We start from the raw sequence: 57,671 nt of genomic DNA, 5'->3' as shown, positions 1-57,671 counted from the left end.
CATTTTCGAAGAAGCCATCGCCCTCCCTCCGAGCATGACCGCGGAGTTCCGCACCGTCGTGCTCGAAGCATGCGACCGCGATTGGGCCGCCATCAGCCCAGCCATCTTCGGCTCCATGTTCCAGTCCGTGCGTGATCCCGAGACTCGCCGCCAGCTCGGGGAGCACTACACCTCCGAGGAGAACATCCTCAAGACCCTCGATCCGCTCTTCCTTGATGAGCTTCGCGCCGAGTTCAACCACATCAAGACCCTTGGCAAGTACGAAGCTGACCGGCTCCGCAAGCTGCGCGACAAGCTCGGTCGCATCAGATACATGGACCCAGCCTGCGGGTGTGGCAACTTCATCATCGTCGCCTACCGCGAGCTGCGTGACCTCGAACTGGCGATCATGGAACGCCTCCAGCAAATCACGGGGGACAACCCCATGCTCTTGGCCAACGTCGGCCTAAAGGTCACGCTCGATCATTTCTACGGCATCGAGATCGACGAGTGGCCAGCCCGCATTGCCGAGGCCGCTATGTTCCTCGTGGACCGTCAGTGTGACCTCAAGCTCACCGCTTCTCTCGGTTATGCCCCCGATCGCCTTCCCATCCAGGAACAGGCCACCATTGTCGTCGGTAACGCCCTCACCACCAACTGGGCCGACGTCTGCCCACCGGGTGAGGACACCGTCGTTGCCGGGAACCCGCCATTCCTCGGTGACCACACCCGCACCAAGCGACAGTTAGATGAGCTGCAGGCAGCCTGGGGCGGAAGCAAGGTCCTCAGCCGCATGGACTACGTCACCGGCTGGCACGCGCGGGCACTCCAGTACTTCCGTCACCACGACGGCCTCTGGGGATTCGTGACAACCAACTCCATCACCCAAGGCGACCAGGCCCAGAGGCTCTTCTCAGAGATCTTCGACGCAGGCTGGAAGATCAAGTCCGCCCACCGCACCTTCGCCTGGACCTCCGAAGCAGCCGGAGGGGCGGCGGTGCACTGCGTGATCGTCGGCTTCGCTCGAAATCTCGCCTCTAAACCGCGCTTGTTCGAGTACGCCCACTGGAAGGGTGCTCCTACTGAACGTGCCGTCAGCGTCATCAACGCCTACCTCGTCGACGGTTCCAACGTCTTGGTCGGCAAGAGGAGCACACCGCTGTCCCCCGGAATGCCCGAAGTGGTCAAGGGGTCGATGGCAACCGACGGTGGCAACTTCATCGTCACACCTGACGAGTACGACAGCGTCGCCCAGGATCCGGTCGCGCGTCGATACCTGCGCTCCTACGTTGGCTCCAAGGAGCTGATCAACGGGCGAAGGCGGTGGTGCCTCTGGCTCGTCGACGCCACACAGGAAGAGATCCGCACCAGCCCCGAACTACGGCAGCGGGTTGCAGAGGTACGCAAGATGCGTCTCGACAGCAAGGCGGCCAGCACGCGCGACTACCCACACCATCACCTGTTCCGCCAGTTCGGCATAACCGCGGACGAGCCGATCGTGTGCATTCCCGAGGTCTCGAGCGAGAACCGCGACTACCTTCCGGTCGGCAAGCTGGCAGGGGAGACGATTATTTCCAACACGGTGTACGGGGCGGTTGACCCGACCGGCTTCGCCTTCGCCATCGCTTCGTCCAGCATGTTCATGACTTGGATGAAAACTATCGGCGGGCGGATGAAGTCTGACCTACGCTTCTCCAGCACGATCACTTGGAACAACTTCCCTCTGCGACCTATCGACGCCAAGAGTCGAGCAGACATCGAGGAAGCCGGACGAGAAGTTCTCGCCGCACGCGCTGAGCACCCGGAACTGACCCTCGAGGACCACTACAGGCCCGGCGCGATGAAGACGAGTGTCGCGGAGGCCCACCTCGGGCTCAATCACCTTGTCGACCGAGCATTCGGGCTCGATAGGACCAATCCAACCCTTCTGCATCGACAAGAAGCGCTCTTCGCGGCCTATGAAGAGTTGACTGCACCACTCATGTCCCAGCAACGACGATGAGTTTCGACCTTGCCAATCTGGTCAGGCCGCGCCCGACTCGTGGGCGGTGGGCCGAGGTCATGGTTGTCGAGCTCGCGATGGCTGCACGACAGTTGAATTGAAAGGTGTAGGACCTATAGCGGTAAACGCGCATACGTAGTCACGACGAGGGTGCCCGCCAGTGCGCAAACAACGGTAGACCTTTGCGGCTGACAAGGAACGTCTGGACCAGGAGGAGCTATGGCCATCAACTTCAAGCTCGTCGACCGCGACCGGGTGCCGGTGGATGACGACGACTCCATGGGACGTACATGGGTCGGGTGGGACGACGACGCCCCTATGGAGGAGATCTGGGAGGTCAACCGAGGCCATTGGGTCGTCAACGGTGACCGCCTTCGGCAAGAGCGGTACGCCACGATGTCCTACGACGGCAGCGTGCGCCTCGTGGCCGAGATCGACGACTTCCGCACCGTCTCGGGTGACTACAAGGTGCTCGAGGGCCGAGTGTTGCCTGCGGACCATCCGGTGAGCGAGGCGCTCGTGGGAATGCCCTTGGAGGGACACCGCAACCCGGTTTCCTATTTCGACACCACGGGACTTGAGGGCTATGCGCTCTCCAGTGGCACATCCGGTCAGACCTTCCTCCTGACCTACAACCCAGCACGCTTCGACTTCTACGAGACCGACGTGCCTGAGGCTCAAGCACTGCTGGCCGAGGGCATGGAGGTGGCCGATCGGTGGTCGGTCGGCTCCCGGACCCGCGGGATCGGGCCGGGTGATGCGTTTTACCTACTGCAGCAGGGCGCAGTTGCACGGGGCTTGGTGGCGTCGGGCACCGTCGCCAGTGAGGTGTTCCAAGACGAGCACTTCGATCCCGATGTCTCGGGCCTGGCGAACTACGTGGAGGTCTGGTGGAACGCGATCCTCGATGAGGATGCGATTCTCCCTCTCACAGATCTGAAAGATCGGTTCCCGCAACAGCACTGGAGCCCGCAGGGGAGTGGACAGTCTGTCAGGCCCGAGATCGCCGACGATCTGGCGGCTATGTGGGCTGAGCACATCGGAGACGCGGTCGAGAAGGGCAAGGCGCCAGCGCCGACCGGTAAGGCCGCCGGCCAGGGCCGCGCGATGGATGCGCGTCTGCGTAAGCAGATCGAGGACGCAGCGCAAGATCGACTGACGCAGCACTACGAAAGCGACGGCTGGGAAGTCGAGGATGTGAGGTTCGCCGGACCGTACGATGCGGTCGCCACCAAGAACGGTGCGCGCCTCTATTTGGAGGCAAAGGGGACCATGGGCGGCGGGGAGACAGTCATCGTGACCCGTAAAGAGGTGGCCCACGCGCGGCGTAACCGAGGAAGTTGCACCCTGGGGATCCTGCGCGACCTGCGTCTCGACGAGAACGGCGATGTCGATCCTGCCTCCGGCGAGTTTTGGGTTGGGCCCTTCGAACCCGACCGCGGGGATCTCAGTCCCATCGCCTACGACTTCGGCCCCGACTGGGCCGACTTTGACTCGCCGAAGTGGGGACCTCCGACTGACACCTGATACGCAAGGAGGCGACTGCTGCACGATGAACCTCGGTGTAGCCGAGTTTGTCGGCAGCAGTGGGGCGCGGCCACCGCGTCTTGCCGGACCACCGAGGGTTCCTCCCATCGATGGGGAGGAGTTCACGGTGGGCGAGGAGACGAGTTCGTCGTGAGTACGAGAGCCACACGAGGTCTTGCTTGCGTCGGTGCGCTCGCAGACAGCGCTGCCGACGGCTGCTGCTAGTTGCTCGTCGGGCTCTCGTGCATCCAGATGGCCCGATCGAGTGCTCTGGGTGTGACTTGGAGGTCGGCAGCGGCGGACTCGATGAGCTGCCTGGCCTCGTCGGCGGTGAGGGTGCGCCGCGAGTCGATGGCCCGGCTGATGTAGCGCTGGACCATTACATCTGGCTTGCTCTGGTGGTTAATGCCGGCGTTCATCAAGAAGAAGGACCAAGACAAGGGCCCCAAGCCGCTGACGGAGCGCCATGCCTTCTCTGCACGCTTGTCATCTGCGGCCGCGCGTAGCTGCGCTGTCGTTGTTACACCAATCTCTGGTGCGGCGAGGCGAGTGAGGGCCTCGTGGATGCCGATGGTGCGCAGGCGGTTGGTGCCCGGAAGTTTGCTGTCGTTCTGTAGGACATCGCGGGCGAAGGCCTCAGGCCCGCCTACGCCGTCCATCGCGGCGATGAGGTCGGGACCGGTGTCCGTGTCAGCGCTCGAACGGCACGCTCGGTACCGTGCGAGCACCCTCTGCCCGGCGGTGGAGTGCGAGCGCAATGAGTAGACGGAGTTCAGGGCGCACAGGGCGAGGGAGTCTGGAAACTCCACTGGCGCGTCCCATTCGGAGGGATCCCCGAGGTTGGTCGAGATGGCTGCTTGGAGAGATTGAAGGTCGTCCATGACGGGACGCTATCCCGGCATCCCACCGAGTCGCCGTTCTGGCGTACCTGGAGACCGGTCAAGGCCCCGTTGATGAGGACGAGGTGGCCCAGCTGGTCAGACTCTCTCGTTGAGGATCCAGCGGCCACAATCGATCATGCGCGACGCCCAGGCGTCACCGCACCCTTCGTCCGGGCGCGCCTACGCTGCGCCCAGACGAAGTGCTCAACACTTGACTTTGGAGGCTGGCTGGGGTCCTGGCGAATAGTGGAGCGAGGGGGTCAGTCGCGCTCCACTACGTCGTGCATTGCACCATCTCACCGTCAATGTCGCAGATCTCCGTCAGACCTCCTCGAAGCCCAAGCCGTGCGCACTTCTTGCAACCCACCATGCCGAACCACGCGCAGGAGGCTGTGAAGTCGAGCCCGACTCCGCAAAGCTATCGATTGGTCCGCGCGGTCAAGTCGACAAGATGGGGCGATGTGCCTACGCGACTCGCGATGACGCCGATCCCTGTCGGATGGAGCCGGGGGATGTCGGAGTTCGGACTGGGCATGCTCTTACCCCAGCACATAACGGAAAGGATGGCGGGGCGGCCATGTGAAGAAGTTCGTTCCGCTGTGTGAAGACCCCGCAGGAAGCGAGAGTGAAGCCCACGAAATAGCGGGGCGAGACCATTTCGGGCAACACCCCTCACCGCGCGAAGGGGGCGGTGCCAGATCACTGGCACCGCCCCCTTCGCCATCTCCTCCAGTTGGATCAGGCGACCCGGGTCGGGTAGTCGGTGTACCCCTTCGCCCCGCCTCCGTAGAAGGTCTCCTGGTCGGGCTCGTTGAGCCCGGCGTCGTCGCCGGCGGCCTGCCAGCGCTCGACGAGGTCGGGGTTGGCCAGGAAGGACCGGCCGACGACGACTGCGTCGGCGACCCCTTCGGCGAGCAGCGCCTCGACGTCGGCGAAGGTCGTGACCGAGGAGAAGCCGCCGTTGAGCAGGATCGGGCCGCCGAACCGGGCCGCGAGGTCCTGGGCGAGGCTCATCCGCTCCTCGTCGAAGGCAAGGACAGACAGGTACGCCAGCCCAATCGGGGCAAGCTGGTCGACCAGCGCCTCGTAGGTCGCGCGGGTCTCCTCGGCGTCGGTCTCCTCGACCCCGTTGAAGGGGTGCGCAGGGCTGATCCGGATGCCCACCCGGTCCGCTCCGATGGCGTCCGCGACGGCCTGGGCCACCTCGACGACGAAGCGGGTGCGTGCCTGCGCCGACCCGCCGTAGCCGTCCTCGCGCACGTTGGTGTTCGGGGCGAGGAACTGGTGCAGCAGGTAGCCGTTGGCGGCGTGCAGCTCGACCCCGTCGAGGCCGGACTCGATCGCCAGTCGCGCCGAGGCGACGTACTCGTCGCGCACCTGGGCCAGCTCCTCGGTCTCGAGGGCGCGGGGGACGTCGTGCTCGCGCGGGCCCTGCGCGGTGATCATCTGCCCCGGCGCCTGGATCGCGCTCGGGGCGACGGTCTCCAGCCCGTCCTTGTTGTCGGCGTGGGCGATCCGGCCGACGTGCATGAGCTGGACGACGACCCGGCCACCACGGTCGTGGACGGCGCCCGCGACCTGGGCCCACCCCTTCGCCTGCTCCTGGCTGTGCAGGCCCGGGGTCGCGAGGTACCCCTGGCCCACGGCGCTGGGCTGGGTGCCCTCGGTGATGATCAGGCCCGCGCTCGCGCGCTGCCCGTAGTACTGGGCGTTGAGCTCGGTGGGTGCCTGCCCCTCGCCTGCCCGGTTGCGGGTCAGGGGCGCCATGACGAGCCGGTTGGGCAGGTCCCAGGCACCGATGCGCACGGGGTCGAAGGGGGTGGGGGTCGCGGTGTCGTTCGTGGTCATTGCTCTTTCAATCACGGGGGGTAGCCGGGCATTCCCGGACGCGGCCGACCGGCGCGGACTCGGTCGGTACAGTCGCCTTGTGCTCCTCTCCGACCGCGACATCCGCGCCGAGGTCGACGCCGGCCGCATCGTGCTCGACCCCTGGGACCCGGCCATGGTCCAGCCGAGCAGCGTCGACGTCCGGCTGGACCGGTACTTCCGCCTCTTCGACAACCACAAGTACCCGCACATCGACCCCGCGGCCGACCAGCCCGATCTCACCCGGCTGCTCGAGGTCGACCCGGCCGAGGGCTTCGTGCTGCACCCGGGGGAGTTCGTCCTCGGCTCGACCCTGGAGACCGTCACCCTGCCCGACGACCTCGCCGCCCGGGTCGAGGGCAAGTCCAGCCTCGGCCGGCTCGGGCTGCTCACCCACGCGACAGCGGGCTTCGTCGACCCCGGCTTCTCCGGGCACGTCACGCTCGAGCTGTCCAACGTCGCGACGCTGCCGATCATGCTCTGGCCGGGGATGAAGATCGGTCAGTTCTGCTTCATGCGACTCACCAGTCCGGCTGAGCACCCGTACGGCAGCAGCGCCTACGGCTCGCACTACCAGGGCCAGCGTGGCCCCACCGCCAGCCGCAGCTTCGAGAAGTTCCACCGCAGCGGTCTCTGAGCCGTCTCTTACCGTCCGGTAACCTCGCGGGTCATGAGCGAGACCGCTACCAGCACCCGCGTGCACGCCTTCACCGACGACGCCCTGGGCCGGGAGGACGCGACCGGCGTCGCCGAGCGGATCCGCTCCGGCGAGATCAGCGCGCGAGAGGCGGTCGACGCCGCGATCGAGCGGGTCGCGTCGATGGGCGAGCTCGGGGCCGTCGCGCACACCGACGACCGCCGTGCCCGGCGTCGCGCGGACGCGCTCGGCGTCGGGGGGCGCGGGGTGTTCCACGGCGTGCCGACCGCGGTGAAGGAGAACATCTACGCTGCCGGCTTCCCGCTGACGATGGGGTCCCCGGCGGTACCCGTCCGTGCCCAGGACCACGACGGTGCCGTCGCCGCCCAGCTGCTCTCAACCGGAGCCGTGCCCGTCGCGTCGACGACCTGCCCTCCCTTCGGCTGGACCGCGACCACCGAGCGCCCGGGCGGGCTGGCCACCCGCAACCCCTGGGACCGGCGCTACTCCAGCGGCGGGTCCAGCGGCGGCACCGCCGCCCTCGTGGCCAGCGGCGCCCTCCCCTTCGCCCACGGCAACGACGGTGGTGGCTCGATCCGCATCCCTGCCGCCGCCTGCGGTCTCGTCGGGCTCAAGGCGACCCGCGGCCGGATGGCCGCGGACCCCAGCACTAAGGACATGCCGATCAACATCGTCGTCGACGGGGTGCTCACCCGCACCGTGCGCGACACCGCCCGCTACCTCGCCGCCGCCGAGGAGCACCGCGCCCCGAAGGCGCTTGAGCGGGTCGGTCTCGTCGAGGGCCCGGGAGAGCGGAGGGTGCGTGTCGGTGTCCTGATCGACAGCCCGCTCGCCCCCGCCACCGACCGCGAGACGGCTGCGGCCGTGCGCGGCGTCGCCGACCTGCTGAGCACCCTCGGGCACGACGTGGGCGAGCACGACCTCGGTGTGCCTGCGGCGTTCAAGGAGGACTTCCTGCACTACTGGTCGATGCTCGCCTTCGGCATCCACCGGCGCGGCCGGGCGATGTTCGGTCCCGACTTCGACACCGCGGCGCTGGACCCCTTCACCCTCGGCCTGTCGCGGCACTTCGTGCGACACCTCCCGCGACTTCCGCTGACCCTGGCCCGGGTAGCGGCGGCGGGGCCGGTGTACGACGGCCGCCTCGGCGACGTCGACGTCATGCTCACGCCGGTGCTCACCCACACCACCCCGCCGATCGGGTACCTCGACGCCGACCTCGACTTCGACACCCACCTCGAGCGGGTCTCCGCCTACGTCGGCTTCACCCCGCTGCACAACGTCGCCGGCGCGCCCGCGATCTCCCTCCCGCTCGGTCGGACCGACGATGGCCGGCCGGTCGGGGTGATGCTGCAGGGGCGAAGGGGGGCCGAGCGGCTCCTCCTCGAGCTGGCCTTCGAGCTCGAGGCCGCAGCCCCCTTCGCCCGGATCGACGAAGAACCCTAGACGCGACGGCGGACGATGTCCCTGGCCTCGGTTAGGTTGACTGATCAGGCGGCGAAAGGGCCCACATGATCCGGCTCGACCGAGTCACAAAGCAGTTCCCCGGCGGCACGACTGCGGTCGACGACCTCAGCCTGACCGCGCCGACGGGCAAGATCACCGTGCTCGTCGGACCCTCCGGGTGCGGCAAGACGACCACCCTGCGGATGATCAACCGGATGATCGAGCCGACGAGCGGCACGATCACCATCGACGACCAGGACGTGAGCGCCCTCGACGCGGCCGAGCTGCGCCGCGGCATCGGCTACGTCATCCAGCACGGTGGTCTCTTCCCGCACCGGACCGTCGAGCGCAACGTCGCCTCGGTGCCGCTGCTGCTCGGCCACGACAAGAAGAAGTCGATCGCCCGCGCCCGTGAGCTGCTCGAGCTCGTCGGCATCGACCCCGGCCTCGGCCGCCGGTACCCCAGCCAGCTCTCGGGCGGGCAGCAGCAACGCGTCGGGGTCGCCCGGGCCCTCGCTGCGGACCCGCCGGTGATGCTCATGGACGAGCCCTTCTCCGCCGTCGACCCGGTCGTGCGCGAGCAGCTGCAGGACGAGTTCCTCCGACTCCAGGGCGAGCTGGGCAAGACCATCGTGCTCGTGACCCACGACATCGACGAGGCGATCAAGCTCGGCGACCACATCGCCGTGCTCGCCGTCGGGGGTCGCCTGGCTCAGGTCGCGAGCCCGCACCAGCTGCTGACCCATCCGGCGGACACCTTCGTCGCCGACTTCCTCGGCAAGGACCGCGGGTACCGCGCGCTCGGCTTCGACGGCGCCGAGGTGCCGCTGCACCACGAGAGCACGGTCGTGCTGCGCGACGGCGCGATCACCGACCCCGCCCCGCACGACGACCCGTGGACCCTCGTCGTCGACGAGAGCGGTCACCCCCTCGGCTGGGCGAGCACCGACCGGCTCGGCCAGATCACCGCCTCGGACGAGCTGGCCCTCGGCGGAACCCTCGCCCGCCGTGACGGCTCCCTGCGCTCGGCCCTCGACGCGGCCCTGTCGTCGCCGAGCCGGCGGGGGGTCGTCGTCGACGACAGCGGGACCCTCGTCGGCACCTGCCGGGCCCATCAGGTGTTGTCGGTGATCGAGGAGCAGGAGCGGCCGGAGGAGGAGCGCGTGCCCGCGCACGAGGGTGGCGAAGGGGGCGACGATGGACTGGATCCTCGCGCACCTCGATGACATCGGCCGGCTCACCGCGCGCCACGTCGTGCTCGCGGGGGTGCCGCTCGTCCTTGGCCTGGTCATCTCGCTCGGTCTGGGGTGGGTCGCGCACCGCGTGCGGGGCCTGCGCGGCATCGCCCTGACCGGGTCGGGCTTGCTCTACACGATCCCGTCGCTGGCCCTCTTCGTCCTCATGCCGCTCGTCCTCGGGACGAGCATCCTCTCGCCGATCAACGTCATCGTCGCGATGACCCTGTACACCGTGGCGCTCCTCGTGCGTACCGTCGTCGACGGTCTCGACTCGGTGCCGCCGGCGGCTCGTCAGGCCGCGACGGCGATCGGCTACGGCCCGGCGCGGCGATTCGTCGGCGTCGAGCTGCCGCTCGCCGTGCCGGTCATCGCCGCGGGCCTGCGGGTCGCGTCGGTGAGCAACGTGAGCATCGTCAGCGTCGCCTCGCTCGTCGGCGTCTCCCAGCTGGGTGACCTGCTCGTCGACGGCTTCAACCGGGCCATCGGGGGAGAGCTGCTCGCCGGGACCCTCGGGTGCATCGTCCTCGCCCTGGTCTTCGACGCCCTCATCCGGCTCGGGGAGCGCCTGCTCACGCCGTGGCTGCACACGGGACGGGAGGCCTCGGCATGATCGGGACCATCCTCGACTGGCTGCTCTCGGCGCAGACCTGGCAGGGCGACGACGGGATCCTCGCCCGGCTGCTCGAGCACATCGGCTACACCCTCCTCGTCGTGGTCATCGCCGCCGCGATCGCGATCCCCCTGGGTCTGTGGGTCGGTCACACCGGGCGTGGCCGATGGCTGGTCTCGGGCGCCAACGCGGTGCGCGCCGTGCCCACCCTCGGTCTGCTCTTCGCCCTCGTCCTGTGGCTCGGTCCGCGGCTGAGCGGTGAGCTGTACTTCGTGCTGCCCAGCGTGCTCGTCCTCGTCCTGCTCGCGGTCCCCCCGATCCTGTCGGGCACCTACTCCGGGGTGGCGGCGGTCGACCCGGCGGCCCGGGACGCGGCCCGCGGCATGGGGATGACCGGACGGCAGGTGCTGCGGGACGTCGAGCTGCCCTGCGCCCTGCCGCTCATCCTCTCGGGTCTGAGCTCGGCGATGCTCCAGGTCGTCGCCACCGCCACGATCGCGGCCTACGTCGGGCTCGGCGGGCTGGGCCGCTTCATCATTGACGGTCTGGCCGTGCAGGACTACGCCCAGACCGCTGGAGGTGCGATCCTCGTTGCACTGCTCGCGCTCGTCCTCGAAGGCCTGATGGCCGCGATCCAGCGGCTCGTCGTCTCACCCGGGCTCACCGACAACCCGGGCCGCCAGCGCAGCCGGCGGCCCTCCCTTCGCTCCCGCACCACCTGACCCCCACCGCAGGAGGCATGTCATGAACCACCCCACCCGCCGCTCCGCCCTCGCCCTCAGCGGTCTGGCCGCGCTCGTCCTCGCCGGCTGCGGCGCGTCCGGAGACGATCCGCTCGCCAGCTCCTCGACCTCCTCGGGCGAAGGGGGTGCTGCCGGCTCTGGCGAGAGTGTCGTCGTCGGCGGAGCCGACTTCTCCGAGTCGGTCCTGCTGGCCGAGATCTACGCGGCCGCGCTGTCGGCGGGCGGGGTCGAGGCCTCCGCCAAGACCGGTATCGGCGCGCGGGAGGTCTACCTCAAGGCGCTCGACGAGGGGACGATCGACGTCTTCCCCGAGTACACCGGGGCGCTCGCGCTGTACTACGACGACACCTTCTCCGAGACCGACCCGGACAAGACCTACGAGGCGCTGCAGGGCATCCTCCCGGACGGGATGAGCGTGCTGGAGAAGTCGCAGGCCGAGGACAACGACTCGATCGTCGTGACCAGGGAGACCGCCGAGTCGCAGAGCCTGAGCACCCTCGAGGACCTCAAGGGCACGGCGGGGGAGATGACGCTCGCCGCCCCGCCGGAGTTCAAGGAGCGTCCCCAGGGAATCCCGGGGTTGGAGAAGACCTACGGCATCACCTTCGGCAGCTACCGTCCGCTCACCGCCGGGCAGGCGACGGTCCAGGCGCTGAAGAACGGTCAGGTCGACGCGGCGAACATCTTCAGCACCGACCCGGCCATCGCCGCCAACGACTTCGTCGTCCTCGAGGACACCAAGAAGCTCTTCGGCAGCCAGAACGTCGTCCCGCTCGTCCGCGACGACGTCGAGGACCAGGTCTCGGATGTGCTCAACAAGGTCTCCGCGAAGCTCACCACCGACAACATCGCCGAGATGCTCAAGGCGACCGACATCGACAAGAAGGACCCGAAGCAGGTCGCGCAGACCTTCGTCGAGGAGAACGATCTCGGCTGAGGTGACGGCCCCGGGGCCTAGTCGACGGTGACCGCGTCGCCGACCGACAAGGTCCCGGGCCGGCGGACGTCGAGATAGACCGCTGCGCACATCTCTCGCTCCAGGGCCAGCCGGGTGAGCCAGCGGCGCCCCGCCGTGACACCGTCCTGCGCCAGGTCGATCATCCGGCACCGCGGGACCCGGTCCGTCACGGTCAGGTCGACCGAGCCGATCGTCATCGTCCGGCCCATCCACCGCTCTTCCGCGAACGGTTCGTCCGTGGTGATGACGAGGTTGGCGCGTAGGCGTCGCGGGTCGGCGTCGACACCCCACTCCCTCTTGAACCAGTCCACTGTCGCGGTGCCCACGAGCGAGACCGCCCCGTCGTCGAAGTGCGAGGTGCGCTGTTCCGAGGCCACTCGGACCCGGGCGCCCATCCGGTCGCTCAAGACCTCGTCGAGCGCGGCGTCGCCGACTCGCCAGGTGCCCGCATCGTTGGTGACCTCCACTCCGGCGTCGGTCGTCGCGGCCCGGTGGTCGAAGACCGCGTCTCGCCGTCGGAAGCGGCGGGTGGTCTTGCCGGATGCGAGCTTGCCCTCGTCGTCGACGACAGCGAACCAGCGGTCCCCGTCGAGCCCGCGCCGATCGATCTGGACCGAGTCCAGCGACTCCCCACCCATCGACTTGACGGGGTATCGGCGGATCGACGACAGGCGCACCGGCTGACGATATCGCCCACCAACGGCGAAGGGGGTCAGCCACCGGCTGACCCCCTTCGCACGTCCTCTGCGCGGAGCTACTCCCAGGACGGCTTGGCGTTCTTCTGGGCGAGGTCGTCGAGGTCGACGCCCTGCCCAGCCGACCCGCTACCGGTCGCCGGCGAAGGGGTGTCCTCGGCTGGCTCGTCGGGGGTGACCTCGTCCTGGGGTTGGTCGACGTCCTCGCTGCCGGTGACCTGGTCCTGTCCTCCGACGTGGTCCTCGGTGGAGTCTCCAGCGGCGGGGGACTCAGCCTCGGTGTCGGGGCCGGTGTCGGTGGGCTTGGTCTCTGCCCCAGATGCTGGGGCAGGGGCCGAGGGGCCGGTTTCCCATGAGGGGGCGGCGTTCTTGGCGGCGAGGTCTTCGTTCCCGGTGGCGGGAACATCGGACTCGGCCGTCTTTGCCCCCGTTGGTGGGGTCGAAGGGGTGTCCTCGGCTGGTTCGTCGGGGGTGACCTCGTCCTGGGGTTGGTCGACGTCCTCGCTGCCGGTGACCTGGTCCTGTCCGCCGACGTGGTCCTCGGTGGAGTCCGCAGCGGCGGGGGACTCGGCCTCGGTGTCGGGGCCGGTGTCGGTGGGCTTGGTCTCTGCCCCAGATGCTGGGGCAGGGGCCGAGGGGCCGGTTTCCCATGAGGGGGCGGCGTTCTTGGCGGCGAGGTCTTCGTTCCCGGTGGCGGGAACATCGGGCTCGGCGGTCTTTGCCCCCGCTGGTGGGGTCGAGGGGGTGTCCTCGGCTGGCTCGTCGGGGGTGACCTCGTCCTGGGGTTGGTCGACGTCCTCGCTGCCGGTGACCTGGTCCTGTCCGCCGACGTGGTCCTCGGTGGAGTCCCCAGCGGCGGGGGACTCGGCCTCAGGTGCTGCCGCGGGGGCGCCGGTTTCCCAGGAGGGCGCGGCGTTCTTGGTGGCGAGGTCTTCGTTCCCGGTGGCGGGAACATCGCTCTCGGCGGTCTTTGCCCCCGCTGGTGGGGTCGAAGAAGAGTCGCTGGCGGGCCGCTCTGCCTCAGTGTCGGCGGGCTTGGTCGCTGCCCCAGATGCTGGGGCAGCGGCCGAGGGGCCGGTCTCCCATGAGGGAGCAGCGTTCTTGGCGGAGAGGTCTTCGTTCCCGGTGGCGGGAACATCGGACTCGGCCGTCTTTGCCCCCGCTGGTGGGGTCGAAGGGGTGTCCTCGGCTGGCTCGTCGGGCTTGGTCTCTTCCCCAGATGCTGGGGCAGCGGCCGAGGGGCCAGCCTCCCAGCTCGGAGCGGCGTTCTTCTCGGCCGCGGTGCTTTCGGCGGCTGCGGGTGTCGTGCCGGTCTCCCAGGAGGGGGCGGCGTTCTTCTCGGCCGCGGTGCTTTCGGTGGCGGCGGGGGTGGTGCCGGTCTCCCAGGAGGGGGCGGCGTTCTTCTCGGCCGCGCTGCTTTCGGCGGCTGCGGATGCCGCGCCGGTCTCCCAGCTCGGAGCCGCGTTCTTGGCCGCAGCGGACTCCTCGGTCTGGTCCTCGCGGACGACGTCGCCGTCCTCACCGGCCTCGTCGACGGCCTCAGCTGCGGCCTCCTTCTCGGCCGGCGTCTCGGGGGCGGGCTGCGCCCCCTTCGCGTCCTGGCCCTCGGTCGGGTCGGCGACGGCCGTCTTGGGCTCGGCCTCCGCCTGCTCCTGCGACTCCGTGGCTCCGGCGGAAGGCGCCTCCGGCGCCTCCTTGACCGAGGACAGGAGCATCTGGGCGACATCGACGACCTCGATGTCCTCCGAGGCACCCTCGGACTGCTTCGCGGTCAGGCCGTCGCTGAGCATCACCCGGCAGAAGGGGCACCCGACGGCGATCCGCTCGGCTCCGGTCGCGATCGCCTCGTCGGTCCGGTTGAGGTTGATCCGAGTCCCGAGCTGCTCCTCCATCCACATGCGCGCACCACCGGCGCCGCAGCAGAAGGACTTCTCCTTGGTCCGCTCCATCTCGCGCAGCTCGACACCGGGCAGGGCGCCGATCAGCTCACGCGGCGGGGCGTAGACGTTGTTGTGCCGACCGAGGTAGCAGGGGTCGTGGTAGGTGACCGTCCCCGCGGTCGAGGCGACGTTCTTCAGCGACGACTTCTCCGGGGTGTCCGGGCGGCGCACCGGGGCCAGCTTCTTCTCCCGGACGAGGCGGTTGAGCAGCTGGGTGTGGTGCAGCACCTCGTACGTGCCGCCGAGCTGGGGGTACTCGTTCTTGATCGTGTTGAAGCAGTGCGCGCAGGTGACGACGATCTTCGTCGCCCCCACCTCGTTGAGGGTCTCGACGTTCTGCTCCGCGAGCATCTGGAAGAGCACCTCGTTGCCGGCCCGCCGCGCGGAGTCCCCGGTGCAGGTCTCGCCGTTGCCGAGCACCGCGAAGTCGACGCCCGCGATGTCGAAGAGCTCGGCCACCGCACGGGTCGTCTTCTTCGCCCGGTCCTCGTACGCGCCCGCGCAGCCGACCCAGAAGAGGTAGTCCACCTGGTCGGCGGACTCGACGTCCTCACCGAGAACCTTGACGGTGAAGGGCAGGTCCTTGGCCCAGTCCATCCGGGCCTTGGCGCCCATACCCCACGGGTTGCCCTTGGACTCCAGCTTCTTGAACAGGCCACCGAGCTCGCTCGGGAAGGCCGAGGCGATGAGGTTCTGGTAGCGCCGCATGTCGACGATGTGGTCGACGTGCTCGATGTCGACCGGGCACTGCTCGACGCAGGCGCCGCAGGTCGTGCACGACCACAGCACGTCCTCGTCGATCACGGCATCCGGACCGAGCGGGTCGTAGGCGGTCAGCGGGTTGTCGACGTCGTAGCCGGTCTGTCCGACGAGGGCCATCGACGACCAGTCCACCGCTGCCGGCTCCTTGCGGGCCGAGGTGGCGACGCTCCCCCCTTCGCCCTCCGGTGCGGCGCCCCCCGCGGTGACGTACTGCTCCGACGGGATCGCCCCGGCCGCCGTCTGCGGGCTGGCGAAGCCGGTGGAGATGACCCCCTTCGCCTCCTGGGCGGCCGCCAGGTACGGCGCCTTGGCCTGCGAGTGGTCCCGCAGGGTCATCATGAGCATCTTCGGCGAGAGCGGCTTGTCGGTGTTCCACGCCGGGCACTGGCTCTGGCACCGACCGCACTCGGTGCACGTCGAGAAGTCGAGCAGGCCCTTCCAGGTGAAGTCCTCGACCTTGCCGACCCCGAGGCTGACCTCCTCGCCCTCCTCGTCCTCGGCCAGCTCCTCCATGACCTCCATGGAGAACGGCTTGCCTCCGACCGTCATCGGCTGCAGCGCACCGAGCGAGGTCCGGCCGTCGGCGTGCCGCTTGAAGAAGATGTTGAAGAACGCGAGGAAGCGGTGCCAGGCGACACCCATCGTCGGGTTGACCGAGATGGTGATCATCCAGGCGTAGGAGATGATGATCTTGATCAGGGCGACCGCGACGATCAGCGCCTCGAGCGCCCCCATCGACAGGCCGCTGAAAAGGCTCCCCAGCCACCCGGTGAGCGGGAAGTGCAGGAGCGAGGCGTTGCCCGAGCCCTCCTGCAGCAGCATCGCCCGCTCGAGACCACGCAGCAAGGTGATGCAGACCGCGACGCCGAGGATGGTCAGCTCGACGTAGTAGGCCTGCCAGAAGGTGGAGCCGAAGAACCGGGAGCGGCGCCCGTCCTCGCCCGCGGCCGAGCGCGGGTGGTTCCGCTGCCGGATGACGATGAGGGCGACGATGCCGATCAGCCCGGCGACCGCGAAGAGCTCGGTGATCCACTCGTACGGCCAGAAGTGCCCGATGAGCGGCAGGGTGAAGTGCGGGTCCGCCAGCTGGAAGGTCGCCTGGACCAGGGTGAGGAAGAGGACCCCGAAGGAGACCATCGTGACCCAGTGCGCGATCGCGACGACCGGCAGGCGCGCCATCCGGGTGTGGCCGAGGAACTCGCGGAGCAGGGTCGCGGTGCGCTGCCCCTTCTGGTCCGTGCGGCCGGGCTCGGGCTGGCCGAGCCGGAAGGTGGCGACCAAGTGGCGCACGGCGCGGGCGAGCATCGCCCACCCGACGACGGTGAAGGCCAGGCCGATGACGAGGGCGAGCACCTGAAGAGCGGACATAGGCGGATCCTACGTCCCCTAAGCGCTTGCATACCTGGTCGTGTGACCTCTCTCGCCCGGCGAGGAGTGCGGGATGCGTCAGGGAGGGGCGAAGGGGGAACCCAGCCGGCCCCTTCCCTTGGCAATAACGAGGTGTTGGAATACGCATAACGAACGCAGCGTTCTTCGCCTGCGATGACACCGCTTCGCCTGCGGGCGGAGCGAGCACACCCAACTATCCGAGAGGACCCCCGGTGCCCATCTACGAGGACGTCACCAAGCTCATCGGCCGCACCCCGCTCGTGCGGATCAACCGGATCATCGACACCAAGGACTCCGGCGTCACCGTCGCCGCGAAGCTTGAGTTCTACAACCCCGCGAACTCGGTGAAGGACCGCATCGGTGTCTCGATCATCGAGGCCGCTGAGGCCTCCGGGGAGCTGAAGCCGGGCGGCACCATCGTCGAGGCCACCTCCGGCAACACCGGCATCGCCCTGGCGATGGTCGGCGCTGCGAAGGGGTACGACGTCGTCCTCACCATGCCGGAGACGATGAGCAAGGAGCGCCGCGCCCTGCTCCGTGCCTATGGCGCAGAGCTCATCCTCACCGAGGGGCCGAAGGGCATGAAGGGAGCGGTCGAGAAGGCCGAGGAGATCGCCGCCGAGCGCGGGGCGATCCTGGCCCGGCAGTTCGCCAACTCCGCCAACCCCAAGATCCACCGCGAGACCACCGCCGAGGAGATCTGGGCCGACACCGACGGCGCCGTCGACATCGTCGTCGCCGGGATCGGCACCGGCGGGACGATCACAGGCGTCGGCCAGGTGCTCAAGGAGCGCAAGCCCGAGGTCCAGATGATCGCCGTCGAGCCGGCCGAGTCCCCGATCCTCAACGGTGGCGACCCGGGGCCGCACAAGATCCAGGGGCTGGGGGCCAACTTCGTGCCCGACATCCTCGACCGCGACATCTACGACGAGGTCATCGACATCGACGCCGAGACCTCGGTGGAGTGGGCCCGCAAGGCCGCCACCGACGAGGGCCTGCTCGTCGGGATCTCTTCCGGGTCGGCCCTCGCGGCCGCGGGCGAGGTCGCCTCGCGTCCAGAGAACGCGGGCAAGACCATCGTCGTCGTCATCCCCAGCTTCGGTGAGCGGTACCTCTCGACGATCCTCTTCTCGGATCTCCTCGACGACTGATGGCCCACCTGCTGGACCCCCCTTCGCCGATGCCCGAGCATCCGAGCCCCTGGATGACGGTGCGTGAGGACGTCGCGGCGGCCATGCGGCGCGACCCGGCCGCGACGTCGCGGCTGGTCGTGCTGCTCACCTCTGCCGGGCTGCACGCGATCTGGCTGCATCGCCTCGCGCACCGCTGGTGGTGCCGTCCGGGGATGAAGTGGCCCGCGCGCATCCTCGCGTACCTGTCCCGGATGATCACCGGCGTCGAGATCCACCCCGGTGCGCACATCGGGCGGAGGTTCTTCATCGACCACGGGGTCGGCGTGGTGATCGGCGAGACGGCCGTCATCGGCGACGACTGCATGCTCTACCACCAGGTCACCCTCGGCGGAACCTCGCACGCGCGGGTCAAGCGCCACCCGACGCTCGCCGACAACGTGCTCGTCGGGGCGGGGGCGAAGATCCTCGGCCCGGTGCACGTCGGGTCGGGCGTGAAGGTCGGGGCGAACTCTGTCGTCGTCAAGGACGTTCCCACCGGGGCGGTGGCGACCGGCGCGCCGGCGACGTACCGCTTCCCGCAGAGCGAGGCAAACCCGCCCGAGGCGCGGGTGGCGCGGGAGGACCTGCCCTACCTCGACCCGGCGATGTTCATCTGAGCGAGCACGGCTCGGTCACCGAAGCGCTCAGCCGACCCGCCTCGAGGTGATTGAGCCACCCTCCTCGGCCCAGTCCGAGATCGGGTCGCCGGCGGTGGACACATCCGGGTCGGCGCTCATCTTCGTCGTGCGCTGAGGAGTCTCGTCGTTCGTGGCGGAGGACTCGACGTCACGACGCGAGTCGGGGGTGATCCGGCCGGCGCCCTCACGGAGCTTCTCTCCTGCCGTCGCGGCCGCACCGCTGACCGCGTCGAGTGCGGCCGGCGCCACCTTGGTCTTCGTGGTGTGCTTGGCGCTGGCGACCTGACGCTGCACGGGCTGGGATCCCCAGATCTGGCTGGCGCCGGCCTTGATCTCCTCGTAGCGCTGCGTCCCGGCGCGGGCGCCGAGCACGTAGCCCGCCGCGGCGCCGAGGAGGAAGGTCAGCTTCGACATGTGGTCGCTCCTTGTCGTCTCACGGGCCTCGTCCTAACGGGATCTCGTGGTCGCGTTAGCGCCGGGGCGGCGCCGCCCGGACGCCCGCGTCCGTCGGTGGCGACACTACCTGGCGCGGGGGTTACCGTGGTGCTGGTGGCCCGCACGGGCCCCGGCGGGTTCGCATAGTGGCCGAGTGCAGTCGCCTTGAAAGCGACCAGGGGGAGACCCCTCGTGGGTTCAAATCCCACACCCGCCGCCGCTACGAGATTCGATTCCGATGCCAGCGGTTTCCCCCTTCGCCAGTCCCGTCGAAGGGGGAGCAGCTCGGCTTCTCGGGATGCCGCTGTCGGTGGAGTCGGGTTCCATGGATCCATGACGCGCTGTGCCATCGTCCCCCCCTACATCCTCGAGGCCATGGTCGCCTCCGGCGACCCTGCCCTGGCCGCCCGGGCGCGGCACGTCCTCGAGGTCGACGAGCGACTCCGTCGAGCCCGACGGCAACGCACCGCCGCACCCCCGACCCCCTCCGCCGAGGGCGGGTCCCCGCCGGTGGGTGCAGCCGCGGGCGGGGAGGCCTCGCCGGACCGGCGGGTGCACGACGCCGGGGGCGGGCAAGAGCTGCCCGGCGAGCTGGCCCGGGCCGAGGGCGACCCGGCGACCGGCGACCTCGCCACCGACGAGGCGTACGACGGGCTCGGCGCGACCTGGCGCTTCTGGCACGAGGTGTACGGGCGGGACTCCCTCGACGCCGACGGCATGGCGATGATCGGCACCGTCCACTACGGCCAGGACTACGGCAACGCCTTCTGGGACGGGACGCAGATGGTCTTCGGTGACGGGGACGGCGAGATCTTCACCCGCTTCACCGCGAGCCTTGACGTCATCGGTCACGAGCTCGCCCACGGCATCACCGAGCTCACCTCCGGACTGGTCTACCGCGACCAGCCGGGGGCGCTCAACGAGCACGTCTCGGACGTCTTCGGCGCCCTGGTCAAGCAGCACAGCCTCGGCCAGAGTGCGGGCGAGGCGGACTGGCTCATCGGGGCCGAGCTGCTCGCCGATGGTGTCCGCGGCCGGGCGCTGCGCTCGATGTCCGAGCCCGGGACCGCCTACGACGACCCCCGCCTGGGTCGTGACCCGCAGCCGGGCCACATGCGCGACTTTGTCGTCACCGCAGAGGACAACGGCGGGGTGCACATCAACTCCGGCATCCCCAACCGCGCCTTCTTCCTCCTCGCCACCACCCTTGGCGGGGCTGCCTGGGAGCGAGCCGGGCAGATCTGGGTCGACACGATCCTTGGCGATATTCGCGCCGACTGCGACTTCGCCCGGTTCGCCGCGCTCACCGAGCTCGCGGCCCGAAACCGCTACGGGGAGGAGGTCGCGGGGCACGTCAGGTCGTCCTGGGCGGAGGTGGGCGTCACCTCAGCCGAGGTCCCCGGCGGTGGCGACCTCCCCGTCGGCGCCGGGCCGTCGCCGACGCACTCCACCGAGCTCACCCTGACCCGCAGCGGGGGCTTCGCCGGACTGACCAGACGGCGCACGGTCCGGCTCGGCGAGGTGCCGCAGCCCGACCGGTCGGCGCTCGAGCGGCTGATCGAGGACCCGCGGCTGCGGGCCCTGGAGGCTTCGGACGCACCCGGGCCCCCCGACGCGTACTGCTACGGCCTGAGCTGCGACCGGCCGCCGCTGGAGGTGCAGGTCCCCGAGCCGCAGCTTGCGCCTCCGACCCGTGAGCTGCTCGAGCGCACGTTGCGTGGTGAGGTAGACGAGTGAGCGTGACCGCACGGGGTGCTGGCCCTAACCTGGCCCGGTGACCCAGAGCGTCGTCGTCCTCAACGGACCGAACCTCAACCTCCTCGGGGAGCGTGAGCCGCACATCTACGGCCACGAGACCCTCGCCGACGTCGAGGACCTCTGCCGAGTTCGGGCCGACGCCCTCGGGTGGTCGCTCGACTTCCGCCAGACCAACCACGAGGGCGTGCTCATCGACGCGATCCACGAGGTGCGGACCAGCGCCGTCGGCGTCGTCATCAATGCCGGAGGGTGGACGCACACCTCCGTCGCGATCCGGGACGCCCTGACCAGCGTCGCCGGCCCGGTGATCGAGGTGCACATCTCCGACGTGCACGCGCGAGAGGACTTCCGCAGGCACTCCTACCTCACCGATGTGGCCTCGGCGGTCATCGTCGGTCGTGGGGTGAGCGGATACGGCGATGCGCTTGACGAGATCGCACGGCTGACCAGCACCTGAGTGCACCGGCAGTCGAGCGAAGGGGTGGGAGACCGCACCGATTCCCGGGCAGGCGGCTGGAGCGGATTGCTGATAGCGTCGGGCACGAGTTGCAGTACGACTTCGCAAGTTTCCCCGGACCGGCCTCCAGCCGGTGCCTGGTGTCACGGGTGGGATCATGCAGCTAGCACAAGGGAGGGCATCTCCCACTCATCAACACGAAAGTAGATTCACCCCATGGCTCAGGGCACCGTTAAGTGGTTCAACGCTGAGAAGGGCTTTGGTTTCATTGCCCAGGACGGCGGCGGCCCCGACGTGTTCGTTCACTACTCCGCCATCGACACCACCGGCTACCGCAGCCTCGACGAGGCGCAGCGCGTCGAGTTCGAGGTCACCGAGGGCCCCAAGGGCCCCCAGGCCGACCGCGTCCGCCCCGTCTGAGACGGCAGCGAACGACTTCTCCCGAAGGCCCCCGGCGTCGACGCCGGGGGCCTTCGTCGTGCCCCGCCCCGGTTCAGGAGTTCCCGGATAGCTCCCGACCGGCCTGGGTATGCTCTCCAGGCGATGCCAATACGACCTCCCCTAAGGGCCAGCCGGGCCCACCGACCGCTCACCGGGACCTGGTGACATGGGTGTCGACGACCCGGTGGGCGAGCGCGGGTCGACGCCTCGCGCCTCCTCGCACCCGAGGACCCGCCGTGCTGCCGTCGCCGTCGCGGTGGCGGTCGCGCTCGTCGTCGGCCTGCTCGGTCTGGTCGGGGCCAAGCTCAACGGCAACATCACCCGCTTCGACATCGGCTCTGGAGCCGGACCGCGACCGGAGAACAGTGGAGGACCGGACGGGCCGCTGAACATCCTGGTCATCGGCTCGGACACCCGCGAAGGGATTGGGACCGACGAGTACGGGACGGACACGGTCGAGGGCGGCGCCCACTCCGACACCAACCTCCTCGTGCACATCGGGGCAGACCGGAAGTCCGCCTATGTCGTCTCGATCCCGAGGGACTCGATGACGATGGCGCCGAAGGACTGCTCGGACCCCGCGTCAACGGTGGCCGACGGCGAGATGCGTCAGTGGAACTACAACTTCAACCAGGGCGGGCCGGCCTGCACCGTCAAGACCCTCGAAGGGGTGACCGGCGTCTACGTCGATCACGTCGTCGTCATCGACTTCGCCGGATTCCAGTCGATGGTGGACGGACTGGGAGGGGTCGAGGTCTGCCTGCCTGATGCGGTCAAGGACGAGGACGCGCAGATCGACCTGCCCGCTGGACGGCAGCGGCTCGACGGCAAGGACGCGCTCGGCTATGTACGGGCTCGCAAGTCCTTGGGCGACGGCTCGGACCTCGGTCGGATCAAGCGTCAGCAGGCCTTCATGTCCTCGATGGCCCAGCAGGCGACGGAGTCCTCGCTGCTGCTGCGACCAGACCGTCTCTACTCCTTCCTCGACGCCGCGACCCGGTCGATGACGGCCGATGAGGACCTCTCGCTGAACAGGATGCGTCAGATCGCCCAGAGCCTGCGCGACTTCGGGATCAGCAACCTCACCTTCGTCACGGTGCCGACCGAGCCGTACGCGAAGGACCCCAACCGGGTGGTGTGGAAGGAGAAGAAGGCCGCCGCGCTGTGGGACGCGGTCCGCACCGACTCCCCGCTGCCCGGCACCCAGGACAAGAAGGAACCGGAGACTCCCGAGGAGCCGCTCACGGTGAGCCCGCGGGAGATCTCGGTCTCGGTGGTCAACGACACCACCGCCGAGGGCCTCGCTGGCCAGGAGGTCGCCGCGCTGAGCGTGCAGGGCTTCACCGCGAGCGTGGGATCGGCGGCGCCCACCGGCGAGGCCGAGGGAGTCACGGTCCGGCACGCCCCGGGACGAAAGGACGCGGCGCGCACAGTCGCGGCCGCTTACCCCGGGGCCTCCCTGGTGCAGGACAAGACGCTCGACGATGTCGTCGTGGTCGTCCTGGGCAAGGGAGCGGCCAACGCGATTGAGGTGGACAACCGGGTCGGCGACGAGCCCGTGCCCTCCCCGTCGGTGTCGGCGCCGCCGAAGGACGGCGAGATCGAGACCCGTCAGGCCACCGAGGACATCTGCGGCTGACCGCTTTGGAGCCGGACCGGGCCGGGGGCTAACCTGTCCGGGTTGCCGGGAGGTGTCGCCTAGTCCGGTCTATGGCGCCGCACTGCTAATGCGGTTTGGGCTAACCGCCCATCGAGGGTTCAAATCCCTCCACCTCCGCAGCGTGATGTCACGCGGCATCGCCAGACCCCCGGGCCCTCGGCCCGGGGGTCTGCTGCATCTCGGGGCGGGGTCGCGCAGAGCAGACCAGAGCCGCACGGCCCACGCTCCCCTCGCTTGCTACCACGCAGTACTGGTCGTGATCACGACCAGTACTGCGTGGTAGCAAGCGTGATGGGGAGGGGCAGACCTCACGCGGGGTGGATCGCCACCGCGGTGGCCTTGACCGTGAGCTGTACCCGGTCACCCGGGTGCAGCCCGAGCTCGGCGACGGCGCCGGCTGTCACGTCGGCGATGAGCGTCCCGGCGCCGGTGCCCGCTCGCAGCCGCAACGACCCTCCCGCCGGCTCGATCCCGAGCACCTCACCGCTCAGGCGGTTGCGGGGACTACCGCCCGGCGCCTCGGTGTGCACGGCGACCGCGTCCGGCCGGAAGGTGGCGACCACCTGGTCGCCGAGCGCGCAGCCGCTCGCGGGCACGCCGGCGATGGTCACCCCGGCGTCGGTGACCAGGGTGGAGTCTGAGGTGAGGACCCCGCGGACGAGGTTGGTGCCGACCAGACCAGCGGCGAAGGGGGTGCGCGGTGCCGCGAGGAGGTCGGCCACCGGCCGGTCCTCGACCACCCGCCCGTCGACGAGCACGACAGCGTGATCGGCGAGCAGGGCGACGTCGACGACGTCATGGGTGACGATGACGCAGGTCACTCCCTCCAGCGCCTCCCGCAGGACCCGGCGGAGCTCGGCGCTCGCGTCGACGTCCAGCGCCGCGAGGGGCTCGTCGAGGATCATCGCCGACGGCTCGGTCGCCAGCGCTCGGGCCAGCCCCACCCGCCGCGCCTGACCACCGGAGAGCTCCCCCGGAGGCCGGTCGGCCAGATGGCCGGCCCCGACCCGCTCGAGCCAGTCCCGCGCGACGCGGCGGGATTCCCCCCTTCGCCGGCCACGGGCAGCGGGCCCGAAGGCGACGTTGTCGAGGGCGGTGAGGTGCGGCAGGAGCAGCGGGTCCTGCGAGAGCAGCGGGATGCCGCGCCGGTGCGCCGCCAGCCCGGTGAGGTCCCGTCCGTCGACCCGCACCGGGGTTCCTGGGTGGTGGATGCCGGCGATCGCGCTGAGGACGGTCGTCTTGCCGGCGCCGTTGGGCCCCAGCAACGCCGTCGTCGTGCCCGCCGGCACCCGCAGGTCGACCGCTACGCCGCGGTCGGGGTCGTCCAGCCGGACCTCGAGCCCGGTCATCGGCGCAGGTCCGGCCGGGCGAGGGCCATGGCGACCGCCGCGACGAGCACGAGCAGCACCGACAGCGCCACCGCGGCGTCGGGGTCGCTCTCCCGCGCGAGGTAGATCTCCAGCGGCAGCGTGCGCGTCACCCCTTGCAGCGACCCGGCGAAGGTGAGCGTCGCGCCGAACTCCCCGAGCGCGCGGGCGAAGGCGAGCACCGTGCCCGACACGAGCGCCGGCCGGACCAGGGGGAGGGTGACCCGCCGCAGCACGAACCACGGGGAGGCGCCGAGCGTGGCGGCCACCGGCTCGTGCCGCCCCCCGACGGCCCGCAACGCCCCGTCGAGGCTGACGACGAGGAAGGGCAGCGAGACGAAGGTCTGGGCCAGCACCACCGCGACGGTCGAGAAGGCCACCCGGATCCCGGCAGCGTCCAGGTGGGCGCCAAGCAGTCCCTGCCGACCGAAGAAGGAGAGCAGCGCGATGCCGGCGACGACCGGCGGCAGGACGAGGGGGAGAAGGACCAGGGTCCGCACGACGAGGTTGTCGAAGGCGCGCACCCGGGCCAGGGCCAGGGCCAGCGGTACCCCGAGCACGAGGCACAGGACGGTCGAGCTCGCCGCGGTGCGCAGCGACAGCAGCAGTGCGTCGACCGCCGTGGCGGAGGTGAGCAGCGCCGGCAGGTCGGAGAGGTCGAGCCGAAGGAGCATCGCCAGCACCGGCGCCGCGAGGAGGAGGGCCGCGAGACCCGCCGGCAGGAGCGCCAGCCGTGGCACGCCGAGCGGGTCAGGGCGCGCCAAAGCCCGCCGCCTCGAGGTGGCCCGCGCCGCGCCCTGTGCCGTCGGCGACGGTGGCGGCGACGAGCTCGTCGGCGGCCTGCACGTGCTCGCTGCCGGCGAGCCGGGCGACGGGGTACCGGGTGGTGGTGTTGTGCTCGGGCGGGATCGAGATGGTCTCCACCCCGCCCTGCGCGGCGTCGCTGACGTAGACGATCCCGGCATCGGCCTCCCCGGCGCGCACCTTGGCCAGGACGTCGGTGACCTTGTTCTCCTCCGACACGGGGCGAAGGGGGAACCCCGCCGCCTCGGCGACCCGCAGCGCGGCCGCACCGCACGGCACCTGGGGGGCGCAGACGACGAGGTCGAGATCCCCCTTCGCCAGGTCGGTCAGCGACTCCACGCCGGCCGGGTTGCCCTCGGGAGTGACCACGGCCATCGAGTTCGTCGCGAAGACCTCGGGCGCCTCGGCGAGCCCCGCGTCGACCACGCCCGCCATCGTTACCTCGTCGGCGGTGGCGAGGACGTCGGCGGGCGCCCCCTCACGGACCTGGGCGGCGAGGTCGGCCGACCCGGCGTAGGAGACGCGCACCGTCGTGCCCGGGTGGTCGCGCTGGTAGTCGGCGACGATCGCGTCGAAGGGGGTGCGCAGGCTCGCCGCGGCGAGGACGGTCAGGGTGTCCTCGGACTCCGTCGAGCAGGCCGCCGGCCCCGCGACGAGCGCAGCCGCCAGCAGAGCGACGGTGCGGCGGCGAGGCATGACTGGAGCGTAACGACCTAGGGTCGCGGCGCCGGGAGCCGGACGGTGAAGACGGTCGAGCCCGGCTCCGAGCGCAGCTCGACGCTGCCGCCGTGGGCCTCGGTGACCGAGCGGACGATGCTCAGGCCGAGACCGGTGGACCCGCCCGCCCGGTTTCGGCTGTCGTCGCCGCGGGTGAACCGCTCGAAGGCTTCCGGCTGCAGCTGTGCGGGGATGCCTGGGCCGTCGTCGGCCACCGTCAGCGTCACCTGGTCGCTGTCGGCCCGCAGCGCGGTCGTGACCGTCGTGCCCTCCGGCGTGTGCCGTCGGGCGTTGCCGAGGAGGTTGACGAGGACCTGCCGCAGCCGGTCGGCGTCGCCGACGACCTCGACCGGCTCGTCGGGCAGGTCGAGGCGCCAGTGGTGGTCCGGCGACGCGGCCTGGAGGTCGCCCACCGCGGTCACGGCCAGCATCGTGAGGTCGACCGGCTCGCGCTGCAGCGGGCGGCCGTCGTCGAGGCGGGCGAGGAGCAGGAGGTCCTCGACGAGACCCTGCATCCGCAGCGACTCCGACTCGATCCGGGTCAGCCCATGGCGGACCGACTCGGGGACCGGCTCGCGCTCGCGTCGAGAGAGCTCGGCATACCCGCGGATCGAGGCGAGAGGGGTCCTCAGCTCGTGGCTGGCGTCGGCGACGAAGCGGCGCACCCGCGACTCCGAGCGCTGCCGAGCCTGCAGCGCGCCGGCGACGTTGTCGAGCATCGAGTTGATCGCCAGACCGACCTGTCCGACCTCGGTGCGGGGGTCGGTGTCCTGCTCGGGGACCCGCTCGGCGAGGGCGACCTCGCCGGCGTCGAGGCGTTGGTGGGAGACCCGCTCGGCGGTCGCGGCGACCCGGCGAAGGGGGAGCAGCCCTCGCCGGATGAGCCACGACCCGATGAAGCCCGTGGCCGCCAGGCCGGCGATGGAGGTGGCGGCGAGGATCGTCAGGAGGGCTCGGGTGGCGTTGGTAGCCCGGTCCAAGGATTCCCCGATGACGACCTGGGTGCCGTTCTCGGAGCGCACGGAGACGACCCGGTGGTCACCCACCCCTTCGACGTCGACCGTCGTGGGGCGGCGACGCGTGTCGACGCTCTCGAGGGCGTCGAGCTGGTCGGGGGTGAGCGATCGCAGCTCCCCGCGGTCGGCGACGTAGCCGGCAGCCAGCCCGTCGGCGAAGCAGGCGACGAGGGCCGAGTCGGCCGGGCCACGCCGCTCGGGGCTGCACGGGTTCTGCCAGGCGGGCCCGTCGGCGTCGGCGACCGGTGCCGCGCTGCGGGTGATCTCCTCGTCGATCTGCTGGACGAGCTGCTGGCGCATCACGAGCACGGTGGCCGCGCCGGTGAGCAGGGTGACGACCGCGAAGAGCGCCACCACCGAGGCGATGAGCGCGGTGGTGAGCGACCAGCCGCGCGGGTTCATCCGGTCGGCTCGGTGGTCTCGGCCGGCTTGAGCACATACCCGGCCCCGCGCATGGTGTGGATCATCGGCTCGCGACCGGCGTCGATCTTCTTGCGCAGGTAGGAGATGTAGAGCTCGACGACGTTGGCCTGGCCGCCAAAGTCGTAGTTCCACACCCGGTCGAGGATCTGGGCCTTGCTCAGCACCCGCCGGGGGTTGCGCATGAGATAGCGCAGCAGCTCGAACTCGGTCGCGGTCAGGGCGATCTCGACCCCGCCCCGGGTCACCTCGTGACTGTCCTCGTCGAGGGTGAGGTCGCCCACGGCGAGCACCGGCCTCCCCTCGTCGGCGGTGACGGCCGTGCGGCGCATGAGGGCCCGCACCCGGGCGACCACCTCCTCGAGGGAGAACGGCTTGGTCACGTAGTCGTCTCCGCCCGCCGTCAGGCCGGCGACCCGGTCCTCCACGGCGTCCTTGGCGGTGAGGAAGAGCACCGGGATGCCCTCGTCGTGCTCGCGCATCCGGCGCAGGACGCTCAGGCCGTCCATGTCCGGGAGCATGATGTCGAGCACGACCGCGTCCGGGGCGAAGTCCCTCGCCGCGCGCACCGCGGCGGTCCCGTTGTCCGCGGTGCGCACCTCCCAGCCCTCGTACCGCAGAGCCATCGCGAGCAGCTCGGTGAGGTTGGCTTCGTCGTCGACGACGAGGACGCGCACGGGGCTGCCGTCGGCGCGGGCAAGGCGTGGGGAGGCGGTGGCGGGCTGGCTCATGACCCCAGTGAAGCGGCTCGACACCGGGTCTGGCTATGACTTGCCTGTGCGGATCCTGTGCGGCCGCGCCGCCGCCGGGCCGTGACCTGCCAGCTACCCGCGGGTACGACGACAGAGGTCCGGAGCCGCGCGTGGGTGCGACCCGAGATCTCGGGGGAGTGGTTGCCCGCCCACGCACTTCTGTCGCCGTACCCGCGAGACACCAGTCGGAGGCCGGGGGTGCGATCTGACAACCGAAGGGGGATAAGGGTAGCCTTATCAGTTGGACAGTCGTCGGGTCGAGCCCCGGCGTCCTCGACCATCGCGAAAGAGTGATCATGCGCGACCTGCGTGTTGCTGTCATCGGTGCCGGACCGGCGGGCATCTATGCCTCGGACATCCTCACCAAGGAGCACGAAGGCGCCCAGGTCGACATCTTCGACCGGCTGCCTGCGCCCTACGGCCTCGTCCGCTACGGTGTCGCCCCCGACCACCCGCGGATCAAAGAGATCGTCAAGGCGCTGCGCCGGGTGCTCAGCGGGGAGCGGATCCGCTTCATCGGCAACGTCACCTTCGGGCGGGACATCACCCTCGAGACGTTGCAGCGGCACTACGACGCCGTGATCTTCGCCACCGGCGCCGTCGCCGACCGAGACCTCTCCATCCCAGGGATCGAGCTCGACGGTAGCCATGGCGCGGCCGACTTCGTCTCCTGGTACGACGGTCACCCCGACTACCCGCGCGACTGGCCGCTGGAGGCCGAGCAGGTCGCGGTGATCGGCGCTGGCAACGTTGCGCTGGACGTCGCTCGGATGCTCGCCAAGCCCGCCGACGAGCAGCTGAGCACCGAGATCCCCGAGAACGTCTATCAAGGGCTGAAGGCCAACCGGGCCAAGGAGGTCCACGTCTTCGCCAGGCGCGGGCCGGCTCAGCTGAAGTTCTCGCCGATGGAGCTGCGCGAGCTCTCCCACAGCCCGAGCATCGACGTCCTCGTCACCCCCGAGGGCTTCGAGATCGACGAGGCCGGCCAGGCGGCGATCAACAAGACCAAGAGCGTCAAGCTCGTCGTCAACACGGTGATGAAGTACCTCGAGGCCGAGCCCACCGGCGCCCCGCACCGGATCCACCTGCACATGCTCCAGTCGCCGGTCGAGGTGATCGGCGAGGACGGCAAGGTCGTCGGGCTGCGAACCGAGCGGATGGAGCTGGACGGCAACGGCGGCGTCGTGGGCACCGGCGAGATGACCGACTGGCCGGTCCAGGCGGTCTACCGCGCGGTCGGCTACCGCTCCAGCGCGCTGGAGGGCGTCCCCTTCGACAGCTCCGCGCACGTCATCTCCAACGAGGCGGGCCGCGTGCTCGACGAGTCCGGCGCACGCGTCGAGGCGCTCTACTGCACCGGCTGGGTCAAGCGCGGTCCGGTGGGCCTCATCGGCCACACCAAGTCCGACGCGTCCGAGACCATCCAGTGCCTGCTCGAGGACCTCGACGCCCTGCCCGCGCCCGAGGTGAGCGACCCCGACGCGATCCTCGCCGAGCTGCGCTCCGCAGGGGGCGAGCCGACCCTCTGGGACGACTGGGAGCGGCTCGACGCCCACGAGGTCGCCCTCGGGGAGCAGGCTGGCCGCGAGCGGATCAAGGTCGTCTCCCGCGAGGACATGATCGCCGCGGGCCGCGCCCGCGAGGAGGCCGCTGCCTCCTGACGCGGCGCCGGGTCACCCCCTTCGCCCGCTTTGGTGGCGAACGCCGCCGATTTCGGCGAAGGGGGGAGCGCCCTGTATCGTTGCTCCTCGCTGCGCAGGGCGCAGCGGGCGCCCGTAGCTCAACGGATAGAGCATCTGACTACGGATCAGAAGGTTTGGGGTTCGAATCCCTACGGGCGCGCTTTGCGAGACGGCCCCCGCGCGACGTGATGTCGCCCGGGGGTCGTCCCATGTCCAGGACTGTGGCCACGCGATCGTCCTGAGCCCTACCTGACGAGGGTTTTCCTTGCTTGGGATCGAGGCGGTAGCGAGGCGGTGGTCTCCGATGGACTCATCGCCTGCGCGCACCAGGTGCCGATCCAGGCCTGCTGCACCTGGTCGGGCTGAGCGCCGAGGCGGACTGCAGCGAGTGGGTTCGCGAGGTGACCAGCCGCTGACCGACCGCAGCAGGTATCGCTTTTGCAACAGCCGCCCTGTGGCGTGCTTCACTGCGGCCCGCGGCGGGTTAGGTTCTCCGCCATGGCCGAACCCCTCGTCGTCCTCGACGGAGTCAACAAGTACTTCGGCGACCTGCACGTCCTCAAGGACATCAACCTCACCGTCGCCCCCGGTGAGGTCGTCGTCGTCATCGGTCCGTCGGGGTCGGGCAAGTCCACGCTGTGCCGGGCGATCAACCGGCTCGAGACCATCGAGTCCGGCACGATCACCATCGACGGCGAGGAGCTGCCGCAGGAGGGCAAGGCTCTCGCGCGGCTGCGCTCCGACGTCGGCATGGTGTTCCAGGCGTTCAACCTCTTCGCGCACAAGACGATCCTGCAGAACGTCACCCTCGGGCCGATGAAGGTGCGCGGCGTGAAGAAGGCCGGCGCGCAGCAGCGGGCCAAGGAGCTGCTCGAGCGGGTCGGGGTCGCCCACCAGGCCGCGAAGTACCCCGCCCAGCTCTCCGGTGGCCAGCAGCAGCGCGTGGCGATCGCCCGCTCCCTGGCGATGGACCCCAAGATCATGCTCTTCGACGAGCCGACCTCGGCGCTGGACCCGGAGATGATCAACGAGGTCCTCGACGTCATGGTCGAGCTGGCCGAGTCCGGGATGACGATGATCGTCGTCACCCACGAGATGGGCTTCGCCCGCAAGGCCGCCCACCGGGTGGTCTTCATGGCCGACGGCGAGATCGTCGAGACCGCGGAGCCCGAGGAGTTCTTCACCAACCCGCAGAGCGAGCGTGCCAAGGACTTCCTCGGCAAGATCCTCACCCACTGATCCGCAGCACCCCACAACCGGCCCATGAGGTCGCAAGGAGAAGATTGACGATGAAGCAGCAGCGAATCCTCGCGCTCAGCTCGGCAGCCGTGCTGGCCCTCGGCCTCTCGGCGTGCGGTGGCGACTCCGAGAGCGAAGGGGGGTCCGGCGGTGACGGCGGCGGCTCCGGCGACACCGTGAAGGTCGGCATCAAGTTCGACCAGCCCGGCCTGGGCTTCCAGGAGGGCGGCGAATACTCCGGCTTCGACGTCGACGTCGCGAACTACGTCGCGGAGGAGATGGGCAAGGAGGTCGAGTTCGTCCAGGCGCCCAGCCCCCAGCGCGAGACCCTCATCGAGACCGGCCAGGTCGACATGATCTTCGCGACCTACTCGATCACCGACGAGCGCAAGGAGAAGGTCTCCTTCGCCGGGCCGTACTTCATCGCCGGCCAGGACCTGCTCGTCACCTCCGACTCCGACATCTCCGGCGTCGACGACCTCGACGGCAAGCGGCTGTGCTCGGTCTCCGGCTCGACCTCGGCCAAGAACGTCCAGGAGGAGGTGCCCGGCGTGCAGCTGCGCGAGTTCGACACCTACTCCGAGTGCCTCGACGGACTGGTCAACGGTCAGCTCGACGCCCTCACCACCGACAACACCATCCTCGCCGGCTACGCCGCCCAGGAGCAGTACAAGGGCAAGCTCGAGGTCGTCGGCAACACCTTCTCCGAGGAGCGCTACGGCGTCGGGATCAAGAAGGGCGACACCGAGATGTGCCAGCAGATCAACGAGGCGCTGACCAAGATGGTCGATGACGGCGAGTGGCAGAAGGCCGTCGACGCCAACTTCGGCCCGGCGAACTTCGAGGTCGACACCGAGGTCAACCCGCCCGAGCAGGACGAGTGCTCCTGACCTGAGTCCGCCCGGCGAAGGGGGTCAGGCCCCGCCTGACCCCCTTCGCCTGCGACCTGCCCCACCACCGCGTTATCGACGAAGGAGCACCCGTGCGTGAGCTCTTCGAGCAGTTCGACGTCTGGGCCGCGTTCTGGATGACCATCAAGCTGTCGCTGTGGTCGGCCCTGTGGGCCCTCGTGCTCGGGACCCTCCTGGCGATCATGCGCGTCGGCCCGGTCCGGATCCTCAACGTCGTCGGCTCGGCGTACGTCAACGTCGTGCGCAACACCCCGCTGACCCTCGTCGTGCTCTTCTCCCTCACGGTGCTCGGCACCCGGCTCGGGATCCAGATCGCCGACCAGAACAGCCCGACCTTCCTCACCGACGAGGCCGTCCGATGGGCCATCTTCGGCCTCTCCGTCTACCACGCGGCCTTCGTGTGCGAGGCGCTGCGCTCGGGGGTCAACACGGTCCCAGTGGGGCAGGCCGAGGCGGCGCGCTCGATCGGTCTCGGCTTCGGGCAGTCGCTGCGCCACATCGTGCTCCCGCAAGCCTTCCGCGGCGCGGTCGCCCCGCTGGCCTCGGTCGCCATCGCGTTGATCAAGAACACCACGGTCGCGACGATCATCGGTGTCGCGCAGACCTCGTACTTCATGGCCGAGGCGATCGAGTTCCGCCCCGACCTCATCTGGGAGCTCTTCGCCCTCATCGCGCTCTTCTTCCTCGCGATCACCCTGCCGATCGGCGTCGGACTCACCTCGCTCTCACGGAAGGTGGCGGTCAAGCGATGAGCGCCTCGGTCCTCTTCGACGCACCCGGCCCCAAGGCCCGGCGCCGGCACCTGCTCCTCTCGGTCCTCGCCGGGCTGGTCCTGCTCGGCCTGGTCGTCATCGCGCTGCAGCGGCTCGGCGAGCGCGGGGAGCTCGAGGCAGACCGGTGGACGGCAATGTTCACCGCCAGCGCCTGGGAGTACACCTTCCTCCCCGGGATCTGGAGCACGCTCAAGGCTGCTGGTGTCGCGATCGTCCTCGCGCTCGCCTTCGGGCTCGTCTTCGGCATGGGGCGGGTGTCCCACCACCGGGTGATCCGCTGGGCCAGCGGGGCGGTGGTGGAGTTCTTCCGCGGCATCCCCGTGCTCATCATGATGATCGCCTTCTTCTACTTCCTCGCCTACCGGGGGATCTTCGAGCCGGCGACCAACCCCTTCGTCGCCGTCGTCGCGGCGCTGACCCTCTACAACGGTGCGGTGATCGCCGAGCTCGTCCGCTCCGGTGTCGGGTCGCTCCCGGGAGGCCAGGCCGAGGCGGGCCTGTCCATCGGTCTCACCCCGGCTCAGACGATGCGCACGATCCAGCTGCCGCAGGCGATCACGATGATGCTGCCGTCGCTGATCAGCCAGCTCGTCGTCGTGCTCAAGGACAGCGCGCTCGGCGCGATCATCACCTACCCCGAGCTGCTCCGGTCGGCCCGCAACCTCGCGGCCGGAGGCAACACCCTCCAGCCGCTCGTCATGGCGGCCGTGATCTTCATCGTCATCAACTTCGCCCTGTCGTTGCTGGCCGGTCTCGTGGAGCGGCGGCTCGCCAAGCGCGGGTCCGCGACTGACTGATCCCTCACACTTCTTGGCGCGTCTTCGCCCCCGGCTGCTAGGGCGCGAGGCCGCGTGGTTGAGTGGGTTCAGCAGAGTCGCGGACAGCGGAGGGGACCCCCTCGTCGGCGCCGTGCTCTGCCATCGCAGAGTAGCGACGTTTCGAACCGAAGGGCGGAGCACAAGTTGAGTACGACGGCCGACGTGGACAGGGCTCTGGCAGATGCCGGAGTGACGAACCAGGCGGTGATCGACTTCGTCACCCAGTGGGCGGAGCACACCGGGGCAGAGCGCATGGAGGTCGTCAGTGCCTCCGACGACGCCCGCCTGCTGCAGGAGGGACTCGACGCCGGTGAGCTGCAGCCGGTCGGCGAGGGGATGTACTACTCGCGCAGCTACAGCAAGGACACCGCCCGCTCCGAGGAGCGCACCATCGTCGCCACCGCAGACGAGCAGGACCGGGGCGTCTACAACAACTGGAAGCCGTCCTCGCAGGTCCGTCCGGTCGTCGAGGAGCTGATGAAGGGGGCGCTGCAGGGCAAGACGATGTACGTCATCCCCTACCTCATGTCCCCCAAGGGCAGCGACCTGGACGAGCTGGCCGCTGGTGTCGAGCTCACCGACAACCGCAGCGTCGTGCTGCAGATGATCCGGATGGCTCGGGTCGGCATCGAGATGATCGACGACCTCGGCGACAACTTCGTCAAGGCGGTGCACGTCACCGGTGACCTGGAGAACCTCCAGCAGGGCACGCCGGAGGACAAGCGCAACTTCGTCACCGTCGCCGACGAGCGCACGATCCTGCACTACGGCAGCAGCTACGGCGGCAACGCCCTCCTCGGCAAGATCGCCCACGGGCTGCGCCAGGCCTCCTACGACGGGTGGAAGAACGGCTTCCTCGTCGAGCAGTTCATGCTCCTTGGCATCACCGACAAGGAGACGGGCAAGAAGTACAACATCGCCGGCGGCTTCCCCAGCGCCTCGGGCAAGACCAACCTCGCGATGACGCTCGCCCCCGACGCGCTCGGTGACCGCTTCTACGTCGAGTTCTACGGCGACGACATCGCCTGGATCTGGGTCGACGGCGACGGGGTGCTGCGCGGCTTCAACCCCGAGAACGGCGTCTTCGGTGTCGCCAAGGACACCAACGAGAAGACCAACCCCACGGCGATCGACGCGATCCAGCCGGGCTCCGGGGCGATCTTCACCAACGTCGCCTACAACCCGAAGACGCAGGACGTCTGGTGGGAGGGCAAGGGCCCAAAGCCGACCGATCTCGACGGCTGGATGGACTGGAAGGGCGAGGTCATCGCCGACCGCGCCCCCGAGCACGCCGACGACCCGTGGGCCCACCCCAACTCCCGCTTCACCACCACCCTGGAGCAGGTGCCCAACGTCGCCAAGGACTACGACGACCCCAAGGGAGTCGAGATCCACGGCATCATCTTCGGCGGTCGCACCCGTGACCGTGAGCCGCTCATCCGGGCGATGGACGACACCGCTGAGGGTGTCTACGACGGCCTTACCCTCGGCGCCGAGGCCACCGCGGCCGCGGACGGCAAGGAGGGCGTGCTGCGCTACGACCCGATGTCGATGCGTCCCTTCCTCAGCTACGGCGAGGGTGACTACGCCCAGCACTGGCTTGATGTCATCGGCCGGGCGAAGAACCAGCCGGTCTTCGCCCATGTCAACTGGTTCCAGCGTGGAGAGGACGGTCGCTTCCTGTGGCCGGGCTACCGCGAGAACCTTCGCCCGCTCGTGTGGCTCATGCAGTACCGCGCCGGCGAGGTCGAGGGCCAGCAGACGCCGGTCGGAGTCATCCCCAAGCGCGAGGAGCTCCTGCTCGACGGCCTGGACGAGCAGGCCCTGGCCGACCTCGACACGGTGCTGACGATCGACAAGGCGCGCTGGCAGGAGGAGATGGCCAACCGCGAGGAGCACCTCGGCCAGTTCCGCGACCTCCCCGAGGAGATCTGGGAGGCCCACCGCCGGGTGAACGAGAAGCTGGAGTCCTTCGAGGGCTGATCACCCCCCTTCGCCCGCTCCACAGATCCGAATCTCCCTAGGTTTCTGTCAGCCGCCCGGGATATTTCCTAGGCGTCTGGTCAAACGCCTAGGGAGATTCGGATCTGGTGTGCCCGGGGGTGGGCGTGGGGGAGGTGCGCGAAGGGGGAGGTGCGCGAAGGGGGAGGAGGGGCCGGGTGGTCCGGCTCACCCCTTCGCCCGTAGTGTGGAGGTGACCCAGCACACACCCGTGCCGCGACCAGCCCGCAGGACAAGGAAGTTCTCCACCATGACTGACCTCTCGCACTTCATCGACGGCTCTCGCGTCGCCGGGACCTCCGGGCGGACCGCCGACGTCTTCGACCCGACCGCCGGCACCGTCGCGGCGCAGGTACCCCTCGCCAGCCGCGAGGAGGTCGACGCCGCCGTGGCGAGCGCCAAGAAGGCGCAGCCGGAGTGGGCGGCGATGAACCCCCAGCGCCGGGCGCGGGTGCTGCTGAAGTTCGTCGAGCTCGCCCACCAGAACATGGACGAGCTCGCGCCCCTGTTGTCCAGCGAGCACGGCAAGACCGTCCCGGACGCGAAGGGGGACTGGCAGCGCGGCCTGGAGGTCGTCGAGTTCTGCGCGGGCGCGCCGCACCTGCTCAAGGGCGAGTACTCCACCGGGGTCGGCACCGGCATCGACGTCTACTCGATCCGTCAGCCGCTCGGGGTCGTCGCCGCGATCACCCCCTTCAACTTCCCCGCGATGATCCCGCTGTGGAAGATCGGCCCGGCCCTCGCGACGGGCAACGCCGTGGTGCTCAAGCCGTCCGAGCGTGACCCCTCGGTGCCGCTGCGCATCGCCGAGCTCTTCCTCGAGGCCGGTCTGCCGGCGGGCGTGCTCAACGTCGTCAACGGCGACAAGGACGCCGTCGACGCCCTGCTCGAGCACGACGACGTCAAGGCCGTCGGCTTCGTCGGCTCGACCCCGATCGCGCACTACATCTACGAGAACGCCGCCAAGTACGGCAAGCGGGCGCAGTGCTTCGGCGGGGCGAAGAACCACATGATCGTCATGCCCGACGCCGACCTCGACCACGCCGCCGACGCCCTCATCGGCGCCGGCTACGGCTCGGCGGGCGAGCGGTGCATGGCGATCTCGGTGGCGGTCCCGGTGGGTCAGGAGACCGCCGACGCGCTCGTCGCCAAGCTCACGGAGCGGATCGCCGACCTCACCGTCGGACCCTCGCTCGCCGAGGACAGCGACTACGGGCCGATGGTCACCGCCGAGGCCAAGCAGCGGGTCCTCGACTACATCCAGATCGGCATCGACGAGGGCGCCGAGCTCGCCCACGACGGCCGCGACCTCGTCGTCGAAGGCCACGAGGACGGCTTCTTCGTCGGGCCTGTCCTCTTCGACAACGTCACCTCCGACATGCGGATCTACCGCGAGGAGATCTTCGGCCCGGTGCTGAGCATCGTGCGTGCCGACGACTACGAAGAGGCGCTGCGCCTGCCGACCGAGCACGAGTATGGCAACGGCGTGGCGATCTTCACCCGCGACGGCGACACCGCGCGCAACTTCGCCACCCGGGTCGAGACCGGCATGGTCGGGGTCAACGTCCCGATCCCCGTGCCGATCGCCTACTACACCTTCGGTGGGTGGAAGGCTTCCGGCTTCGGCGACCTCAACCAGCACGGCACGGACGCCTTCCGCTTCTACACCAAGACCAAGACGGTCACCCAGAGCTGGCCGACCGGGGTCCGGGAGGGCGCCAGCTTCGTCATCCCGACGATGAGCTGACATGGCCGCCAGCGAGGACATCGCCGAGCTCTCGGCGATGGTGCGGCAGTTCGCCGACGACCAGATCGCCCCGCACGCGGGGCAGTGGGACCGGGACAAGCACTTCCCGGTCGACGTGCTGAAGGCCGCCGGCGAGCTCGGGCTCGGCGGGATCTGGGTGGCCGAGGACGTCGGTGGCTCGGGGTTGACCCGGGCCGACGGCGTCCGGATCTTCGAGCAGCTGGCGACCGCCTGCCCCACCGTGGCCGCCTACATCTCGATCCACAACATGGCGACGTCGATGATCGACACCGCTGGCACGCAGGAGCAGCGTGAGCGCTGGATCCCCGGGCTCGCCTCGATGGGCCAGCTGGCGAGCTACTGCCTCACCGAGGCAGGCGCTGGCTCCGACGCCGCCGCGCTGCGCACCACGGCGCGCGCGGTCGACGACGGGTACATGCTCGACGGAGCGAAGCAGTTCATCTCCGGCGCGGGCACGTCGGCGGTCTACGTCGTCATGGCGCGCACCGGCGGCTCAGGGGCGAAGGGGGTGTCCGCCTTCGTCGTGCCCGCGGACGCCGAGGGCCTCTCCTTCGGGGCGAACGAGGCCAAGATGGGCTGGAACGCCCAGCCCACCCGAGAGGTGGTCCTCGACGGGGTGCACGTGCCCGCCGACCACCTCCTCGGCGAGGAGGGGCAGGGCTTCGCGATCGCGATGCGGGGGCTGGACGGGGGCCGGCTCAACATCGCGGCCTGCTCCCTCGGCGGCGCGCAGGCCGCCTTCGATGCGGCGCTGGCCCACCTGCGCACCCGCGAGGCCTTCGGCGGCCCACTCATCGAGCAGCAGTCGCTCCAGTTCGCCCTGGCCGACATGGCGACGAAGCTGCACGCTTCTCGGCTCATGCTCCACGACGCCGCCGACGCCCTCGACGCGGGTGCGCCGGGCGCGAGCGCGACCTGCGCGATGACCAAGCGATTCGTCACCGACTCCTGCTTCGAGGTGGCCAACTCCGCCCTCCAGCTCTTCGGCGGGTACGGCTACCTGTGGGAGTACGGCGTGGAGAAGATCGTGCGCGACCTGCGCGTGCACCAGATCCTCGAGGGGACCAACGAGATCATGCAGGTCGTGCTCGCACGATCGCTGGTGAAAGGACGCCGATGACCGAGCAGAGTCCCGGGCCCGACGAGGCGCCGATCCTTTTCCGCCGTGACGGGCGGGCGGGCCACGTGGTGCTCAACCGCCCCAAGGCGATCAACGCCCTGACGACCGAGATGGTCCGTCTCATGACCGCCCAGCTGCGCGAGTGGGCCACCGACGACTCCGTCGAGTGGGTCGTCGTGACCGGGGCGGGGGAGCGGGGTCTGTGCGCCGGCGGCGACATCGTCGCGCTGTGGAAGGACGCCAAGGATGGCGGCGAGGAGGCGCAGGAGTTCTGGACCGAGGAGTACCAGCTCAACGCGCTGATCAAGGAGTACCCCAAGCCCTACGTCGCGATCATGGACGGGATCGTCCTCGGCGGAGGCATCGGCATCTCCGCCCACGGCGACGTGCGCGTCGTGACCGAGCGCTCAAGGATCGGGATGCCCGAGACCGGCATCGGCTTCGTCCCCGATGTCGGCGGCACCTACCTCCTCGGGCACGCGCCCGGTGAGACCGGTACCCACCTGGCGCTGACCGCCGGGTCGGTGCGGGCCGGCGACGGTATCGCCATCGGCCTGGCGGACCACTACGTCCCCAGCGACAAGCTCGAGGACCTGCTCTCCTCGCTCGCCGACACCGAGCCGGAGCAGGCCGTCGCCGCTGTCGCCGAGGACCCGCCGGAGTCCCCGCTCCTCGCCGACCGCGAGTGGCTCGACCCCGCCTACGCCGGCGATGACGCCGAGGCGATCGTGCAGCGCCTGCGCCAGCTCGGCACCGAGGAGGCGACCGACGCCGCGGACACCATCGAGGCGAAGTCGCCCACCTCCGTCAAGGTGACGCTCTCCGCCCTTCGCTCGGCTGCCCGGATGACCGACCTGCGCGAGGCGCTGCGCCAGGAGGCCCGGATGGCCTACCACTGCCACGACTCGCACGACTTCGTCGAGGGCGTGCGCGCTCAGGTCGTCGACAAGGACCGCGACCCGAAGTGGTCGCCCCGCACGCTCGCCGAGGTCTCGCCCGCCCGGGTCGAGGAGTTCTTCGCGCCGATCGGCGAGCACGAGCTGACCTTCCCCGACACTCCGTTCACGACGAAGGGATGACCATGAGGATCGCGTTCATCGGCCTGGGCCACATGGGTGGCCACATGGCGGCCAACCTCGCGGCCGGGGGCCATGAGGTCACCGGCTTCGACCCCGTTGCCGAGCTGCGGGAGGCAGCGGCGGCGAAGGGGGTGAGCGTGGCCGAGTCGGCCGTCGCGGCGGTCGAGGGGGCCGAGGTCGTGGTGACCAGCCTGCCCAACGGGCACGTCCTGCTCTCGGTCTACGACGAGGTGCTGCCTGCTGCCACGGCGGGCACGCTCTTCATCGATACCTCGACCACCGGGGCGGAGCTGGCCTGGCAGGCGGCGGAGAAGGTCGACGCCGCGGGTCACCGGTTCATCGACGCCCCGGTCTCCGGAGGCGTCGTCGGCGCCGAGGCCGGGACGCTGACCTTCATGGTCGGCGGCAGCGACGAGGACGTGGCCGCAGCCCAGCCGGTGCTCGAGCCGATGGCCGGCAAGGTCGTCCACTGCGGCAAGAGCGGCAACGGCCAGGCGGCCAAGCTGTGCAACAACCTCCTGCTCGCGATCACCCAGGTCGGGGTCGCCGAGGCCTTCGTCCTCGGCGAGCAGCTCGGGCTGACCCACCAGGCCTTCTACGACGTGGCCTCGACCTCCGCCGCCCAGTGCTGGGCGTTGAAGACGAACTGCCCGGTGCCCGGCCCGGTCCCGGCGAGCCCGGCCAACCGGGACTACGAGGGCGGCTTCGCCACCTCGCTCATGCACAAGGACCTCACCCTGGCGATGGCCGAGGTCGACCGGGCGGGGATGGACGCCCAGGTCGGCAAGCTCGTCGCCGACCTCTATGCGCGGCTGAGCGAGACCGAGCATGCTGGTCACGACTTCAGCTCGATCATCACCACGCTGCGCGACGACGCCTGACACCCGATCACCGCAAGGAGCGAGACCACCCATGACCGACCACGAGAACATCGTCGTCTCCCGCGACGGGCGCGTCGCGACGATCACCCTCAACCGCCCCAAGGCGCTCAACGCGCTCAACCACGCGCTGATGACCGAGTTCGTCGCCGCGGCCGAGGAGCTCGACGCCGATCCCGAGGTGGGCTGCATCGTCGTCACCGGATCGCAGAAGGCCTTCGCCGCCGGCGCGGACATCAAGGAGATGCTCGAGCAGAGCTACGCCGATGTCTACGTCAAGGACTGGTTCTCCGCGTGGGACCGGTTCGGCGCGCTGCGCACCCCGACCATCGCCGCGGTCTCCGGGTACGCCCTCGGCGGGGGCTGCGAGGTCGCGATGATGTGCGACATCATCGTCGCCGCGGAGTCGGCGAAGTTCGGCCAGCCCGAGATCAACCTCGGGGTCCTGCCCGGCATGGGCGGCTCGCAGCGGCTGACCCGGGCGGTCGGCAAGGCCAAGGCGATGGACCTCATCCTCACCGGTCGCCAGATCGGCGCTGAGGAGGCCGAGCGGTCGGGCCTGGTCGCCCGGGTCGTGCCGACCGAGGAGCTGCTGGACCAGGTCGGCGAGATCGCGTCGGGCATCGCGGAGAAGTCGCTGCCCGCCGTCTACGCGGCGAAGGAGGCGGTGCAGGTGGCGCTGGAGTCCACCCTCACCGAGGGCATCCGCTTCGAGCGGCGGACCTTCATGGCGGCCTTTGCCTTCGAGGACCGCACCGAGGGGATGCAGGCCTTCTCCGAGAAGCGCGCCCCGCAGTTCCGCCACCGCTGACCCTCCCTCTTCGACCTACCCCTTTCGACCCACCCCTTCGTCCGCAGCGGCCCGAACCCGCCCCCTCGGGTTCGGGCCGCCGCGCGTCGGGGTGCGGTAGATCACGGTTACCCGCCGGTTACCGGTACGGGGCGTAGCAGGTACTCTCGGTATCGCACACCTCGACCGGCCGCCACGTCCGGTCGTGCTCATCGACGAGTGCTACGCACGAAGGGGTACGCCGCATGGCCACCACCGAATCCATCTCGCTGGCCGACAAGGGTCAGCGACTCGGGCTCCGACTCATCGCCAAGGCCGGCGGGCTGCCCGGCCTGAAGGACCCAAAGGTCCGAGCGCGGGTGGAGCGATACCTCTACAAGAGCGCCGTGGGCAGCTTCAGGGCGCAGACGGCGGCGGGTCGCGCCTTCGCCAAGAAGAAGGGGTCGGGTGACCCGACCCGCGCCGCCACGGCCAAGCCGAAACAGCTCTTCGACCTCACCCCGACCGAGGACCAGCAGATGATCCAGGGCGTGGCGAGGGAACTTGCCGACGAGGTCATCCGGCCCGCCGGCTCCGGCGCCGACGCAGAGCGCGGGCTCCCCGAGGAGGTGACCGGCGCCGCCGCCGAGATGGGGCTGCACCTCATCGGCGTTCCCGCCGAGCTGGAGGGCATCGCCGAGGAGCGCTCCGCGGTCACCGGCGTGCTCGTCCTCGAGGAGCTGGCTCGCGGTGACATGGGCATCGCGGCCGCGATCATGGCGCCGGCCGCCGTCGCCACCGCGATCGCCAGCTACGGCGACGCGGACCAGCAGGCGACCTACCTGCCCGAGTTCACCGGCGACAACCCGCCGAAGTCGGCCGCGCTCGCGCTCATGGAGCCCCAGCCGCTCTTCGACCCGCTCGCCCCGACCACGGCGGCGATCCGCGACGGGGACGAGCTCGTCCTTGACGGCGTCAAGGCGCTCGTCCCGGGCGCCGAGATCGCGGAGCTCTTCATCGTCTCCGCGATGCTCGACGGCGAGCCGCGCCTGGTCATCGTCGAGCCCGGGACCGAGGGTCTGCAGGTCGAGGACGACCCGGCCATGGGCATCCGGGCCAGCAGGACTGCCCGCCTTCACCTCGAAGGGGTCCGGGTGCCGGCTGCGAGTCTCCTCGGCTCGAGCGAGGACCACCTCGACGCCGTCCGCCGCGCCCGCCTCGCCTGGGCGGCCGCCGCAGTGGGGACCGGACAGGCCGTCCTCGACCAGGTCTCGCAGTACGTCACCGAGCGCACCGCCTTCGGCGAGCCGATCGGCCACCGGCAGGCCGTCGCCTTCACCGTCGCGGACATGGCGATCGAGATCGCCGCGCTGCGCCTCGTGGTGTGGAAGGCCGCGGCCCGGCTCGATCGCGGCGAGGACGCCTCGGCCGAGATCGCCCAGGCGCGCTCGCTGACCTCCCGCTACATGACCCAGGTCGGCAGCAACGGCGTCCAGATGCTTGGGGGGCACGGGTTCGTCAAGGAGTTCGACAACGAGCGGTGGTACCGCGACCTGCGTGGTGCCGGGCTGCTCGAAGGCACCCTCCTCGTCTGAGCCAGCCCCTCCCTTCGCACTTGCCTTGGCAGGTACGGCCCCCTGGCTCCCCTCCCTCTCGCACTTGCCTTGGCAGGTGCGGCCCCAGACCACAGACTCAGAAGGACTGACGAACATGATCGATCTCGACGTTCCCAAGAAGTTCCGCCCCCTCGTGGCCCAGGCACGGGGCATGGCCGAGGAGGTCTTCTGGCCGATCTCGCGCAAGTACGACCGCGCCGAGCACGAGTACCCCGCTGAGCTCGACCTCGTCTCCGCCGTCATCGACGGGATGAGCGACTCCGGTGCCGGCCAGGGCGCCGGTGCCTCATCCTCGACCCGGGCGAGCGACGACGGAGCCCAGGAGGGTGATGTCGCCGCCGTTGGCTCGGGCCGCAAGGCGAAGGGGGAGCGCGCCAACCGCAACGGCTCGAACCTCTCCTCGGTCCTCTCGATCCTCGAGACCTGCCGCGGCGACGTCGGCCTGACCCTCTCCATCCCACGGCAGGGTCTGGGCAACGCTGCCATCGCGGCGGTGGCCACCGAGGAGCAGAAGGCGCGCTACGCCGGCAAGTGGGCGGCGATGGCGATCACCGAGCCCGAGACCGGGTCGGACTCCGGCGCGATCCGCACGACCGCGGTCAGGGACGGCGACGAGTACGTGCTCAACGGCGAGAAGATCTACGTCACCGCCGGTGAGCGTGCCGAGCTCGTCGTCGTCTGGGCGACCCTGGACCGGAGCCTGGGCAAGCAGGCGATCAAGTCCTTCATCGTCCGCCGCGACAACCCGGGCATGAAGCTCGTGCGCCTCGAGCACAAGCTCGGCATCCGGGCCAGTGACACGGCCGCCTTCTCGCTCCAGGACTGCCGGGTCCCCGCGGAGGACCTGCTCGGCGACCCCGAGATCAAGATCGAGGGCGGCTTCGGCGGGGCGATGCAGACCTTCGACAACACCCGCCCACTCGTCGCGGCGATGGCACTCGGCCTGACCCGGGCGTGCCTGGACAAGACCGGCGAGCTGCTCGCGCAGGCCGGTGTCGTCGCCGACCCGGACCGGCCGGCTAACGTCCAGCCGGCGGCCGCCGCCAGGCTGCTGCAGATGGAGGCCGACTACCAGGCCGCCTATCTGCTCGCGCTGCGCGCGGCGTGGATGGCCGACAACGGCAAGCCGAACTCGATGGAGGCCTCGATGGCCAAGGCGAAGGCGGGGCGCACCTGCGTCGACGTCGCGCTCGCCTGCGTCGAGCTCGCTGGCGCCACCGGGTACGCCGAGACCGAGCTGCTGGAGAAGTGGGCGCGCGACTCCAAGATCCTCGACATCTTCGAGGGGACCCAGCAGATCCAGCTGCTCGTCGTCGCGCGCCGCATCCTCGGCTACTCGTCGAAGGAGCTGAAGTAGCCCACCGATAGGCTGACCGGCATGATCGCGGTCGCCGTCTGCAGCCTCAAGGGTGGCGTCGGCAAGACCACGGTGACCCTCGGTCTGACCTCCGCGGCGCTCACCGCAGGCCTGCGGGTCCTCGTCCTCGACCTGGACCCGCAGGGCGACGCCACCGCCGGTCTCGACGCGGCCGGGGAGATCCCCTCGACCCTGGCGAAGGTGGTCGACGACCCGCGACGTCGTCATCTGCAGGCTTGCACCGTGCCGAGCCGGTGGACCGACGAGGGCGAAGGGGGTGAGCCCGCCTCCGTGATCGACGTGGCCGTCGGTGGCGAGCAGATCGCCCAGCACGACCGGACCGACCTCTCCAGCCGGCGGCTGCTCTCCCTTCGCACCGTCCTGGCCAAGGTGGCCAAGGAGGACCGCTACGACCTGGTCGTCATCGACTGCCCGCCGTCGCTCGGCGGGCTGACCCGGATGGGCCTGGCGGCAGCCGACCGCGTCGTCGTCGTCACCGAGCCGGGGGTCTTCGCCATCGCGGCTGCCGACCGGGCGCTGCGAGCGGTGCACGACGTACGCAGCACGCTCAAGGTGCCGGTGCAGCCGCTGGGGATCCTCGTCAACCGTGTGCGCGGCCACCTCGCCGAGCACAGCTACCGGGTCGAGGAGCTGCGCTCCCTCTTCGGGCCGCTGGTCATGGTCGGCGAGATCCCCGAGCGGACCGCGGTACAGCGCGCGCAGGGTGCCTTCGCGCCGGTGCATCGGCTGAAGGATCCCGGTGGGCGTCAGGTGGCCTCGATCTTCGACGCCCTGCTGCAGCGCGCGCTGCGCAGCCGCTCGTGAAGCGGCTTGTCGGTTCTTGACCAAGTCCGGACGAAAACGTGACCTGAGTCACGTCGCGGCGCTCTAGGTTGAGCCGTGGGCGCTGCAGCGGCGCCTCCATCGCCGAAGGGAACCCCGATGCGTCACACCTCTCTCATGGCCGGCCTGGGGGCCGTTGCCATCGCTTCGACCGGCCTCGTCGCCACCACGGCACAGGCCGGTACTACCGCCACCTCCGGTGACGTCACGATCAAGCCGGCCACCGGTCCGACCGGCAGCGGAGATGTCGTTGTCCTGGCAGACAAGGGCGCCGACCTCGACGAGGTCGTGGCCGACGTCAAGGCGAAGGGCGGGAAGGTCACCTCGGTGAACGAGCACATTGGCCTGGTCACGGTCTCCACCTCTGACGCCGGATTCGCGAAGAAGGCCCGCGGTATCGAGGGGGTGCGCACCGCCGCAGCAGAGATCGCAGTGGGCCGCTCGCCCCGGATGGCGGCGCCGGCCCAGGACGTCGAGAAGGAGCACCACGAGGTCTCCGAGACCAAGAAGCGCACCGCCGACGAGGCCCGTCGGAAGACGGCGAAGAAGGGCGACTCGCGGGACAAGCGCGGCAAGAAGGTCAAGACCGACCCGCTGGACTCGATGCTGTGGGGCCACGAGATGCTCCAGGCCTTCCAGGCTCGCAAGCACGAGGACGGCAAGAAGAAGGTCGTCGTCGGTGTCATCGACACCGGCGTGGACGCCACCCACCCCGACATCGCCGGCAACTTCAACCACAAGCTCTCGCGCAACTTCGCCCGCGACATCCCGATGATCGACGGTGACTGCGAGTACGACGGGTGCCTCGACCCGGCGACGGTCGACGAGAACGGTCACGGTACCCACGTCGCCGGCACCATCGCTGCGGCACAGAACGGTTTCGGCATGTCCGGGATCGCGCCCGGGGTGCAGCTGGCGAACATCCGCGCTGGTCAGGACAGTGGGTACTTCTTCCTCAGCTCGGTCGCAGACTCCCTCACCTGGGCGGCGGACAAGGGCGTCGACGTGGTCAACATGAGCTTCTACGTCGACCCGTGGGCGTTCAACTGCCGAGGCGGTGCCCCGGAGGACAACCCGGAGCAGGCCGCCCAGCAGGACGTGACGATCGAGACGATGGAGCGGGTGCTCGACTACGCGCACCGCCGAGATGTCACCCTGGTCGGCGCGCTGGGCAACGGGCACGAGGACCTCGCCAAACCGCGTACCGACACCTCGAGCCCCAACTTCCCCGAAGGGGTTGCGCACCCGCGCACGATCGACAACGCCACGTGCTTCGACCTCCCGGTCGAGGGCCCGCACGTCATCGGGGTCTCCTCGGTCGGTCCGACCAAGACCAAGTCGGACTTCTCGAACTGGACCACTGACCTCTACTCGGACGAGATCGAGGTGGCGGCCCCCGGTGGCTGGTACCGCGACGGCTTCGGCACCGAGAGCTACCGCACGAACGAGAACCTCATCCTCTCCGCGGCGCCCCGAGGCGTGCTGCAGGCCGAGGGTCAGGTCGACGAGGACGGCAACATCACCGAGCTGGGCGAGGCGCTCGGGGTGATCAAGGAGTGCTCGCGTCGGCCCGTGGCTCGAGGGGCCGAGCGATGCGGCTACTACCAGTACCTGCAGGGCACGTCGATGGCCGCCCCGCACGCTTCCGGTGTCGCGGCTCTCATCGTCAGCGATCGTGGCCGAGGGGGCGGCAAGCGCTTCAGCGCCGACGCCCGCGAGGTGGAGTACGTGCTGAAGAAGTCTGCGGTCGACCAGCCGTGCCCCGAGGGTGGCTTCCAGAGCTACGTCCGTGAGGGTCGTAGCGAGGAGTTCACCGCCGAGTGCGTGTCCAAGCCGGGCTTCAACGGCTTCTACGGCGACGGCATCGTCAACGCACTGAAGGCGGTGACCTCCCGCCGCTGATCTCTCGTCGTCGACCTGACACAACCGGACGCCAAGGGGGCCGAGCAGCGACGCTGCTCGGCCCCCTTCGCAGTTCCCCGGGGATCTGCAAGAGGGATGGCGCGGAGAGGGCAACCGTTGGTCTGAGGTTCCCCGGGGATCTGCGAAAGGTGGGGCGAAGGGGTGACCGTCGGTCTGAGGTTCCCCGGGGACCTGCGAAGGGGTTAGGCGAGGAGGCGGGCGCCGAGGGAGGTGCCCTCGTCCTCGACCCCGGGGAGGGCGAAGAAGAACCCCCCACCCTCGGGGAGGATGTACTCCTCGAGCGGCTCGCCGTCCAGGCGGGCCTGGATGTTGAGGAACTGCTCCAGGCGGCGCTGGAAGGAGACGAACGCCAGGCCCTGGTCGAGCTGACCGGAGCCGTCCACCCCACGGGTGTAGGAGAAGCCGCGGCGCAGGATCACGTCGCCGCTGGCGTCCGGGGTCTGCGGCGTCGCCAGGCGGATGTGCGAGTCCAGGGGGATGGTCTCGCCGTCGGGGTCGGCGGAGTGGTTGATCGGGGCGAACTCGTCCTCGCTGCCCAGCGGTGCACCGGAGACCTTGTGCCGCCCGAAGATCTGCTCCTGCTCGACGATCCGGGTCCGATCCCAGAACTCGACGAACATCCGGATCACCCGCACCACGTGATAGCTGCCGCCGACCGCCCACTCGGGCTCGCCGTCGTCGGCGCCCACCCAGACGAACTCGTCCATCACCCGGTCGTCGGTCATGTCGAGGTTGTTCGTGCCGTCCTTGAAGCCCATGAGGTTGCGCGGGGTCTGCCCCGACCCGTGCCCGCCACCGGTGCCGCGGGAGTAGCCCTCGATGGTCCAGGCCATGACCATGTGGGCGCGCGCGGCCCGCATGATCTGTCGCAGCGCGTGCTGCATCGTGTCCGGGTGGTCGGCCTCGATGGTCAGCAGGAGGTCGCCGTGACTGCGCTGCGGGTCGAGCCGATCGTTGGCGAGGAAGGGCATCTTCGCCAGGTTCTTCGGCTTGCGGTCGGCCAGCCCGAAGCGCTCGTCGAAGAGGCTGGCGCCGACCGACACCGCGATCCCGAGGTGGTCGGGCTGCACCTCGGCGCCGAGGATGCCGGTCTCCCGAGCCGGGAAGGACGGGTCCCGCGAGTCGGGCAGCCGCCCCGCCTGCAGGTCGGCGATCGTCGCCGTGAGGATCTCGAAGAGCTCGGCGAGCTCGCCGCGGTCCTGGGCGGTGACCCGGAAGGCGCTCATCGAGGCGCGGGCCGCGACCGGGTCGTGGGTGATCACCTGCTGGTGAGCCCCGGCGAAGGGGACCCGGGCGCTACCTGCGGACGCGTCACCCCCGGCCGCCCCGGCGGCCTGCGCCGACGCGGCTCCCGGTTGATCGCGGCCGGCAAGAGCGACACCCCCGGCCAGGCCGGCAGCGCCGAGCGACCCGAGACCGGCGGCGAGGACGGCGCGTCTGCCCGTCCCTGAGCTGGAGGTCTCCGGCACGACCGGGTCAGCTCTCCAGGCCGAGCGCACCAGCCATCTGGGACAGGTTCTCGGCGAGCGCCTGGGTCTGGCTCTGTAGCTGGTCCTTGGTCGTGGTGTCGACGGTGATCGTGTCACCGCACTGGGTGTTGTACTCCCCGCCCTCCAGGCAGTACAGCTTCCACCCGTCGCCGTCCTTCAGCGGCGCGAGGGTCTCCTCGACCTCGGCGAACTGGTCGGTGATCTTGGACGCGAGGTCGGGGTCGGCCTCCTTCAGCGCCGGCGTGAGCAGGTCGAAGGCCTTCTTCGACCCCTCGACGTTGGCGCCGAGGTCCCACAGGTCGGTCTGGGAGTAGCGGTCCTCCTCGCCGGTGATCTTGCCCATGCTCACCTCGTCGATGAGCTCGGACGCCCCGACCGGGACGGCGGCGGCCGGGATCTCCAGCGAGCCCAGCTTGTCCTGCAGGGTCGCGACGTCCTCGTCGAGCTGGTCGGCGAACTTCTTCGCCCCGTCGGTGGTCTCCTTCTCGAAGAGCAGGTACTCCAGGCGGTGCCAGCCGGTGAACTCCTCGTCCGTGGGGCTCTCGAAGTCGTCGACCCGGGCGTCCATCCGCCCGTCGAGCTCCTCGATGAGACCGGCGATCGGCTCGATCCGCTCCCACGGCTCGCGGCTCGGCGCATAGGCCTGCTGCGCGGCCTTGAGATCACCGGCGCGGACCGCGTCGGTGAAGGTGGTCGTCGCCGTCGCCATCGTCTCGGCCTGCTCCTGGACGTATGCCTGGTACTGCTCGACCGCCTCGGCCACCTTGGCGTTGTCGGTGTCCTGCTGCAGGTCCGAGCCGAGCCCGGACCCGCTGCCGGAACCAGATCCGCTTCCCGCGCCGGAGCCGCTGGCGGAGCCGGTCTCGCTGCCGAGGTTGGTGACCTGGCCCCCGTCGTCGTTGCCGCATGCCGTGAGGGCGAGCGCTGCGGCGAAGGTGAGGGCCACGGCGGCCCGGGTGGTGCGTGCCATGATGAGGTCCTTGAGGTCGAGCGAGTTCTGTAAGGCTCACCTTACAACTTGAGTTCCGCGATGGATGGGTAGGCCATGACGAGCGAGCGGTACGACCTCGTCGTCGTCGGTGCCGGACCCGCCGGCCTGGCGACCGCGCTGCTCGCCGCGCGAGCGGGTCGCACCGTGCTCGTCCTCGAGCGCGAGGACCGCTCGGGAGGGATGGCGGCCAGCGAGAGGATCGACGGGGTCCGCGTGGACCGGGGCAGCCATCGGCTGCACCCCGCGACCCCGCCGACGGTCCTCGCGCTGCTGCGCGAGCTGCTCGGAGACGACCTGCAGGTGCGCCCACGCCGCGGCCGGGTCCACCTGCACGGTCGGTGGCTGCACTTCCCCCTTCGCCCGGTCGAGCTGGCGCGCCGGATGCCCGCCGGCTGGCTGGCCCGGGTAGCCCGTGACGCCGTCGGTGTCGGTCTCTCGGCGGCCGTGGCAGCGGCAACGACCGGTCGGTCCGGATCGGGCCGGCCCGGCCCGCAGTCCTATGCCGAGGCGCTGACGAACTCGCTCGGCCCCACGGCCTACGGCGAGCTGTACCGGCCGTACGCCGAGAAGCTCTGGGGCGTCCCCGGCGAGGAGATTGACCCCGAGCAGGCCCGGGTGCGGGTCAGCGCCGACTCGGTGCCGAAGGTCGCGGCCCGCCTCCTGCGCACCAGCCTGGCGCGGGTCTCCACCCGCCGGCGGGCGGGCGAGCCGGGTCCGCGCGGGACGACCTTCTACTACCCGCGGCGAGGGTTCGGCCAGATCGTCGAAGCACTGGAGACGGCGGCTCGAGAGTGCGGCGCGCAGATCCTCCACGGCGTGCAGGTCAGCGCGATCAGGGACGGCGACCCGGTCCTGGTCGATGCCGCGGACGGGCGGCGCTGGCAGACGCCCACCGTGCTCTCGACGATCCCGGTCGCGGCGCTGCCGCGGCTGGTCACCCCTTCGCCCGCCCCGGAGGTGCTCGAGCACGCGAGGTCGCTGCGCTCTCGCGCGATGGTGCTCGTCTACCTCACCCACCGTCCCGAGCAACCCCCTGCCGGACGACCGGCCCGGTGGACCCCCTTCGACGCCCACTACCTGCCCGCCCGACGCACCCCGGTGAGCCGGATCAGCGAGCCCGCCAACTACCGCGAGAGCGCGGCGGACCCGGCGGATCGCTCGGTCGTGTGCGCCGAGATCCCCTGCGAGGTCGGCGACGAGCTGTGGTCGAGCAGCGACGAGCAGCTGCAGGCCCTCGTCGAGCAGGCGCTTCGCGATCACGACCTGCCCCCGATCCGCACCTCCTCGGTGAGCGTGCGCCGCCTCTCCGCGGTGTACCCCGTGTACCTGCGCGGGTACGGCGCCCACCTCGACGCCGTCGAGGCGTGGGCGCGCGGGCTGGTCGGTGTGACGACGCTCGGTCGCGGCGGCCTCTTCGCCCACGACAACACCCACCACGCGTTGGTCATGGCGCAGGCGGTCGTGGACTGCCTCGGGCCGGACGGGCGGCTGGAACCTCAGCGCTGGGCGACGGCGCGCGAAGGATTCCGCTCCCACGTCGTCGAAGACTGACCGACGGGCGCTGAGGGCACGGCCGGGCCGCGGTCGTTGAGCTCACGGTGCACGGCCGGGATCACCGCGCGCAGGTAGCGGCCGAGGGAGATGAAGGAGGTCCCGGTGGTCCGGAAGGCGTAGCCGATCGGCACCTCGGTGTAGCGAAACCCCTTTGCCAGCAGGTCCAGGGTGAGCACCTGGGCGTAGTTGTAGTCGTGGATCACCTCGCCGGCCTCCAGCGCCGCCGGGGAGAAGGCGCGGAAGCCGCTCTGACCGTCGGTGAGCCCGGGCTCGCGGGTCATCCACCGCACCCATCGGGTGAGCGCAAGGTTGCCCACGCGCCGGTGCGCTCGCATGTGCTCGATGTGACCGCGGAACCGGCTGCCGATGACGTAGTCCGCCGTGCCGTCAAGGACCGGTGCCACGACGGCGGCGATGTCCTCGGGCCGGTATTCGTCATCGGCGTCGAGGTAGACCCCGGCCGCGGGGCGCAGCGCCGCGGATTCGCGCAGGCCGCGCCGCACGGCTGCTCCGAGCCCGAGGTTGCGCGGTTGGGAGAGCACGGTGGCGCCGGCCGCTGCCGCGATCGCCGCGGTGCGGTCTCGCGACCCGTCGTCGACGACGAGCACCTGCACCTCGCGCCCGCCGACCCGCCTCGGGATGCGCTCGAGAACCCCGCCGATGACCGCCTCCTCGTCGTAGGCGGGGATGAAGACGACGACCGGCGCCAAGGGCGAAGGGGGGTCCGCGGCCGGCCGCTCCGGGCGGCGGGCGGGCAGCCGGAGGCGGCCGAGGTATCCGGGGCTGGGGGCAAGCACGGCAGCTCCTCCGAGGACGATGCTGTAGGCGGTCTTGACCGCGTGGGTGGTCAGGACGACCGCGAAGGCCTCGGGCGCGGGGTGCCCGAGCGCGACCAGGGCCGCGGTGCCGACGGCCTCGTAGGTGCCGAGACCGCCCGGGGTGATCGCGACGGCCTGGGCGAGGACGGTCACCGCGGTGACCCCGGCGGCGTCGGCGAGACCCAGCTCGAGACCTGCGGTGGTGGCCACCGCGAAGAGGACGGCGGCCTCCAGCAGCCAGGCCGAGACGGTGGCCACGACCACGAGCGCGACGGTCGTCGGCCGGGGCTGACGGGTCTGCCCTGCCGGACGCAGAAGGACCCAGGCGGCGACCACCCCGGCGAGCAGGACGACGCCGGCGAGCACTGCGAGCTCGGGGCGCAGCACCCGGGCCAGCGCGACGGGAGCCGCCATCGCGGCGACGACGAGCAGGGCGAGGAGGTCGCCGAGCCGCAGGCTCACGGTCACCGCGCTCGTCTCGCGCAGCGTCGCCTCGGTGCGCCGGACGGCGCTGGTCACCCGCAGGACCTCGCCGAGGCGCAGCGGCAGCAGGTGGTTGCCGGCGAGGCTGACGTGCACGGCCGCCCAGGCCTGTCCTAGCGGCACGACCGGCTGCAGCAAGTGCCATGCCCACGAGCGCAGCAGGAAGGCTGCGGCGTAGCCGAGCAGCGAGGCGAGCGCGGGCAGCGGTGACTGGAGGAGCGCTCCGAGGGTCGTGGTCACCGCGGAGAGGTCGACCGTGCGCCATAACCACCAGAGCGCGACGGCGAGGACCACCGCACCTGCGATCGTGCGCACCTGCCGGCCGGCCAGGGCGCGCGACCGAGGCGCGGGACCAGTCTGGGCCAGGGCGTCAACCACGAAGGATAGGCTAACCTCTAGGCGGTTTACGTCCGCGTGGGCACATCGAGGAGCGAGCAGTGCGGGTCACCGTCACCGGGGGAGAGGGGTTCATCGGTCGCACCGTCGTGCCCCACCTCGTCGGTCTCGGGCACGAGGTCACGGTGCTGGACCGCGCCGCCCGCGAAGAACGTCGCGACGGCGTCGTGCGAATCCGGTGCGAGCTGACCGAGATCGACGGCGAAGCCTTCGATGCCCTCACCCGCGCCGACGCCGTGATCCACCTCGCCGGTTGTCCGGGCGTGCGTGACGACGGCCCGCAGGTGAGGTGGCGCCGGCGACGTGACAACGTCGAGGCGACCCGGGCCGTCACCTCGACCGTGCCGGCCACGACGCCGCTCCTCGCCTTCTCCTCCTCGTCGGTCTACGGCGGGGCGCAGGTGCAGGGTCGGAGGATCAGGCCCAGCGCCGAGGCCGACCAGCTGCGGCCCCGCGGCGGATACGCCCGGAGCAAGGTCGACGCCGAACGGGTCTGCCGCGAGCGCGCCGCCGCGGGCGGGCACGTGCTCGTCGTGCGGCCGTTCACCGTGGTCGGTGAGCACCAGCGCGCTGACATGGCGGTCGCGCTGTGGTCTCGCCAGCTGCGCCGCGGTGAGCCGGTCGTGCTGCTCGGCGGGGCCGACCGCACCCGCGACATCACCGACGTGCGCGACGTCGCCCGCGCCGTGACAGGTCTGCTCGACCGCGGGGCGTCGGGGACGGTCAACCTCGGCACCGGCGTGTCACATACCCTGGTCGACCTCGCCCGGTCGGTCGCCGCCGCCACCGGGTGCAGTGGTGAGCGCGTCGTGGCGGATGCGGAGCGCCGGGAGGTCAGCCACACCATGGCCGACATCTCACTCCTTCGCAGCATCCTCGGCTGGTTCCCGACGACCGACCTCGACGCCGTCGTGCGCCGTGCGGTGCACGCCCTCGGGCCGGTCCGGGCGGCCGAGCCGGCCCCGTCCCTTGCCGTGACGGCGTGACCCCCGCCGGCCCCCCTCGTGCCGGGTCGGCCGCACCGTGCGCGGCGACCGGGCTCGTGCTGGCCTGCCTCATGGCGGCCGTGGTGACGGTCGGTGTGGTGGGGGCCGGGGTGAGCGTGCGGGCGGCCGACGTCGGCGCCGCGGCGGTCGACGAGCCGCAGTACCTGCTCACCGCGCTGTCGCTCGCCGAGGACGGCGACCTCGACATCTCCGACGAGCGAGCGCAGGCGCGGTACACCGCCTTCCACGACGTGCCCCCGCCGATCCAGACCGCCGAGCAGGCCGATGGGCGTCGGGTCAGCCCGCACGACCCGCTGCTCCCGCTGCTGCTCGCTCCGGCGATGGGTCTGGGCGGATACCTGGCCGCGAAGTGGGTCCTCGTCCTCATCGCGGGCCTGCTCGCCGCCGCCACGACCTACCTGGCCGCCACCCGGTACGCGGTCCCGGTGGTGCTCGCGGCGGTGGTGTCGACGCTGGCGGGAACGGTGACTCCGCTGGCGGTCTACGGACACCAGGTCTACCCCGAGCTGCCCGCCGCGCTCGCGGTCGTCGCCACCGTGCTCCTCGTCGTCCCGCCGGCCGGGCGCTCGGCCGACGCCTGGTGGTCCCCCCTTCGGGTCCTCGGGGTCGTCCTCGCGGTCAGTGCCCTGCCGTGGCTGGCCGTCAAGTACGCCCCGGTTGCGGCGGCGCTGGCAGTGGTCGCCCTCTGCTCGCTGCGGCGCGCCTCGCTCAGGCTCACCGCGGTCGCCGTCGTTGCGCTCGCCGCCTCGGGCGCGGTGTGGCTGGGCGCGCACCAGCTGCTCTACGGCGGCTGGACCGCCTACGCCTCGGGCGACCACTTCCAGGCGAAGGGGGAGTTCTCAGCAGTCGGGTTCGAGCCGAACTACCTCGGCCGCAGCACCCGGCTGATCGGCCTGGTCACCGACCGGGACTACGGGCTCGCCGCCTGGGCGCCGGTGTGGCTGCTCGGGCTGGCGGCGATCCCCTTCGCCGCGCGGGCCCGGCAGTGGGCGCTCGTGCTGCCGGTCGCTGCCGGGTGGCTCACCGCGACCTTCGTTGCCCTGACGATGCAGGGCTACTGGTGGCCGGGCCGCCAGGTCGTCGTCATCCTGCCGCTCGTGGCGGTCGCGGTCGCCGTGCTGCTCCACCGCAGCCACGGGCCGATCGCGAGCTGGGTGCGTGGTGGCGCTGTTCTCGCCGCGGCCGTGAGCCTCGGCGTGCAGGCCTGGGTCACCCTCGCCGGACGGGCCGGGACGCTGACCTGGGTCGGCGCGCCCGACCGACCGGCTGCCGGGTGGATCGACCTCGCCCGCACGGCGCTGCCGGACTACCGGCGCGGCGAGCCGGTGGACTGGGCCCTGCACGCCGCCTGGATCGTCGCCGCCCTCCTGCTCGCCGCCTTCGGCCTGACCGCAGATCCCCGGGGAACCTCAGACGAACGGTCGCCCTCACCCCCTTCGCAGATCCCCGGGGAACCTCAGACGAACGGTCATCCCCGACCCGCACTCTCGACGCCTCACCAGGAGGAACCCCGCATGACCCCCCTTCGCACCACCGGCCGACGCACCACCGCTGTCGTCGGCGTCACCGGACTCGTGGCGACGACCCTGCTCGCCGGCTGCACCTCGACCAGCGGTGACACGATCCAGGTCTACTCGGCCCGGCACTACGACCTCGAGCAGGCCTTCGAGCGATACGCGGAGGAGACCGGCACGAGCGTGGAGTTCCTCTACGGCTCGGATGCCGAGCTCCGCGAGCGGATCGCGGCCGAGGGGGATGACACCGTCGCCGATGCCTACCTCACCGTCGACGCCGGCAACCTCGCCGCCGCCGCCGACCAGGGCATCTTCGCGCCCGCCGAGTCGACCGTGCTCGAAGACGCCGTGCCCGAGGGGCTGCGCGACCCGCAGGGTCGCTGGTTCGGGCTGGCCAAGCGGGTGCGCACGATCATCTACAACCCCGACGCGGTGTCGACCGACGAGCTCTCGACGTACGAGGACCTCGCCGACCCGCGCTGGAAGGACCGGCTCTGCCTGCGCACCGCGAACGCGAGCTACACCCAGTCGCTCGTCGCCTCGATGATCGCCTCCCGTGGTGAGGAGCGCACCGAGGAGGTCGTGCGGGGCTGGGCGGAGAACGGGTCGATCTACAGCAACGACGCCGAGATCATCGACAACGTCGCCAGCGGCGGTTGCGACGTCGGCATCGTCAACCACTACTACCTCGCCCGCGCGCTGCAGGAGGACCCGGACCTGTCGGTCAAGCCGTTCTGGGCCAACCAGGACGGCGAAGGGGTGCACGTCAACATCTCCGGTGGCGGGGTCGTCGCCGCTGGCGACAACCCCGAGGGTGCGCGCAAGCTGCTCGAATGGTTGGCGACCGACGGTCAGGACGAGCTCGTCGGCGACAACATGGAGTACCCGGTCAACCCCGACGTGGCGCCGCAGGAGCTGCTCGCCTCATGGGGCGAGTTCCGCGAGGAGAAGATCGACGCCACCGCGTACGCGGAGCAGAACTCGACAGCGGTCGAGCTGCTCGGACGGGCCGGGTACGAGTGAGGCCCGGTCGGAGCGAGTGATGAGCACCCCCACCGAGCTGGTCGAGCCGGCGCCCGCCGCTGAAGGGGGCGGGCGGCGTCGCGGCCGCGCCCGCACGGAGGCGCGACGCCGCTGGCAGGCGGTCGTGCTGCTCGTCGCGGCGGCGTGCGTGCTGCCGATCGCGCTCGTCGTCCTCTCTCTGCTCAACCCCAGCCGTGAGGTCTGGGCCTTCCTCCTCGAGACCGGTCTGGGGTCGATGGCGCTCACGACGGTCGCGCTCGGGGTCGTCGTCGTCCTCGGAGCCACCGTGCTGGGCGCCGGTCTGGCCTGGCTCGTCGGGCGCTACACCTTCCCCGGTCAGCGACTCTTCTCCTGGCTGCTCGTGCTGCCGCTGGCGGTCCCGGCCTATGTCTCCGGCTTCGTCTACATCGGGCTGCTCGACCACCCGGGGCCGGTCCAGAGCGGGCTGCGCGCGCTCTTCGGCCCGGACGTGTGGTTCCCGCAGGTGCGCTCCTTCTGGCTGTGCGCGCTCGTGCTCGTCATGGCCTACTACCCGTACACCTACATCCTCGCCCGGGCGGCCTTGCGTGAGCAGTCCGAGACCACCTACCAGGCGGCGCGATCCCTCGGCGCCGGACCGCTCTCTGCGGCGAGACGGGTCGTGCTGCCGCTGGCTCGCCCGGCCCTTGCCGCGGGCGGGATGGTCGTCGCGATGGAGACGCTGACCGACTTCGCCACCGTGCAGTACTTCGGGGTGCGCACCGTCTCGGTCGGCGTGCACCAGGTCTGGGTCGGCATGTACGACCGGGTCGCGGCGAGCGAGCTGGCCGGGGTGGTCATGCTCTTCGCCCTCGCCGTCATCGCCGCCGAGCGGGTCGCCCGAGGTGGCGCACGCTTCCACCAGCACGGCGGCGGCCGCCCGCTCGGCCAGGTCCGGCTCACCGGTGGCCGAGCCGTAGCCGCGACCGGCACCTGCCTGGCCGTGCTCGCGATCACCGTCGGGGTGCCCCTGGTGCAGCTGCTCGCGTGGTCACGTCCAAGCGAGACCGATGTCGGTCTGGACAGCCGATTCCTCGGCTACGTCGGCAGCTCCGCCCTCGTCGCCGTCGTCGTCTCGCTCATCTGCGCGGCGATCGGTCTGCTGCTCGCCGGCGCCGTCCGGCTCGGCGGTGGCCGGGCCACCCCGTGGCTGGCCCGCGCCGCGACGATCGGCTACGCCGTGCCGGGACCGGTCGTCGCGATCGGTGTGCTGATCATCCTCTCCGCGCTCGACGGCCTGCTCGACGTGCTGCACATCTCGCTGGGGAC

The 57,671-nt window shown here is 70.4% G+C and carries 46 protein-coding genes and 3 tRNA genes (2 of these 49 only partly in view); 36 read left to right on the top strand and 13 right to left on the bottom strand.

Annotation, left to right across the window (positions count from 1 at the left end; genetic code table 11):
• Both FB557_RS06960 and FB557_RS06955 read left to right on the top strand, forming a co-directional pair.
• Nucleotides 1-1,981, top strand: the 3' portion of a protein-coding gene (locus FB557_RS06960) for a class I SAM-dependent DNA methyltransferase (protein WP_144856878.1). Its footprint begins 788 nt before the window's first position; 1,981 of the gene's 2,769 nt are visible here — the last part of the coding sequence; its start codon lies off the left edge, out of view; the stop codon is at nt 1,979-1,981.
• 219 nt (nt 1,982-2,200) lie between these two features.
• Entirely contained in the window at nt 2,201-3,508 is a 1,308-nt protein-coding gene (locus FB557_RS06955) for a protein NO VEIN domain-containing protein (protein WP_144856877.1), read from the top strand.
• Nucleotides 3,509-3,729: 221 nt separating this feature from the next.
• On the opposite strand, the gene FB557_RS06950 is transcribed toward FB557_RS06955, so the two are convergent.
• Together FB557_RS06950 and FB557_RS06945 are read right to left on the bottom strand one after the other, a co-directional pair.
• Complete coding sequence (locus tag FB557_RS06950) at nt 3,730-4,389, bottom strand: hypothetical protein (protein WP_144856876.1); 660 nt, start codon at nt 4,387-4,389, stop codon at nt 3,730-3,732.
• A gap of 738 nt (nt 4,390-5,127) precedes the next feature.
• On the bottom strand, nt 5,128-6,237 hold the full coding sequence (locus FB557_RS06945; RefSeq protein ID WP_144856875.1) for an alkene reductase: 1,110 nt from the start codon (nt 6,235-6,237) through the stop codon (nt 5,128-5,130).
• Nucleotides 6,238-6,316: 79 nt separating this feature from the next.
• Here FB557_RS06945 and dcd point away from each other — a divergent pair, with 79 nt between their 5' ends.
• From dcd to FB557_RS06915, 6 genes are all read left to right on the top strand, one after another.
• On the top strand, nt 6,317-6,892 hold the full coding sequence (gene dcd, locus FB557_RS06940) for a dCTP deaminase (protein ID WP_144856874.1): 576 nt from the start codon (nt 6,317-6,319) through the stop codon (nt 6,890-6,892).
• 33 nt (nt 6,893-6,925) lie between these two features.
• Nucleotides 6,926-8,359 (top strand): amidase, encoded by a 1,434-nt coding sequence (locus FB557_RS06935; RefSeq protein WP_144856873.1) that lies wholly within the window; start codon nt 6,926-6,928, stop codon nt 8,357-8,359.
• Between the two features lie 65 nt (nt 8,360-8,424).
• Nucleotides 8,425-9,585, top strand: coding sequence for an ABC transporter ATP-binding protein (locus FB557_RS06930; protein WP_144856872.1), 1,161 nt, complete (start codon nt 8,425-8,427; stop codon nt 9,583-9,585).
• Nucleotides 9,557-10,207 carry an ABC transporter permease gene (locus tag FB557_RS06925; RefSeq protein ID WP_144856871.1) on the top strand — a complete coding sequence of 217 codons (651 nt, stop codon included), beginning with the start codon at nt 9,557-9,559 and terminating at the stop codon, nt 10,205-10,207. Before FB557_RS06930 ends, FB557_RS06925 begins: the two co-directional genes overlap by 29 nt.
• Nucleotides 10,204-10,929, top strand: a complete 726-nt coding sequence (locus tag FB557_RS06920; RefSeq protein WP_144856870.1) for an ABC transporter permease — start codon at nt 10,204-10,206, stop codon at nt 10,927-10,929. Before FB557_RS06925 ends, FB557_RS06920 begins: the two co-directional genes overlap by 4 nt.
• 22 nt (nt 10,930-10,951) lie before the next feature.
• A complete protein-coding gene (locus tag FB557_RS06915; RefSeq protein WP_144856869.1) occupies nt 10,952-11,887 on the top strand; it encodes an ABC transporter substrate-binding protein in 936 nt (311 codons plus the stop codon).
• Between the two features lie 17 nt (nt 11,888-11,904).
• Here FB557_RS06915 and FB557_RS06910 read toward each other — a convergent pair whose 3' ends face one another.
• Both FB557_RS06910 and FB557_RS14880 read right to left on the bottom strand, forming a co-directional pair.
• Nucleotides 11,905-12,585 (bottom strand): MOSC domain-containing protein, encoded by a 681-nt coding sequence (locus FB557_RS06910; RefSeq protein ID WP_144856868.1) that lies wholly within the window; start codon nt 12,583-12,585, stop codon nt 11,905-11,907.
• 77 nt (nt 12,586-12,662) lie between these two features.
• On the bottom strand, nt 12,663-16,673 hold the full coding sequence (locus tag FB557_RS14880; protein WP_144856867.1) for a heterodisulfide reductase-related iron-sulfur binding cluster: 4,011 nt from the start codon (nt 16,671-16,673) through the stop codon (nt 12,663-12,665).
• 233 nt (nt 16,674-16,906) lie between these two features.
• Here FB557_RS14880 and cysK point away from each other — a divergent pair, with 233 nt between their 5' ends.
• On the top strand, nt 16,907-17,845 hold the full coding sequence (gene cysK / locus FB557_RS06900; protein ID WP_144856866.1) for a cysteine synthase A: 939 nt from the start codon (nt 16,907-16,909) through the stop codon (nt 17,843-17,845).
• The gene (gene cysE / locus FB557_RS06895) at nt 17,845-18,483 is read left to right on the top strand and encodes a serine O-acetyltransferase (protein WP_246074524.1); all 639 of its coding nucleotides are present in this window, start codon (nt 17,845-17,847) and stop codon (nt 18,481-18,483) included. The genes cysK and cysE overlap by 1 nt, the downstream gene beginning before the upstream one ends.
• A gap of 27 nt (nt 18,484-18,510) precedes the next feature.
• Here the strand turns inward: cysE and FB557_RS06890 are convergent, their stop codons facing one another.
• A complete protein-coding gene (locus FB557_RS06890; RefSeq protein ID WP_144856865.1) occupies nt 18,511-18,918 on the bottom strand; it encodes a protoporphyrinogen oxidase in 408 nt (135 codons plus the stop codon).
• A 153-nt stretch (nt 18,919-19,071) separates the two neighbouring features.
• Between FB557_RS06890 and FB557_RS06885 the strand changes: the two genes are divergently transcribed.
• The 6 genes from FB557_RS06885 (at nt 19,072) to FB557_RS06860 (ending at nt 23,372) form a co-directional block, all read left to right on the top strand.
• A tRNA-Ser gene (locus FB557_RS06885) sits at nt 19,072-19,156 on the top strand.
• Nucleotides 19,157-19,272: 116 nt separating this feature from the next.
• Entirely contained in the window at nt 19,273-20,676 is a 1,404-nt protein-coding gene (locus FB557_RS06880) for a protealysin inhibitor emfourin (RefSeq protein WP_170236224.1), read from the top strand.
• Between the two features lie 37 nt (nt 20,677-20,713).
• Complete coding sequence (gene aroQ, locus FB557_RS06875) at nt 20,714-21,154, top strand: type II 3-dehydroquinate dehydratase (RefSeq protein ID WP_144856864.1); 441 nt, start codon at nt 20,714-20,716, stop codon at nt 21,152-21,154.
• A 216-nt stretch (nt 21,155-21,370) separates the two neighbouring features.
• Nucleotides 21,371-21,574, top strand: a complete 204-nt coding sequence (locus tag FB557_RS06870; RefSeq protein ID WP_144856863.1) for a cold-shock protein — start codon at nt 21,371-21,373, stop codon at nt 21,572-21,574.
• A gap of 187 nt (nt 21,575-21,761) precedes the next feature.
• Nucleotides 21,762-23,234: an LCP family protein gene (locus FB557_RS06865; RefSeq protein ID WP_144856862.1), complete on the top strand. Its 1,473-nt coding sequence runs from the start codon at nt 21,762-21,764 to the stop codon at nt 23,232-23,234.
• 48 nt (nt 23,235-23,282) lie between these two features.
• Nucleotides 23,283-23,372 (top strand) — tRNA-Ser (locus FB557_RS06860).
• A 191-nt stretch (nt 23,373-23,563) separates the two neighbouring features.
• On the opposite strand, the gene FB557_RS06855 is transcribed toward FB557_RS06860, so the two are convergent.
• From FB557_RS06855 to FB557_RS06835, 5 genes are read right to left on the bottom strand one after another with little or no spacing between them, the layout of a single operon-like run.
• Nucleotides 23,564-24,604 (bottom strand): sulfate/molybdate ABC transporter ATP-binding protein, encoded by a 1,041-nt coding sequence (locus FB557_RS06855; protein WP_144856861.1) that lies wholly within the window; start codon nt 24,602-24,604, stop codon nt 23,564-23,566.
• On the bottom strand, nt 24,601-25,362 hold the full coding sequence (locus FB557_RS06850; RefSeq protein ID WP_246074522.1) for an ABC transporter permease: 762 nt from the start codon (nt 25,360-25,362) through the stop codon (nt 24,601-24,603). Before FB557_RS06850 ends, FB557_RS06855 begins: the two co-directional genes overlap by 4 nt.
• Before the next feature lie 10 nt (nt 25,363-25,372).
• On the bottom strand, nt 25,373-26,122 hold the full coding sequence (gene modA, locus FB557_RS06845) for a molybdate ABC transporter substrate-binding protein (protein ID WP_144856860.1): 750 nt from the start codon (nt 26,120-26,122) through the stop codon (nt 25,373-25,375).
• Between the two features lie 17 nt (nt 26,123-26,139).
• On the bottom strand, nt 26,140-27,561 hold the full coding sequence (locus FB557_RS06840) for a sensor histidine kinase (protein WP_144856859.1): 1,422 nt from the start codon (nt 27,559-27,561) through the stop codon (nt 26,140-26,142).
• Nucleotides 27,558-28,310: a response regulator transcription factor gene (locus FB557_RS06835; protein WP_144856858.1), complete on the bottom strand. Its 753-nt coding sequence runs from the start codon at nt 28,308-28,310 to the stop codon at nt 27,558-27,560. The genes FB557_RS06840 and FB557_RS06835 overlap by 4 nt, the downstream gene beginning before the upstream one ends.
• Before the next feature lie 317 nt (nt 28,311-28,627).
• On the opposite strand from FB557_RS06835, the gene FB557_RS06830 reads away from it, so the two are divergent.
• The 16 genes from FB557_RS06830 to FB557_RS06755 all read left to right on the top strand — a co-directional run bounded on the left by FB557_RS06830 (nt 28,628) and on the right by FB557_RS06755 (nt 47,087).
• The gene (locus tag FB557_RS06830; RefSeq protein ID WP_144856857.1) at nt 28,628-29,992 is read left to right on the top strand and encodes an FAD-dependent oxidoreductase; all 1,365 of its coding nucleotides are present in this window, start codon (nt 28,628-28,630) and stop codon (nt 29,990-29,992) included.
• Nucleotides 29,993-30,100: 108 nt separating this feature from the next.
• Nucleotides 30,101-30,173, top strand: a tRNA-Arg gene (locus FB557_RS06825).
• 338 nt (nt 30,174-30,511) lie between these two features.
• Complete coding sequence (locus FB557_RS06820) at nt 30,512-31,252, top strand: amino acid ABC transporter ATP-binding protein (protein ID WP_144856856.1); 741 nt, start codon at nt 30,512-30,514, stop codon at nt 31,250-31,252.
• A 50-nt stretch (nt 31,253-31,302) separates the two neighbouring features.
• Nucleotides 31,303-32,142 carry a glutamate ABC transporter substrate-binding protein gene (locus FB557_RS06815; RefSeq protein WP_144856855.1) on the top strand — a complete coding sequence of 280 codons (840 nt, stop codon included), beginning with the start codon at nt 31,303-31,305 and terminating at the stop codon, nt 32,140-32,142.
• 92 nt (nt 32,143-32,234) lie between these two features.
• Entirely contained in the window at nt 32,235-32,915 is a 681-nt protein-coding gene (locus FB557_RS06810) for an amino acid ABC transporter permease (protein ID WP_144856854.1), read from the top strand.
• The gene (locus FB557_RS06805; RefSeq protein ID WP_144856853.1) at nt 32,912-33,733 is read left to right on the top strand and encodes an amino acid ABC transporter permease; all 822 of its coding nucleotides are present in this window, start codon (nt 32,912-32,914) and stop codon (nt 33,731-33,733) included. The genes FB557_RS06810 and FB557_RS06805 overlap by 4 nt, the downstream gene beginning before the upstream one ends.
• Before the next feature lie 183 nt (nt 33,734-33,916).
• Entirely contained in the window at nt 33,917-35,737 is a 1,821-nt protein-coding gene (locus FB557_RS06800) for a phosphoenolpyruvate carboxykinase (GTP) (RefSeq protein ID WP_281290046.1), read from the top strand.
• A 268-nt stretch (nt 35,738-36,005) separates the two neighbouring features.
• Nucleotides 36,006-37,502, top strand: coding sequence for a CoA-acylating methylmalonate-semialdehyde dehydrogenase (locus tag FB557_RS06795; RefSeq protein ID WP_144856851.1), 1,497 nt, complete (start codon nt 36,006-36,008; stop codon nt 37,500-37,502).
• A 1-nt stretch (nt 37,503) separates the two neighbouring features.
• The gene (locus tag FB557_RS06790; RefSeq protein WP_144856850.1) at nt 37,504-38,643 is read left to right on the top strand and encodes an acyl-CoA dehydrogenase family protein; all 1,140 of its coding nucleotides are present in this window, start codon (nt 37,504-37,506) and stop codon (nt 38,641-38,643) included.
• Nucleotides 38,640-39,722 carry an enoyl-CoA hydratase/isomerase family protein gene (locus FB557_RS06785; protein WP_144856849.1) on the top strand — a complete coding sequence of 361 codons (1,083 nt, stop codon included), beginning with the start codon at nt 38,640-38,642 and terminating at the stop codon, nt 39,720-39,722. Before FB557_RS06790 ends, FB557_RS06785 begins: the two co-directional genes overlap by 4 nt.
• Nucleotides 39,723-39,724: 2 nt before the next feature.
• Entirely contained in the window at nt 39,725-40,603 is an 879-nt protein-coding gene (mmsB, locus tag FB557_RS06780) for a 3-hydroxyisobutyrate dehydrogenase (RefSeq protein WP_425462982.1), read from the top strand.
• A gap of 31 nt (nt 40,604-40,634) precedes the next feature.
• Entirely contained in the window at nt 40,635-41,411 is a 777-nt protein-coding gene (locus FB557_RS06775) for an enoyl-CoA hydratase (protein WP_144856847.1), read from the top strand.
• A 224-nt stretch (nt 41,412-41,635) separates the two neighbouring features.
• Nucleotides 41,636-42,964 (top strand): acyl-CoA dehydrogenase family protein, encoded by a 1,329-nt coding sequence (locus FB557_RS06770; RefSeq protein WP_144856846.1) that lies wholly within the window; start codon nt 41,636-41,638, stop codon nt 42,962-42,964.
• Between the two features lie 115 nt (nt 42,965-43,079).
• The gene (locus tag FB557_RS06765; protein WP_144856844.1) at nt 43,080-44,342 is read left to right on the top strand and encodes an acyl-CoA dehydrogenase family protein; all 1,263 of its coding nucleotides are present in this window, start codon (nt 43,080-43,082) and stop codon (nt 44,340-44,342) included.
• A 21-nt stretch (nt 44,343-44,363) separates the two neighbouring features.
• Nucleotides 44,364-45,167, top strand: coding sequence for a ParA family protein (locus FB557_RS06760; RefSeq protein ID WP_144856842.1), 804 nt, complete (start codon nt 44,364-44,366; stop codon nt 45,165-45,167).
• Between the two features lie 117 nt (nt 45,168-45,284).
• Nucleotides 45,285-47,087: a S8 family serine peptidase gene (locus FB557_RS06755; RefSeq protein ID WP_144856840.1), complete on the top strand. Its 1,803-nt coding sequence runs from the start codon at nt 45,285-45,287 to the stop codon at nt 47,085-47,087.
• A gap of 203 nt (nt 47,088-47,290) precedes the next feature.
• On the opposite strand, the gene FB557_RS06750 is transcribed toward FB557_RS06755, so the two are convergent.
• The gene (locus FB557_RS06750) at nt 47,291-48,577 is read right to left on the bottom strand and encodes a Dyp-type peroxidase (RefSeq protein WP_144856838.1); all 1,287 of its coding nucleotides are present in this window, start codon (nt 48,575-48,577) and stop codon (nt 47,291-47,293) included.
• Between the two features lie 7 nt (nt 48,578-48,584).
• Nucleotides 48,585-49,568: an iron uptake system protein EfeO gene (gene efeO, locus FB557_RS06745; protein ID WP_144856836.1), complete on the bottom strand. Its 984-nt coding sequence runs from the start codon at nt 49,566-49,568 to the stop codon at nt 48,585-48,587.
• A gap of 75 nt (nt 49,569-49,643) precedes the next feature.
• Between efeO and FB557_RS06740 the strand changes: the two genes are divergently transcribed.
• A complete protein-coding gene (locus FB557_RS06740) occupies nt 49,644-51,140 on the top strand; it encodes a protoporphyrinogen/coproporphyrinogen oxidase (RefSeq protein ID WP_144856834.1) in 1,497 nt (498 codons plus the stop codon).
• Here FB557_RS06740 and FB557_RS06735 read toward each other — a convergent pair.
• Entirely contained in the window at nt 51,086-52,822 is a 1,737-nt protein-coding gene (locus tag FB557_RS06735) for a lysylphosphatidylglycerol synthase domain-containing protein (protein ID WP_144856832.1), read from the bottom strand. The genes FB557_RS06740 and FB557_RS06735 overlap by 55 nt on opposite strands.
• Nucleotides 52,823-52,881: 59 nt before the next feature.
• Here FB557_RS06735 and FB557_RS06730 point away from each other — a divergent pair, with 59 nt between their 5' ends.
• The 3 genes in view from FB557_RS06730 to FB557_RS14545 are tightly spaced (at most 19 nt apart) and all read left to right on the top strand, a layout consistent with a single transcriptional unit that may run on beyond the window.
• Nucleotides 52,882-53,826 (top strand): NAD-dependent epimerase/dehydratase family protein, encoded by a 945-nt coding sequence (locus FB557_RS06730; protein ID WP_170236223.1) that lies wholly within the window; start codon nt 52,882-52,884, stop codon nt 53,824-53,826.
• Complete coding sequence (locus FB557_RS06725) at nt 53,823-56,384, top strand: extracellular solute-binding protein (protein WP_144856828.1); 2,562 nt, start codon at nt 53,823-53,825, stop codon at nt 56,382-56,384. The genes FB557_RS06730 and FB557_RS06725 overlap by 4 nt, the downstream gene beginning before the upstream one ends.
• 19 nt (nt 56,385-56,403) lie before the next feature.
• Nucleotides 56,404-57,671: the 5' portion of an ABC transporter permease gene (locus FB557_RS14545; protein WP_144856826.1), read on the top strand. It continues 427 nt past the right edge of the window; the window shows 1,268 of its 1,695 coding nt (coding positions 1-1,268); it begins with the start codon at nt 56,404-56,406; its stop codon lies off the right edge, out of view.

The sequence above is a fragment of the Marihabitans asiaticum genome, assembly GCF_007828725.1.
Taxonomy (GTDB): domain Bacteria; phylum Actinomycetota; class Actinomycetes; order Actinomycetales; family Dermatophilaceae; genus Marihabitans; species Marihabitans asiaticum.
The sequence above is the reverse complement of the archived record's forward strand: the minus strand, read 5'-3'. Positions and strand labels throughout refer to the sequence as shown.

Coding starts and splice junctions, on each gene's coding strand:
- FB557_RS06955 (WP_144856877.1), top strand. CDS start 2,201: ATGGCCATCAACTTCAAGCTCGTCGACCGCGACCGGGTGCCGGTGGAT.
- FB557_RS06950 (WP_144856876.1), bottom strand. CDS start 4,389: ATGGACGACCTTCAATCTCTCCAAGCAGCCATCTCGACCAACCTCGGG.
- FB557_RS06945 (WP_144856875.1), bottom strand. CDS start 6,237: ATGACCACGAACGACACCGCGACCCCCACCCCCTTCGACCCCGTGCGC.
- FB557_RS06935 (WP_144856873.1), top strand. CDS start 6,926: ATGAGCGAGACCGCTACCAGCACCCGCGTGCACGCCTTCACCGACGAC.
- FB557_RS06930 (WP_144856872.1), top strand. CDS start 8,425: ATGATCCGGCTCGACCGAGTCACAAAGCAGTTCCCCGGCGGCACGACT.
- FB557_RS06925 (WP_144856871.1), top strand. CDS start 9,557: ATGGACTGGATCCTCGCGCACCTCGATGACATCGGCCGGCTCACCGCG.
- FB557_RS06920 (WP_144856870.1), top strand. CDS start 10,204: ATGATCGGGACCATCCTCGACTGGCTGCTCTCGGCGCAGACCTGGCAG.
- FB557_RS06915 (WP_144856869.1), top strand. CDS start 10,952: ATGAACCACCCCACCCGCCGCTCCGCCCTCGCCCTCAGCGGTCTGGCC.
- FB557_RS14880 (WP_144856867.1), bottom strand. CDS start 16,673: ATGTCCGCTCTTCAGGTGCTCGCCCTCGTCATCGGCCTGGCCTTCACC.
- cysE (WP_246074524.1), top strand. CDS start 17,845: ATGGCCCACCTGCTGGACCCCCCTTCGCCGATGCCCGAGCATCCGAGC.
- FB557_RS06890 (WP_144856865.1), bottom strand. CDS start 18,918: ATGTCGAAGCTGACCTTCCTCCTCGGCGCCGCGGCGGGCTACGTGCTC.
- FB557_RS06880 (WP_170236224.1), top strand. CDS start 19,273: ATGACGCGCTGTGCCATCGTCCCCCCCTACATCCTCGAGGCCATGGTC.
- FB557_RS06870 (WP_144856863.1), top strand. CDS start 21,371: ATGGCTCAGGGCACCGTTAAGTGGTTCAACGCTGAGAAGGGCTTTGGT.
- FB557_RS06865 (WP_144856862.1), top strand. CDS start 21,762: ATGGGTGTCGACGACCCGGTGGGCGAGCGCGGGTCGACGCCTCGCGCC.
- FB557_RS06855 (WP_144856861.1), bottom strand. CDS start 24,604: ATGACCGGGCTCGAGGTCCGGCTGGACGACCCCGACCGCGGCGTAGCG.
- modA (WP_144856860.1), bottom strand. CDS start 26,122: ATGCCTCGCCGCCGCACCGTCGCTCTGCTGGCGGCTGCGCTCGTCGCG.
- FB557_RS06840 (WP_144856859.1), bottom strand. CDS start 27,561: ATGAACCCGCGCGGCTGGTCGCTCACCACCGCGCTCATCGCCTCGGTG.
- FB557_RS06835 (WP_144856858.1), bottom strand. CDS start 28,310: ATGAGCCAGCCCGCCACCGCCTCCCCACGCCTTGCCCGCGCCGACGGC.
- FB557_RS06830 (WP_144856857.1), top strand. CDS start 28,628: ATGCGCGACCTGCGTGTTGCTGTCATCGGTGCCGGACCGGCGGGCATC.
- FB557_RS06820 (WP_144856856.1), top strand. CDS start 30,512: ATGGCCGAACCCCTCGTCGTCCTCGACGGAGTCAACAAGTACTTCGGC.
- FB557_RS06815 (WP_144856855.1), top strand. CDS start 31,303: ATGAAGCAGCAGCGAATCCTCGCGCTCAGCTCGGCAGCCGTGCTGGCC.
- FB557_RS06805 (WP_144856853.1), top strand. CDS start 32,912: ATGAGCGCCTCGGTCCTCTTCGACGCACCCGGCCCCAAGGCCCGGCGC.
- FB557_RS06795 (WP_144856851.1), top strand. CDS start 36,006: ATGACTGACCTCTCGCACTTCATCGACGGCTCTCGCGTCGCCGGGACC.
- FB557_RS06790 (WP_144856850.1), top strand. CDS start 37,504: ATGGCCGCCAGCGAGGACATCGCCGAGCTCTCGGCGATGGTGCGGCAG.
- FB557_RS06785 (WP_144856849.1), top strand. CDS start 38,640: ATGACCGAGCAGAGTCCCGGGCCCGACGAGGCGCCGATCCTTTTCCGC.
- mmsB (WP_425462982.1), top strand. CDS start 39,725: ATGAGGATCGCGTTCATCGGCCTGGGCCACATGGGTGGCCACATGGCG.
- FB557_RS06775 (WP_144856847.1), top strand. CDS start 40,635: ATGACCGACCACGAGAACATCGTCGTCTCCCGCGACGGGCGCGTCGCG.
- FB557_RS06770 (WP_144856846.1), top strand. CDS start 41,636: ATGGCCACCACCGAATCCATCTCGCTGGCCGACAAGGGTCAGCGACTC.
- FB557_RS06765 (WP_144856844.1), top strand. CDS start 43,080: ATGATCGATCTCGACGTTCCCAAGAAGTTCCGCCCCCTCGTGGCCCAG.
- FB557_RS06760 (WP_144856842.1), top strand. CDS start 44,364: ATGATCGCGGTCGCCGTCTGCAGCCTCAAGGGTGGCGTCGGCAAGACC.
- FB557_RS06755 (WP_144856840.1), top strand. CDS start 45,285: ATGCGTCACACCTCTCTCATGGCCGGCCTGGGGGCCGTTGCCATCGCT.
- efeO (WP_144856836.1), bottom strand. CDS start 49,568: ATGGCACGCACCACCCGGGCCGCCGTGGCCCTCACCTTCGCCGCAGCG.
- FB557_RS06740 (WP_144856834.1), top strand. CDS start 49,644: ATGACGAGCGAGCGGTACGACCTCGTCGTCGTCGGTGCCGGACCCGCC.